The sequence below is a fragment of the Nocardia sp. NPDC052316 genome (genome assembly GCF_044547795.1).
Taxonomy (GTDB): domain Bacteria; phylum Actinomycetota; class Actinomycetes; order Mycobacteriales; family Mycobacteriaceae; genus Nocardia.
The window spans coordinates 798,446-854,237 of sequence record NZ_JBIUBB010000001.1 but is presented as its reverse complement, the minus strand read 5'-3'; the positions used below and the strand labels follow the sequence as shown (position 1 = coordinate 854,237).

Annotated in this window: 57 protein-coding genes, 1 tRNA gene and 1 pseudogene (2 of these 59 cut by a window edge); 35 read left to right on the top strand and 24 right to left on the bottom strand. The window is 67.9% G+C overall.

Annotated features, from left to right (window positions below; translation table 11 throughout):
* The 3 genes from ACIHA7_RS03975 to ACIHA7_RS03965 all read left to right on the top strand — a co-directional run.
* Positions 1-137, top strand: the 3' portion of a protein-coding gene (locus ACIHA7_RS03975) for a flavodoxin domain-containing protein (protein WP_397285300.1). It extends 316 nt beyond the left edge of the window; the window shows 137 of its 453 coding nt (coding positions 317-453); its start codon lies beyond the left edge, outside the window; the stop codon is at positions 135-137.
* A gap of 122 nt (positions 138-259) precedes the next feature.
* Entirely contained in the window at positions 260-754 is a 495-nt protein-coding gene (locus ACIHA7_RS03970) for a hypothetical protein (protein WP_397285298.1), read from the top strand.
* 153 nt (positions 755-907) lie between these two features.
* Positions 908-1,483, top strand: coding sequence for a TerD family protein (locus ACIHA7_RS03965; protein WP_397285296.1), 576 nt, complete (start codon positions 908-910; stop codon positions 1,481-1,483).
* Positions 1,484-1,531: 48 nt separating this feature from the next.
* On the opposite strand, the gene ACIHA7_RS03960 is transcribed toward ACIHA7_RS03965, so the two are convergent.
* From ACIHA7_RS03960 to ACIHA7_RS03940, 5 genes are all read right to left on the bottom strand, one after another.
* Complete coding sequence (locus ACIHA7_RS03960) at positions 1,532-2,944, bottom strand: MATE family efflux transporter (RefSeq protein ID WP_397285294.1); 1,413 nt, start codon at positions 2,942-2,944, stop codon at positions 1,532-1,534.
* Positions 2,945-3,053: 109 nt separating this feature from the next.
* Positions 3,054-4,088: a PLP-dependent cysteine synthase family protein gene (locus ACIHA7_RS03955; RefSeq protein WP_397285292.1), complete on the bottom strand. Its 1,035-nt coding sequence runs from the start codon at positions 4,086-4,088 to the stop codon at positions 3,054-3,056.
* 29 nt (positions 4,089-4,117) lie between these two features.
* Positions 4,118-5,476 (bottom strand): alanine racemase, encoded by a 1,359-nt coding sequence (locus ACIHA7_RS03950; protein WP_397285290.1) that lies wholly within the window; start codon positions 5,474-5,476, stop codon positions 4,118-4,120.
* Positions 5,467-6,477 (bottom strand): ornithine cyclodeaminase family protein, encoded by a 1,011-nt coding sequence (locus ACIHA7_RS03945; protein WP_397285288.1) that lies wholly within the window; start codon positions 6,475-6,477, stop codon positions 5,467-5,469. The genes ACIHA7_RS03950 and ACIHA7_RS03945 overlap by 10 nt, the downstream gene beginning before the upstream one ends.
* Positions 6,449-7,651, bottom strand: a complete 1,203-nt coding sequence (locus tag ACIHA7_RS03940; protein WP_397285286.1) for a TauD/TfdA family dioxygenase — start codon at positions 7,649-7,651, stop codon at positions 6,449-6,451. The genes ACIHA7_RS03945 and ACIHA7_RS03940 overlap by 29 nt, the downstream gene beginning before the upstream one ends.
* 261 nt (positions 7,652-7,912) lie before the next feature.
* Between ACIHA7_RS03940 and ACIHA7_RS03935 the strand changes: the two genes are divergently transcribed.
* From ACIHA7_RS03935 to ACIHA7_RS03895, 9 genes are all read left to right on the top strand, one after another.
* Positions 7,913-9,430, top strand: a complete 1,518-nt coding sequence (locus ACIHA7_RS03935; RefSeq protein ID WP_397285284.1) for an ABC transporter substrate-binding protein — start codon at positions 7,913-7,915, stop codon at positions 9,428-9,430.
* Positions 9,427-10,344, top strand: coding sequence for an ABC transporter permease (locus ACIHA7_RS03930; RefSeq protein WP_397285282.1), 918 nt, complete (start codon positions 9,427-9,429; stop codon positions 10,342-10,344). Before ACIHA7_RS03935 ends, ACIHA7_RS03930 begins: the two co-directional genes overlap by 4 nt.
* Positions 10,341-11,183 carry an ABC transporter permease gene (locus ACIHA7_RS03925; RefSeq protein ID WP_397285280.1) on the top strand — a complete coding sequence of 281 codons (843 nt, stop codon included), beginning with the start codon at positions 10,341-10,343 and terminating at the stop codon, positions 11,181-11,183. Before ACIHA7_RS03930 ends, ACIHA7_RS03925 begins: the two co-directional genes overlap by 4 nt.
* Entirely contained in the window at positions 11,183-12,745 is a 1,563-nt protein-coding gene (locus ACIHA7_RS03920) for an ABC transporter ATP-binding protein (RefSeq protein ID WP_397285278.1), read from the top strand. The genes ACIHA7_RS03925 and ACIHA7_RS03920 overlap by 1 nt, the downstream gene beginning before the upstream one ends.
* A gap of 29 nt (positions 12,746-12,774) precedes the next feature.
* Positions 12,775-13,512, top strand: coding sequence for a lytic transglycosylase domain-containing protein (locus ACIHA7_RS03915; RefSeq protein WP_397285276.1), 738 nt, complete (start codon positions 12,775-12,777; stop codon positions 13,510-13,512).
* Positions 13,513-13,624: 112 nt separating this feature from the next.
* A complete protein-coding gene (gene eno, locus ACIHA7_RS03910; RefSeq protein ID WP_397285274.1) occupies positions 13,625-14,911 on the top strand; it encodes a phosphopyruvate hydratase in 1,287 nt (428 codons plus the stop codon).
* Between the two features lie 16 nt (positions 14,912-14,927).
* Entirely contained in the window at positions 14,928-15,599 is a 672-nt protein-coding gene (locus ACIHA7_RS03905; RefSeq protein WP_397285272.1) for a septum formation initiator family protein, read from the top strand.
* Positions 15,596-16,135: a DUF501 domain-containing protein gene (locus tag ACIHA7_RS03900; protein ID WP_397285270.1), complete on the top strand. Its 540-nt coding sequence runs from the start codon at positions 15,596-15,598 to the stop codon at positions 16,133-16,135. Before ACIHA7_RS03905 ends, ACIHA7_RS03900 begins: the two co-directional genes overlap by 4 nt.
* Positions 16,128-17,075, top strand: a complete 948-nt coding sequence (locus ACIHA7_RS03895) for an exopolyphosphatase (RefSeq protein WP_397285268.1) — start codon at positions 16,128-16,130, stop codon at positions 17,073-17,075. Before ACIHA7_RS03900 ends, ACIHA7_RS03895 begins: the two co-directional genes overlap by 8 nt.
* A gap of 19 nt (positions 17,076-17,094) precedes the next feature.
* On the opposite strand, the gene ACIHA7_RS03890 is transcribed toward ACIHA7_RS03895, so the two are convergent.
* Positions 17,095-17,550 (bottom strand): SRPBCC family protein, encoded by a 456-nt coding sequence (locus tag ACIHA7_RS03890; protein ID WP_397285266.1) that lies wholly within the window; start codon positions 17,548-17,550, stop codon positions 17,095-17,097.
* A 204-nt stretch (positions 17,551-17,754) separates the two neighbouring features.
* Between ACIHA7_RS03890 and ACIHA7_RS03885 the strand changes: the two genes are divergently transcribed.
* The 7 genes and pseudogenes from ACIHA7_RS03885 to ACIHA7_RS03855 all read left to right on the top strand — a co-directional run bounded on the left by ACIHA7_RS03885 (position 17,755) and on the right by ACIHA7_RS03855 (position 24,449).
* Positions 17,755-19,221, top strand: coding sequence for a peptide MFS transporter (locus tag ACIHA7_RS03885; protein WP_397285264.1), 1,467 nt, complete (start codon positions 17,755-17,757; stop codon positions 19,219-19,221).
* A gap of 59 nt (positions 19,222-19,280) precedes the next feature.
* Entirely contained in the window at positions 19,281-20,777 is a 1,497-nt protein-coding gene (locus tag ACIHA7_RS03880; RefSeq protein WP_397285262.1) for an amino acid permease, read from the top strand.
* Positions 20,778-20,891: 114 nt separating this feature from the next.
* Positions 20,892-21,809 carry a ribonuclease Z gene (locus tag ACIHA7_RS03875; protein WP_397285260.1) on the top strand — a complete coding sequence of 306 codons (918 nt, stop codon included), beginning with the start codon at positions 20,892-20,894 and terminating at the stop codon, positions 21,807-21,809.
* 143 nt (positions 21,810-21,952) lie between these two features.
* Positions 21,953-22,026, top strand: a tRNA-Leu gene (locus ACIHA7_RS03870).
* Between the two features lie 272 nt (positions 22,027-22,298).
* Positions 22,299-22,367 (top strand): annotated as a pseudogene (locus ACIHA7_RS03865) (NUDIX hydrolase); the annotation flags it as partial.
* Between the two features lie 283 nt (positions 22,368-22,650).
* Positions 22,651-23,736, top strand: a complete 1,086-nt coding sequence (locus ACIHA7_RS03860; RefSeq protein ID WP_397285258.1) for an S-(hydroxymethyl)mycothiol dehydrogenase — start codon at positions 22,651-22,653, stop codon at positions 23,734-23,736.
* 248 nt (positions 23,737-23,984) lie between these two features.
* On the top strand, positions 23,985-24,449 hold the full coding sequence (locus ACIHA7_RS03855; protein WP_397285256.1) for a hypothetical protein: 465 nt from the start codon (positions 23,985-23,987) through the stop codon (positions 24,447-24,449).
* 443 nt (positions 24,450-24,892) lie between these two features.
* Here the strand turns inward: ACIHA7_RS03855 and ACIHA7_RS03850 are convergent, their stop codons facing one another.
* The 4 genes from ACIHA7_RS03850 to ACIHA7_RS03835 form a co-directional block, all read right to left on the bottom strand.
* Positions 24,893-26,146 carry a lipase family protein gene (locus ACIHA7_RS03850; protein ID WP_397285254.1) on the bottom strand — a complete coding sequence of 418 codons (1,254 nt, stop codon included), beginning with the start codon at positions 26,144-26,146 and terminating at the stop codon, positions 24,893-24,895.
* 274 nt (positions 26,147-26,420) lie between these two features.
* On the bottom strand, positions 26,421-27,374 hold the full coding sequence (locus tag ACIHA7_RS03845; protein ID WP_397285252.1) for an alpha/beta fold hydrolase: 954 nt from the start codon (positions 27,372-27,374) through the stop codon (positions 26,421-26,423).
* 323 nt (positions 27,375-27,697) lie between these two features.
* Positions 27,698-28,537: a hypothetical protein gene (locus ACIHA7_RS03840; RefSeq protein ID WP_397285249.1), complete on the bottom strand. Its 840-nt coding sequence runs from the start codon at positions 28,535-28,537 to the stop codon at positions 27,698-27,700.
* Between the two features lie 333 nt (positions 28,538-28,870).
* The gene (locus ACIHA7_RS03835) at positions 28,871-29,344 is read right to left on the bottom strand and encodes a hypothetical protein (RefSeq protein WP_397285247.1); all 474 of its coding nucleotides are present in this window, start codon (positions 29,342-29,344) and stop codon (positions 28,871-28,873) included.
* A 548-nt stretch (positions 29,345-29,892) separates the two neighbouring features.
* Here ACIHA7_RS03835 and ACIHA7_RS03830 point away from each other — a divergent pair.
* Positions 29,893-30,633: a glutamine amidotransferase gene (locus tag ACIHA7_RS03830; protein ID WP_397285245.1), complete on the top strand. Its 741-nt coding sequence runs from the start codon at positions 29,893-29,895 to the stop codon at positions 30,631-30,633.
* A gap of 9 nt (positions 30,634-30,642) precedes the next feature.
* Here ACIHA7_RS03830 and ACIHA7_RS03825 read toward each other — a convergent pair whose 3' ends face one another.
* Together ACIHA7_RS03825 and ACIHA7_RS03820 are read right to left on the bottom strand one after the other, a co-directional pair.
* Entirely contained in the window at positions 30,643-30,984 is a 342-nt protein-coding gene (locus ACIHA7_RS03825; protein WP_397285243.1) for a hypothetical protein, read from the bottom strand.
* 64 nt (positions 30,985-31,048) lie between these two features.
* Positions 31,049-31,408: a MerR family transcriptional regulator gene (locus tag ACIHA7_RS03820; protein WP_397285241.1), complete on the bottom strand. Its 360-nt coding sequence runs from the start codon at positions 31,406-31,408 to the stop codon at positions 31,049-31,051.
* Between the two features lie 136 nt (positions 31,409-31,544).
* Here ACIHA7_RS03820 and ACIHA7_RS03815 point away from each other — a divergent pair, with 136 nt between their 5' ends.
* The 5 genes from ACIHA7_RS03815 (at position 31,545) to ACIHA7_RS03795 (ending at position 33,208) form a co-directional block, all read left to right on the top strand.
* Positions 31,545-31,964, top strand: coding sequence for an Hsp20/alpha crystallin family protein (locus ACIHA7_RS03815; protein WP_107660930.1), 420 nt, complete (start codon positions 31,545-31,547; stop codon positions 31,962-31,964).
* 38 nt (positions 31,965-32,002) lie between these two features.
* Complete coding sequence (locus tag ACIHA7_RS03810; RefSeq protein WP_397285238.1) at positions 32,003-32,275, top strand: hypothetical protein; 273 nt, start codon at positions 32,003-32,005, stop codon at positions 32,273-32,275.
* A 296-nt stretch (positions 32,276-32,571) separates the two neighbouring features.
* Positions 32,572-32,784 carry a hypothetical protein gene (locus ACIHA7_RS03805; RefSeq protein WP_397285236.1) on the top strand — a complete coding sequence of 71 codons (213 nt, stop codon included), beginning with the start codon at positions 32,572-32,574 and terminating at the stop codon, positions 32,782-32,784.
* Between the two features lie 46 nt (positions 32,785-32,830).
* Complete coding sequence (locus tag ACIHA7_RS03800) at positions 32,831-32,986, top strand: hypothetical protein (protein ID WP_397285234.1); 156 nt, start codon at positions 32,831-32,833, stop codon at positions 32,984-32,986.
* 42 nt (positions 32,987-33,028) lie between these two features.
* Complete coding sequence (locus ACIHA7_RS03795) at positions 33,029-33,208, top strand: hypothetical protein (protein ID WP_397285232.1); 180 nt, start codon at positions 33,029-33,031, stop codon at positions 33,206-33,208.
* A gap of 71 nt (positions 33,209-33,279) precedes the next feature.
* Here ACIHA7_RS03795 and ACIHA7_RS03790 read toward each other — a convergent pair whose 3' ends face one another.
* Both ACIHA7_RS03790 and ACIHA7_RS03785 read right to left on the bottom strand, forming a co-directional pair.
* Positions 33,280-34,020, bottom strand: a complete 741-nt coding sequence (locus ACIHA7_RS03790) for a C40 family peptidase (RefSeq protein ID WP_397285230.1) — start codon at positions 34,018-34,020, stop codon at positions 33,280-33,282.
* Positions 34,021-34,381: 361 nt separating this feature from the next.
* Entirely contained in the window at positions 34,382-35,326 is a 945-nt protein-coding gene (locus tag ACIHA7_RS03785) for a LysR family transcriptional regulator (protein ID WP_397285228.1), read from the bottom strand.
* A 52-nt stretch (positions 35,327-35,378) separates the two neighbouring features.
* Here ACIHA7_RS03785 and ACIHA7_RS03780 point away from each other — a divergent pair, with 52 nt between their 5' ends.
* Complete coding sequence (locus tag ACIHA7_RS03780; RefSeq protein ID WP_397285226.1) at positions 35,379-36,716, top strand: aspartate aminotransferase family protein; 1,338 nt, start codon at positions 35,379-35,381, stop codon at positions 36,714-36,716.
* A 31-nt stretch (positions 36,717-36,747) separates the two neighbouring features.
* On the opposite strand, the gene ACIHA7_RS03775 is transcribed toward ACIHA7_RS03780, so the two are convergent.
* On the bottom strand, positions 36,748-37,308 hold the full coding sequence (locus ACIHA7_RS03775) for a hypothetical protein (RefSeq protein WP_397285224.1): 561 nt from the start codon (positions 37,306-37,308) through the stop codon (positions 36,748-36,750).
* Between the two features lie 373 nt (positions 37,309-37,681).
* Here ACIHA7_RS03775 and ACIHA7_RS03770 point away from each other — a divergent pair, with 373 nt between their 5' ends.
* The 3 genes from ACIHA7_RS03770 to ACIHA7_RS03760 all read left to right on the top strand — a co-directional run bounded on the left by ACIHA7_RS03770 (position 37,682) and on the right by ACIHA7_RS03760 (position 41,342).
* On the top strand, positions 37,682-38,980 hold the full coding sequence (locus tag ACIHA7_RS03770; RefSeq protein ID WP_397286494.1) for a serine hydrolase domain-containing protein: 1,299 nt from the start codon (positions 37,682-37,684) through the stop codon (positions 38,978-38,980).
* A 94-nt stretch (positions 38,981-39,074) separates the two neighbouring features.
* Positions 39,075-39,701: a TetR/AcrR family transcriptional regulator gene (locus tag ACIHA7_RS03765; protein WP_397285222.1), complete on the top strand. Its 627-nt coding sequence runs from the start codon at positions 39,075-39,077 to the stop codon at positions 39,699-39,701.
* 12 nt (positions 39,702-39,713) lie between these two features.
* A complete protein-coding gene (locus ACIHA7_RS03760; RefSeq protein ID WP_397285220.1) occupies positions 39,714-41,342 on the top strand; it encodes an MDR family MFS transporter in 1,629 nt (542 codons plus the stop codon).
* Between the two features lie 57 nt (positions 41,343-41,399).
* Here the strand turns inward: ACIHA7_RS03760 and ACIHA7_RS03755 are convergent, their stop codons facing one another.
* Both ACIHA7_RS03755 and ACIHA7_RS03750 read right to left on the bottom strand, forming a co-directional pair.
* The gene (locus ACIHA7_RS03755) at positions 41,400-42,323 is read right to left on the bottom strand and encodes an esterase/lipase family protein (RefSeq protein ID WP_397285218.1); all 924 of its coding nucleotides are present in this window, start codon (positions 42,321-42,323) and stop codon (positions 41,400-41,402) included.
* 44 nt (positions 42,324-42,367) lie between these two features.
* Complete coding sequence (locus ACIHA7_RS03750) at positions 42,368-43,690, bottom strand: family 1 glycosylhydrolase (RefSeq protein ID WP_397285216.1); 1,323 nt, start codon at positions 43,688-43,690, stop codon at positions 42,368-42,370.
* Between the two features lie 126 nt (positions 43,691-43,816).
* Between ACIHA7_RS03750 and ACIHA7_RS03745 the strand changes: the two genes are divergently transcribed.
* Complete coding sequence (locus ACIHA7_RS03745; RefSeq protein ID WP_397285214.1) at positions 43,817-44,386, top strand: TetR/AcrR family transcriptional regulator; 570 nt, start codon at positions 43,817-43,819, stop codon at positions 44,384-44,386.
* A 46-nt stretch (positions 44,387-44,432) separates the two neighbouring features.
* Here ACIHA7_RS03745 and ACIHA7_RS03740 read toward each other — a convergent pair whose 3' ends face one another.
* Positions 44,433-45,443 carry a glycosyltransferase gene (locus ACIHA7_RS03740; RefSeq protein WP_397285212.1) on the bottom strand — a complete coding sequence of 337 codons (1,011 nt, stop codon included), beginning with the start codon at positions 45,441-45,443 and terminating at the stop codon, positions 44,433-44,435.
* Positions 45,444-45,800: 357 nt separating this feature from the next.
* On the opposite strand from ACIHA7_RS03740, the gene ACIHA7_RS03735 reads away from it, so the two are divergent.
* The 3 genes from ACIHA7_RS03735 (at position 45,801) to ACIHA7_RS03725 (ending at position 49,113) form a co-directional block, all read left to right on the top strand.
* A complete protein-coding gene (locus tag ACIHA7_RS03735; RefSeq protein ID WP_397285210.1) occupies positions 45,801-46,865 on the top strand; it encodes a glycosyltransferase family 4 protein in 1,065 nt (354 codons plus the stop codon).
* Positions 46,866-46,939: 74 nt separating this feature from the next.
* Positions 46,940-47,440, top strand: a complete 501-nt coding sequence (locus tag ACIHA7_RS03730) for a hemerythrin domain-containing protein (RefSeq protein WP_397285208.1) — start codon at positions 46,940-46,942, stop codon at positions 47,438-47,440.
* A gap of 50 nt (positions 47,441-47,490) precedes the next feature.
* A complete protein-coding gene (locus ACIHA7_RS03725) occupies positions 47,491-49,113 on the top strand; it encodes a DUF885 family protein (RefSeq protein WP_397285206.1) in 1,623 nt (540 codons plus the stop codon).
* A gap of 1 nt (position 49,114) precedes the next feature.
* Here ACIHA7_RS03725 and bioB read toward each other — a convergent pair whose 3' ends face one another.
* The 3 genes from bioB to ACIHA7_RS03710 form a co-directional block, all read right to left on the bottom strand.
* On the bottom strand, positions 49,115-50,179 hold the full coding sequence (gene bioB / locus ACIHA7_RS03720; RefSeq protein ID WP_397285204.1) for a biotin synthase BioB: 1,065 nt from the start codon (positions 50,177-50,179) through the stop codon (positions 49,115-49,117).
* A 99-nt stretch (positions 50,180-50,278) separates the two neighbouring features.
* Positions 50,279-51,283, bottom strand: coding sequence for a YeiH family protein (locus ACIHA7_RS03715; protein ID WP_397285202.1), 1,005 nt, complete (start codon positions 51,281-51,283; stop codon positions 50,279-50,281).
* An 84-nt stretch (positions 51,284-51,367) separates the two neighbouring features.
* Positions 51,368-51,874 (bottom strand): DUF4240 domain-containing protein, encoded by a 507-nt coding sequence (locus tag ACIHA7_RS03710; RefSeq protein WP_397285200.1) that lies wholly within the window; start codon positions 51,872-51,874, stop codon positions 51,368-51,370.
* A 126-nt stretch (positions 51,875-52,000) separates the two neighbouring features.
* Here ACIHA7_RS03710 and ACIHA7_RS03705 point away from each other — a divergent pair, with 126 nt between their 5' ends.
* A complete protein-coding gene (locus ACIHA7_RS03705) occupies positions 52,001-52,930 on the top strand; it encodes a LysR substrate-binding domain-containing protein (RefSeq protein ID WP_397285198.1) in 930 nt (309 codons plus the stop codon).
* A gap of 65 nt (positions 52,931-52,995) precedes the next feature.
* On the top strand, positions 52,996-53,475 hold the full coding sequence (locus tag ACIHA7_RS03700; protein WP_397285196.1) for a Dps family protein: 480 nt from the start codon (positions 52,996-52,998) through the stop codon (positions 53,473-53,475).
* Position 53,476: 1 nt separating this feature from the next.
* On the opposite strand, the gene ACIHA7_RS03695 is transcribed toward ACIHA7_RS03700, so the two are convergent.
* From ACIHA7_RS03695 to ACIHA7_RS03685, 3 genes are all read right to left on the bottom strand, one after another.
* Complete coding sequence (locus tag ACIHA7_RS03695) at positions 53,477-54,280, bottom strand: SDR family oxidoreductase (RefSeq protein ID WP_397285194.1); 804 nt, start codon at positions 54,278-54,280, stop codon at positions 53,477-53,479.
* Between the two features lie 70 nt (positions 54,281-54,350).
* Entirely contained in the window at positions 54,351-55,070 is a 720-nt protein-coding gene (locus ACIHA7_RS03690) for a MerR family transcriptional regulator (RefSeq protein WP_397285192.1), read from the bottom strand.
* A gap of 32 nt (positions 55,071-55,102) precedes the next feature.
* A protein-coding gene (locus ACIHA7_RS03685; protein ID WP_397285190.1) for a serine hydrolase domain-containing protein crosses the window boundary here: on the bottom strand, positions 55,103-55,792 show its final stretch. 735 nt of this gene lie beyond the right edge of the window; the window shows 690 of its 1,425 coding nt (coding positions 736-1,425); its start codon lies off the right edge, out of view; it ends in the stop codon at positions 55,103-55,105.

Here is a 55,792-nt window from a genome sequence, read left to right as displayed (position 1 = left end):
CCGAACGGCTCATCGAGTGCGGTGCCACCCAGGTCGGCACGCACGCCCGCCACGACGCGTCGACCGAGATCCGCGCGCGGGACATGGCCCGCGACTGGGCGGCAACCTTGCCGCTGCGCGCGCTCGCCCCGGCCTGATAGTCCGCTGAGAGCACTCCGGACATCGGGACCAGCGCCAGCGGACAAGTGGCCCAGCGCTTTAGACTGCTATCAAGCGCGGCACAGCCCGTCGCGCTCGACGATCCATGAGGTGACGAAAGATGGCAGCCGGAGCGAGCCCCGCGCAACGTCAAGACCACTCGACAGATCATCACGACGATCACCCCGAGCTGGACGTGCTACCGGAATGGCCCCGGGAAACGATCGCCGTCCTGGTGACCACCGACCCCGGACCGCACGCGATCCCGGTGTCCTGGCCGGTGCGCGCCGGCGATCGGCAGATCCTGCTCAGTCTCAAGTTCGATCGCGGGTCGCTGGCCCGGCTGCGGGAGCGACCGCAGGTGGCGCTGCTGATCCTCGGCGGCGGCAATGTCGCGCTGTGCGCTCGCGGTACCGCGCGGGTGATTGCCGAGCAGATGCCCGACGCCGCCGACTATGTCGCGGTGCGCATCGATGTCGAGGCGATCGACGACCATCGCCAGTCGGCCTTCGCGGTGGCGGGCGGCATCCAGCGCACTGTGCTCGACCCGTCCGAGCTGCACGCGCTGGAGGGTCGGGTGAACACGCTGCGGGCCTGGGCGGACAGTCAGAACTGAACCTGCCCAACAGGTCCGGGCCCGGACGATAATCGGAACACAAGGCGGCGCGAATGGGCCGCATGGGAAGGGACTCATGAGCGAACGAAGTGAGCGAATCGTGTGGCAGTGCGCCTCGCGCATGACGGAGCCGAGCGTTAGCGAGGCGCAGTCATGAGCGTCACATTGGCCAAGGGTGGGAATGTTTCGCTGTCGAAGCAGGCAGCCAATCTCACCAAGGTTGCGGTAGGACTTGGGTGGGACGTGCGCACGACCACGGGCGCCGACTACGACTTGGACGCGAGCGCGCTGGCGACCGGACCTGATCTGAAGGTGCTCTCGGATCAGCATTTCGTCTTCTACAACAACCTGCGTTCCCCCGAGGGTTCGATCGAGCACACCGGCGACAACCTGACCGGCGAGGGTGAGGGCGACGACGAGGTCATCAACGTCGACCTGGCCGCCACCCCACCGACCATCACCAACATCTTCTTCCCGGTGTCCATTCACGACGCCGACGCGCGCAGCCAGTCCTTCGGGCAGATCCGCAACGCGTTCATTCGCGTGGTGGACGCGTCGACCGGCATCGAACTGGCCCGCTACGACCTCACCGAGGACGCCTCCACCGAGACCGCGATGATCTTCGGCGAGCTGTACCGCCACAACAACGAGTGGAAGTTCCGCGCCATCGGCCAGGGCTACGCCTCCGGCCTGGCGGGCATCGCCCGCGACTACGGCGTGCACATCTGAGGTAGTCCCGCGTACGGGCGTCGCTGCGGTACCGCGACGCCCGTACGATCAGCTCGGGCTGCTGAGGCTTTCCGGGGCTTCCGGGATCAACCGGGGGCGGTCCCGTTCCCTGGCGTCGAGCATCGCGAAGTAGCGGCGCAGCATGAGGACGGCCGTGGTGGCCAGGCCCGCGGTGAGGCCCCACCAGACACCGGCCGCGCCGAGGCCGATGGGGAAGGCCAGCAGCAGGGCGACGGGGAGGCCGACGCCCCAGTAGCCGACCAGCGACAGGCGGAAGCCCGCGTTGGTCTCCTTGAGCCCGCGCAGTAGCCCGGTGCCGATGTTCTGGGCCGCGTCGAAGAACTGCAGCACGATGCCGATCAAGAGGAGCGTGTGCGCGATCTCGATGGTGCTGGTGTCGTTCGAGTTCAGGAAGGGCCGCAGCACCAGGTCGGGGGCGATCACGTAGATCGCGCCGGTGATCGCGGCGACCACGCCGACGTGCCGCAGTGCGAGCCAGGCCAGTGCCCTGGCGTGCTGGTACTCGTCGCGCGTGACGGCGTGGCTGACCAGGATCGACGCGCCGTGGGACAGGCCGATGGCGACCTGGAACACGATGTAGATGATCTGGTAGACGACGTTGTGCGCGGCCAGCGCCGCCGGACCGATGCTGCCCATGACGAGGGCGAGCACCGAGAACATGCCCGCCTCGGAGCCGTAGGTGAGGGCGATCGGCCCGCCGAGGCGCAACTCGGCGAACACCGTGGCGCGCCGCACCGGCCACGGACGCAGCGGCAGTGTGGCACCGAGCCGGGCGTCCCGGCGCACCATCGCCCAGAACACCCCGAAGGTGATCAGGAAGACCAGCGAGGTCGCGACGCCGATACCGGTGAGGCCGAGCTCGGGCAGTCCGGCGCGGCCGTGGATGAAGCCGAGCGCGAGCAGCAGATTCAGCACCACCGAGCCGAGCGTGACCAGTAGCAGGGCATGCGGGCGCTGCATGCCGACGGTGTACTGGCGCAGCACCTGGAACCACAGGCACGGCAACAGACCCGGCGCCAGCGCGACCATCAGCGGCCGCGCGTCGGCGAGTACCCCGGCGTCCTGGCCGAGCCACTGCAACGACCAGCCGAGCCCGATCAAAACGAACCCACCCACGAGGCCGGCCAGGGTGGCGATCAGAAAGCTCGACCGCAGTACGTCTTTGATCTCTTCGTCGGGGGATTCGCCACGCTTACCCGCCGAGCTCACCGCGGTGGCGATCTGATTGCCGCTCGCGGTGATCAGCCCGACGCACATGGTGCGAATCTGGTTGAACAGCGCGATCGCCAGCCCACCCGCGGCCACCTGCTGCACGCCGAGCGTGCCCATCAGCACGATGTTGGTGGTGGACACCGCGATCTGCGCCAACTGCGTCATCGCGATCGGCGTCGCGAGCGCGGTGAGCCGACGGCTGTCGGCTCGGTAGCCCGACAGGTTCACCGGGCCACCTCCGCACGCTCGTACCGGCCGCCGCGGGCGACGCAGGCAACTGCCGTGCGCGGCAGACCGATTCGTTCGCCGCACCGATCGGGGGCGGCAAGCGAGTGCTTCATCGAACCTCCGCGAGCTCGGCACGTCGGGCAGTGGGGGTGTAGCGGTGCAGCATCGCCAGCACTTCGGCTTCGGCCGCGGGGTCGAGCAGATCGCGTTCGGCCATCCAGTCGTCGTCGAAGACGGTGTCCAGGTACTTCTCGCCGCCGTCGCAGACGAGGGTGACGATCGTGGAGCCGGGCGGGAATTCGTCGAGCCTGGTCAGCGCGGCGTGCACCGACCCACCCGCCGAGCCGCCGATCATCAGGCCGAGCTGGGCGGCGACGGCGCGGGCGGTGGCGAAGGCGTCGACGTCGCTCACCTTGACGCCCTCGTCCAGCAGCGAGTAGTCCACGGCGGTACCGATGGTGGCGCCGGGCGGCGTGCCGGTGCCGGACTGCCAGTACGGGCCGCCCTCGCCGCCGAAGGCGATCGAGCCGACCGGCTCGACGCCGATCACCCGTGGCACACAACCGAGTTGGCGCAGCCGGGTCGCGGTGCCGAACAGCGAACCGCCGGTGCCGACCGAGGACAGCAGGATATCGACCCGATCAACGTCCTCCAGCAACTCTTCGGCGACCGCGTAGTAGCCGACCGCGTTGGCGTCGTTGTTGTGCTGTTCGGTGAAGTACGCGTCCGGCCGGGCAGCGGCCATCGCCTCGGCCAGGTCCTCCCGGGCCGAGGTGGCCAGGTTGTCGTCGCCGTCGTCGGCGACGAACACCAATTCCGCACCCATTGCTCGCATAGCGCGCAGCTTGTCCTTACACGCGTGATGATCGACCACTGCGGTGAAGCGATACCCACGTTCGGCAGCTACTACCGCGAGACCGAGTCCGGTGTTCCCGGATGTCGACTCGATGATATGCCCGCCACTTCCCAGCAACCCGCGCCGCTCCGCATCGAGCACCATTTCGCGGGCCATTCTGATCTTGGCCGCGCCGGTAGGGTTGAACTGCTCGAGCTTGAGCAGTAACCGGGTGCCGGTCGAGGTGGACGCCAGTTCGAACAGCGGCGTGCGGCCGATCAGATCCGTCACGCGCGTGACGAGCGGCATGGGTTTTCTCCTCGTTCAGGTGGTGGGTGTCAGCCGTCGAGCGTCCAGCGGAGCCGATCGCCGGGTGCGTCGTGCAGCAGCACCTTCGGCGGTATCGGCAGCTCATGGAAGGCGGACTCGTTCGAGTCCATTTGGTAACCGGCGGTATTCGGGTAGACCAGCAGGTCACCGACTGTGGCGGCGCGCGGTAGCGGGATCCGCCGCCAGCTGAGCATGTCGGAGTCGAGGCAGGTGGCCGCGCCGACGCTGGTCGGGGTGGTGCTGCCCGGCCGGGTGGGCCACAGCAGCGGGTCGGGCAGATATTCGCTGTCGAACCACTGCTCGGACAGGCTCAAACTCGTGCCGTCGACGGTGAGCAGATGGTACGGCGCGCCGTCGACGTGCCGGATCTTGCAGCCCTGCACCCGGAAGACGGTGAAACCGGCGTGCGCGAGCAGCGCGCGGCCCGGCTCGATGGCCAGCCGGATGGCGTTGTCGCGCAGTCGCCGCGCGAGCCTGTCGTGCTCGAGGATCGCGGCGAGCATGGCCGGGCCGGGCGCGGGGAAGTGGTAGGGGTAGTAGGACTCGAACGACTTGCCCGAGTGGAACCACTGCCGGTCGACGTGCTCGGTGAACTCCGCCCAGGCGGCGGCGGGCACGTAATCGACGCCGAAGCCACCGCCGATCGACAGCGTGGTGGCGGGCTGGCCCAGCGTGCGCGCGTGCAGGCAGCGAGCGATCAACGCACCGGCCAGCTCGGCCCTAGCGACGGCGTCGTAGCCGGACAGGTGAAAGCTGAAGCCTTCCAACCGGATCGACTTGCGGCCGTCGAACGCGGCAAGAGCGCGGTCGAGTTCGGCCTCGGTCATCCCGAACCGGCTGGCCGACGCGGCGGGCAGTACCCGCAGCATGATCCGGGTCGGTGTGGTCGAGTCGCCCAGTGCGGCAAGGCGTTCGAGCTCGTCGAGATCATCGACCGCGATCAGCGCACCGTGGCGGGTGGCCAGCCAGAGCAGGTCGTCGGACTTCGCGGGCCCGGTCACCATCAGCTCGGCACCGCGCACGCCTTGCGCCAGCGCGGCCGTCAGCTCGCCGGTGCTGGAAACATCCACGCCCGCACCGTGTTCCGCGCAGGCGCGGGCGACGGCGGCGGACTTGTTCGCCTTCTTGCCGTAGTAGACGACGCCGTCGATGCCCGCCTGCTCGAACGCGGCGTGGAACTCCCGGATATTCCGGCCGACCCGCGGTGGGTACAGCACGTGGAACGGGCCGCCCACCGCGAAGCCGATGTCGCCGAGCAGGTTCGGGTCGCCGAGCACGCGGCGCTCCCACTCGTCCAGGCGCGCCGGGACCGGGGCGGCGCTGATCGCACCGCGCCTCACCCCGACCCCGCCCGCGTCTAATCCCACAGGGGCACCTCCGTGCCGCGTCCCTCGGCGATGGCGCGTTCGGCGAGTGCGTGCGCGACCGCGATGTCGGTCAGCACGAGCCCGCTGTTGTAGACGAAGATGCGCTCGTCGTCCGAGCGTCGCGCGACCGCGCGACGGCTCAGGATCTGCGGCAGTTCGGCGTCCACCGCGCGCAGCCGCCCGTCCGGCCCGACCATGTCGGTCCCGGTCAACGCCATCTGCTCCGCGCTGGTCGCGACGACCCGATCGGCGTCGATCAGGGTCGAGGGGGCCAGCCCGTAGCCGACGAGCACCGCCGTCGAACCCGGTGCCAGATCGCTGGATTCGAGCGCGACCTCGGTGCCGGGGCCCGCGGTGGCCAGCACCACGTCGGCGGTCGCCGCGGCGGCGCGCGGGTCCTCGACCGTTTCGAGCAGCGCGTGCGGGTAGTACTCGGCCAACTGCCGGTGCACCGCGTCCAGCCCTTCGGGGTGGGTGCCGTACAGCATCAGCTTGCGCAGCTGCGGATTCGCGGCGAGCAAGTGCGGCAACGCGTTTCGGCCCTGCGTGCCGGTGCCGATCAGCAGCACGCTCTCCGCGCCGCGGCGGATGGTCTCGCGCACCAGCAGCGCCGACACCGCCGGCGTGCGCAGCGCGCCGACCCGCGAGCAATCCATCAGTGCGATCGGCGCGCCGGTGCTGTCGTCGTAGAGCGTGATGGTCGTGTAGTAGCGCTTGGTGCTGCGGTCGTGGCCGGGGTCGAACTTGTAGGACGTCTTCATCGCGACCACGCGACGGCGGCCGTCGCGGCCGAGCATCGCGTAGGACACCGACCAGCCGTCCGGGTTCGCGACGCTGAGTTTGCGTGGGTTGTCCGAATCACCCGCGGCGAACGCCAGATACGCGTCCTCCACGGCACGCACGACATCGCCGGGCGTGATCGGCACGCCTGCCAGGTCGCTGCGGCTCAGCACCCGTAACGGGGTGCTTCGGTCACGGATGTTCAATGGATCCTCGATCATGTGCTGCTTCCCGCTCTATCGCCACCGGATGGGGCTCCCGGTGTTCGTCCGTTCGGGCCGACTCGCGGCCACCGGACACGAAAGCGGTAGTCCTTGCCGCTCGGAACGGGGCGACGACTCGCTGCCCGTACCCATTCTCGTCGGCCTCTTCAGCCCGCCGCGGTCGATCAGGCAGGCGGATGTTCACTCGCTTGAGCCAGCGGTCGGTGCCGTCGTAGCGCGCGGTGAACGGTACCCGCCCGTGCACCGCGACGTCGTTGTCCACCAGCAAGATTTCACCGGGCGTGAGCGCCGCCGTAACGCAGACGCGCTCCAGTTCGGCGGTGAGCCGGGCGTAGGCGGCGCGGTATTCGGGGTCGGCATCGTCGAGCGGGGTGTAGGCGGGGTCGTAGCGTAGCGTCGCCTCGTCCGGGCCTGCCGAGGTCCACAGCGTCGGCAGCGGCGTCGCCGAATATTGTTCGTGCCCAGTGCCGTAGGAGACGTCGGGCAGGATCGGCAGCGTCGGCGTGCTGAGCAGCCTGCGCTGAGCGGCGCTGAGCTCGACCCGCCGGACCGACGACACCGTCGTGCCGACCAGGTCCGGATTGCGCAGGCAGCCGAGCATCAGCAGGTTGGCGCGCTGCGGGTGGAAAGCATCTTCGGAGTGCGGGCTGAGCAGGGTTTTGCTGCTCGCGCCTGACTGTTCGTCCTCGTGGCCGGGGGAGGGCAGGATGTTGTTGACCAGCCGTCCGCCCTGCTGACCCTGCCAGCCGAAAGGCTCACCGGCCGAACGGGCGAGCAGCAGCATCACCAGGTCGAGCTCGAACGAGTTCGCGCGCCGTGCGGCATCGCCGCTCCACTGCGCGGCCTCGCGCCAGCTCGGCGGGGTCGGGCCGAATTCGGCATCGGTCAGCGGCAGCCTGCTCACGATGGTCGCGCCTGCCGCGGTGGCCGGCGGGCGCATGGTGCGCCGCACGTCGGCGGGTAATTCGGCGAATCTGCGTTCGATCTCGGCGATCACGATCGGATCGGTCAGCGTGACGGCGGTGGCGGCTGGGTCGGGCAGCGTCGAATCCAGTGTGGTAGATATCTCTCGCGCGAGCTCACGCACCGCACGCCCGGCGGCGGCGGGCAGCTCACGACGTTCGATATCCAGCGGGTGAAGCGTCTTACGTTCGGAGAGAACGCCTTTCACCGAGGGTGTCCCTTCTTCGCATCGTTCGAAAAAGCAGGAGTGACGTCGATCTGCGAAGCTATCCGGTCTCGCGCGGTTAAGCAAGGCTTACCTAAGCGAGTCTGCTAAAAATAGCAGAAACGTATAACACTAGTGAAGTTTGGCTTAATCTTCGTCGCGTGACGCGCAACCGATTAGGCTAGCCTGTCCTGATCACATCGGCGCTGGCGTGAGCACATCGTCGACCGTGCGCGGACGTTTGTCCAGGAAGAAGGCGGCGCAATGGGTTTGAATCGGCGGCAGCTCCTGCAGTCAGGGCTCGGCATCGGAGCGGTGATATTTGTCGCCGCGTGCTCGAAGGGGACGGACTCGTCCGGGCCTGCCCAGCGCGGCGGCACGCTGCGCGTCGGTGCGCTCGGCACCGCGGCGCGGATCGAACGCGATCCGCACGCCAACCTGAGCAATGACAGCGACTTCCTGATCACCTCGCTGGTCTACGACGCGCTCACCGTGCCAGGCGCCGATCCGAATGTCGCGCCGCGCTTGGCGACTCGTTGGGAGCCGGACGCGCAGCGTCGCCGCTGGACCTTCACCCTCGCCGAGGGGGCGACCTTCCACGACGGCAGCCCGGTCACCTCCGACGACGTCGTGTGGTCGCTGCGCAGGCTGCGCACGGTCGGTGGCGCGTCGAAGATGCCGGTCGCCGCGGAAGACATCACCGCGGACGGCCCGAACCGTGTGGTGCTCACCGTGCCGGAGCCGAACACCCAGCTGCCGCTGCTGGTCCGGCTGATGACGTTCACCGTCAAGAAGGACACCACCGACTTCACCAAAGCCGTTGGCTCCGGCCCGTTTCGGCTCGAGTCCTACCAGGCAGGCAATGCCAGGCTGGTGCGCAACGAGCAGTGGCACGGCACGCCGCCGCTGCTCGACGCCATCGAGATCACCATGTTCGAGAGCGTCACCGCGCTGGGCAACGCGGTGCTCGGCGGGCAGATCGACCTCGCCTCCAACGTCGGCGCGATCGCGGGCCGCACCGCCGAGGGGCGCGGTGACCTGCGGGTGGTGCGCCGCGCCGACGACACCATGCTCGGCGTCGCGATGCGCGCCTCGGACGGGCCGTTCGCCGATGCCAGGGTGCGGACCGCGCTGCGGCTCGGCGTCGACCGGGACGCACTGGTGAGCCAGGTGCATTCGGGCTACGGCAAGGTCGCCAACGACATTCTCGGCACCGGCGACCCGGTGTACGACAAGTCCATCCCGCAGCGCACCCGCGACGTCGACCGCGCGAAAACGCTCCTGCGCGAGGCCGGTTTCGACACCGGCCGCAGCTATCCATTGATCACCAAGGCGGAGGCGCCCGGTGAGGTGGAGTCGGCCAAGGTCATCGCGACCCAGCTCGCCGACATCGGCGTCCGCCTCGACGTGGTCACTCAGGACTCCAACGCCTTCTACGACCAGACGTGGTTGAAGGGCGCGTTGTACACCGTCTCCTGGGGCACCAACGATTCCGTGCTGTTCTACGCGGACAAGCTGATGTCGAGCCGGTCCAACCGCAACGAGACCGACTTCAAGGATGCCGAGTTCGACGCCGCCACCGCGAAAGCCATGGCGGCGCAGAGCGACTCGGAGTACACGCAGGCCTGTCGCGACGTGCAGCGGATCCAGCACGAGCGCGGCGGATACCTGGTGTGGGGCATGGCCGACGGCATCGACATCGCCGCCGCGCGGGTGCGCGACCTGCCGACGCTTGGCGGCTTCGCGCGGGTGCAGCTGGAACGGGCCTGGTTGGCCGGGTGATCTCGTTCGCGCGCCTGCTCATCCGGCGCATCGCCCTGCTGATCGCCCTGCTGGCAACGGTCTTCGTCGTCGTCGACCTGCTGCCGGGCAGTACCGCACGGGCGGTGCTCGGCCGGGACGCGACGCCGGAACGGGTCGCGGCCAAGGAGCGCGAACTCGGCCTGGATCGCCCGCTGCCGCAACGCTTCTGGGACTGGATCTCCGGGGTGGCGACCGGCGACTTCGGCCGAACCACGCGCGGGCGGCCGATCAACGAGCTGCTGGCCGACAAGTTTCCGCCGACCCTGCTGCTCGGTGGGCTCGCGTTGGTGGTGACGGTGGTCGTTTCGCTGCTGCTCGGCCTCTGGTGGGCGCAGCGCCCGGTGCGGCCGTTGCAGCCCGCGACGACCATCGCGGCGGCGATACCGGAGTTCGTGGTGGCGACGCTGCTGATTCTGGTGTTCGCGCTCGGCGCAGGCTGGCTGCCCGCCGTCACGATCACCGATCGCTCCGGTTTTCCGGCGAGCCCCGACATGCTGGTGCTGCCGGTGCTCGCGCTGGCGATCCCGCAGATCGGCTGGAATACCCGGGTGGTGCGCGCCGCGCTGGTGGACGCGGCCCAGGCGCCGCACGTGGAAAGTGCCGTGCTGGACGGGATTCCCGCCCGCAGCGTGCTGCTGCGGCACGTGCTGCCCTTCGCGCTGCCGACGATCGTGGCGAGTTTCGCTACCACGGTCGGCATGGTGCTCGGCGGCTCGCTGGTGGTGGAGACCATCTTCAACTACCCGGGTCTCGGCGCCGTGCTCGCCGGGTCGGTGGCGGATCGCGACGTGGCGGTGGTCGCCTCGGTGGTCGCGCTGTCCGGTGCGGTGATCATGTGCATGCTCGCCGTCGCCGATGGAATTCGCACCTGGTCGTTGCGGGGTGTGCGATGAAACGACTACTGCGCCCACGTGATCCGGCTACGGCTCGGCCGGATCGCGGTCGAGGGCGACGCCTACGGCTGCTGACGGTGCTGCCCGCCGTGGTCGTGACGCTGCTCGCGGCGTGCGGGCCCGCGCTGGCCCCGCACCCGGCCGAAACCCCCGTCGGTATCCCGTTCGGTAGTGCCGGTGCCGACGCCTGGCTGGGCACCGACCGGCTCGGCCGCGACGTGCTGAGCCAATTGCTTTACGGCGGTTGGGGTCTGCTGCTGCTGGCCGCTGTGATCGCCGTGCTGGTCACGGCGTTGGCGTGCGTGCTCGGCGCGGTCACCGCGTTGCGCCCCGGGCTCGGCGCGCTGATCGAACGTGCCGTCGACTTTGCCATGCTGCTGCCTGCCGTCCTCGGCATTCTGCTGGTGCTGACCGCGTGGCCGGACGCGGGTCCGCTCGGCCTTGTTGTCGTCGCTCTCCTGTTCGGCACGCCATATTGTGCAAGGGTTTTCGCGGCCGCGGCGGCGGGTGTCGCTGCCTCGGGTTACGTCGAAGCCGCCCGAGCGAGCGGTGAAACACTGTCGCACTTGGTCTTCGGTGAGGTGATACCGAATCTGCGGGAAGTGATCATCGTTCAGCTCGGGCTGCGCTTCGTGACCGCCGTCTACGTGGTCAGCACGGCGTCGTTCCTGCAACTGCCGACCACCCTCGGCGCGAGCAACTGGGCGGTCATGGTGCGCGAGAACTCCTCCGGCATGCTGCTCAATCCCTGGGCCGTGCTGGCGCCCAGCCTGGCGATCGCGGTCGTCGCGGTGAGCGTGAACCTCGCGGTCACCGCCTTCGGACGAGGGGAGCCGTGATGAGCGAACCCGTTCTCGACCTACCGATCGACGACGACCCGCTGCACGCGGCGGCCGACTCGCACCGGACCGGTAGTCCGGAGGCAGGTATCACGGGACCGGTGGCGAGTGTGCCGGTCGTGGTCGACGAGTTGTCGATATACGGCGCGACGGGCCAGGAGTTGGTCGAGCCAACCAGCTTCCAGCTCGCGGCAGGGCAGATCACCGCCCTCACCGGGCCCTCCGGGTCGGGCAAGACGACTCTGATGCGGGCGCTGCTCGGGCAGTTGCCGTCCGGCGCGGTCCGGCGCACCGGCTCGGTCTCCGTCGCGGGCCACGATGTCTTCGCGCTGGATCCCGTTGCCCGGCAGCGGTTCCGGCGCACCCACGTGGCCTATGTCGGGCAAGACCCGGGATCGGCGCTCAATCCCCTGATGCGGGTGCACGCGCTGCTGCACGAGGTCGCCAGGGACGCCTCCCGTGACACCGTGCTGGAGACCCTCGAACTGGTCGGCCTATCCGCGGAACACCTGCGCCGCCGACCTGCCGAACTCTCCGGCGGTCAACAGCGCCGAGTCGCTTTGGCTCGCGCCTTGATTCGCCGGACCGGTGTACTGATCCTCGACGAACCCCTCGCGGGTTTGCACGGCGCGTTGCGCACCGACATCGCCCGCCTGCTGACCGAGATCGCCGCCGAGCGTTCGACCGCCATCCTGTTGTCCGGCCACGACACCGCCGCCGTGCACGCGATCGCCGACAACGTCATCGAACTCGGTGCCGGGGTGGTCGCGGTGGACCGCGAGGTCGACACCGGGCACGCCTCCAGCCGCGATTTGCCTGCGCAGGGCTCGCTTGTGTTGCGGGCCAGCGGTATCGGCGCGACGATCGGTGCGCACGAAGTGCTCGCCGAGGTAGACCTCGAGCTCGCCCCTGGCTCGGCACTCGCGGTGGTCGGTGTATCGGGTGCGGGTAAAACGACCCTCGCCCGGGTGATCGCGGGCCTGCACCGCTCGGCCACCGGCGTGCTCGAGTTGGCCGGAACGGCGATACCGGTCGTCGGACGTGGCCGAATCGCATGCGGCCGCAACGGCATTCAACTGGTCACCCAGAACCCGCGTGCCGCGCTCAACCCGCGCCGCACCGTGGCCCAGACCCTCGGCCGACCGCTGCGCCGGATCGGCGGGGTGCCGAGACGCCGACTGGCCCACCGGGTCGGCGACCTGCTCGCCTCGGTCGAGCTGGCCCCCGAGCTGGCCCGCCGCTATCCACACGAGTTGTCCGGCGGGCAACGCCAGCGGGTCGCGCTGGCCCGCGCGCTCGCCGCCGAACCCGCGGTCCTCATCTGCGACGAGATCACCTCCGCGCTGGATCAGGCGACGGCCACCTCGATCATGGGACTGCTGGACCGGATTCGCCGCGACCGCGCCATGAGCCTGCTGGTGATCAGCCACGACATGGCGCTGGTCGCCGCGCACTGCCCGCGTCTGGTGGTCCTCGACCACGGCCGAGTCGTCGAGTCCGGGGAGACGCACGCCATACTCGCGGCGCCGGCGCACTCGGCGACGCGCGAGCTGCTCGGCTGAGATTTCGCTGAGCACGCCGCCGGATCTGGATGATAGGTGGAGTGCTCCTGAAGAAGACCGGCGCTGTGGCCGCCGTCCTGGTGACCCTCGTGCTCGCCGGTTGTGGGATCGACCGTGATCTCCCGCCGATTCCCGAGGGCATCCCGCCCGGCCCGGGCACCCCGCTGCCGCTGATCGATCTGGACGGGCCCGGCCGCACCGCGCTGCAGTTGCGTGGGTGGGCCGAGGAACAGGCGGATCGCATGGCCATGCCTTCGGTGGCGCTGGAGGCCTACGGCTACGCGGCGGCGATCTTGGCCAGGTCCAGACCGGACTGCGGCATCGCCTGGACAACCATCGCGGGGATCGCGAGCGTGGAGAGCAAACACGGCACCCACCGCGGCTCGCGCGTCGACGCGGACGGCGTGGTGCGCCCGCCGATCATCGGCATCCCGCTCGACGGCGCACCGGGCGTCGCCCTGATCAAGGACACCGACGGCGGTGCGCTGGACGGTGACCCGGTCTTCGACCGCGCGGTCGGCCCGCTGCAGTTCATCCCGGAAACCTGGAAGCGCTGGGGCGTCGACGCGAACGGTGACGGCGTGGCCGATCCGCAGAACATCGACGACGCGGCGCTCAGTACGGCCCGCTACCTGTGTGCCAGCGGCGGCGACCTGACCTCCGAGCACGGCTGGCAGAAAGCGCTGCTCACCTACAACCAGTCCACCAGCTACCTGCTGACGGTGCGCGACCGGGCCGCCGCCTACAGCGTCGGCCGCCGGGTCTGAGCTGGCGCACCGGAGTGCCGGTTACCCGCTCAGCTCGGCGGAGGCTAGGCTCGCAGCGCACGGCAATTCCCGTAAGACCCACCGTGCCTGCAGCCGAAGGAGTGTCGTTTTCGTGGCCATCATCGAACAGGTCGGAGCTCGCGAGATCCTGGATTCTCGCGGAAACCCCACTGTCGAGGTCGAGATCGCCCTCGACGACGGCACCCTGACCCGGGCCGCCGTGCCCTCCGGCGCGTCGACCGGCGAGCACGAGGCCGTCGAGCTGCGTGACGGCGGCGACCGCTACGGCGGCAAGGGCGTACAGAAGGCCGTCGAGGGTGTGCTCGACGAGATCGCGCCCGCCGTCATCGGCCTGGACGCGGTCGAGCAGCGCACCGTCGATCAGGTGCTGCTGGATCTGGACGGCACCCCGGACAAGTCCCGCCTCGGCGCGAACGCCCTGCTCGGTGTCTCGCTCGCGGTGGCACGCGCCGCCGCCGAGTCCTCCGGCCTCGAGCTGTTCCGCTACCTCGGCGGCCCGAACGCCCATGTGCTTCCGGTGCCGATGATGAACATCCTCAACGGTGGCGCGCACGCCGACACCAGCGTGGATGTCCAGGAGTTCATGGTCGCCCCGATCGGCGCGCCCACCTTCAAGGAGGCGCTGCGCTGGGGTGCCGAGGTGTACCACGCGCTGAAGGCGGAACTGAAGTCCAAGGGCCTGGCCACCGGTCTCGGTGACGAGGGCGGCTTCGCCCCCGACGTCGCGGGCACCCGCGAGGCGCTCGACCTGATCAGCGGCGCCATCGGCAAGACCGGCCTGAAGCTCGGCAGCGATGTCGCGCTGGCGCTCGACGTCGCGGCCACCGAGTTCTACACCACGGGCAGCGGTTACAAGTTCGAGGGCAGTGTGCGCACCGCCGCCGAAATGACCCAGTTCTACGCCGAACTGCTCGCCTCTTACCCGTTGGTCTCCATCGAGGACCCGCTGTCGGAGGACGACTGGGACGGCTGGGTCTCGCTCACCGACGAGATCGGCGAGAAGATCCAGATCGTCGGCGACGACCTGTTCGTCACCAACCCGGAGCGGCTGGAAGAGGGCATCGCGAAGGGCGCCGCGAATGCGCTGCTGGTGAAGGTCAACCAGATCGGCACACTCACCGAGACGTTGGACGCCGTCGAGCTCGCGCACCGCAACGGCTACAAGACGATGATGAGCCACCGTTCCGGCGAGACCGAGGACACCACCATCGCCGACCTCGCGGTCGCGGTGGGCAGCGGTCAGATCAAGACCGGTGCGCCCGCGCGCAGCGAGCGCGTCGCCAAGTACAACCAGCTGCTGCGCATCGAGGATGCCCTCGGTGATTCCGCGCGGTACGCCGGGGACGTCGCGTTCCCGCGCTTCGTATTCGAGGGTTAGTCAAACAGGGGACGTAATGACGGAGCGACGTGCGCGAGGTACCAGTCCAGCCGGGCGTGGGGACCGCCGCACGTCGCGTTCCGCCACGTCGCGGCCCAAGGCCGGATCCGACACGGAGACGGCCGCCCGGCCCGCCGCGGTAAAACGCACCGCGCGCAGGCGGTCGGAGGACAAGAAAGCCGGGCCGCAGAAGGTCGGGTTGCGCACGAGCGGCCACGGCGCGGACAGGCACGACCGCACGATTCTGGGTCTGTCCACCGGCAAGGCGGTCGTCCTGGCCATCGTGGTGTGCGCGCTCGCGCTCACCTTGGCCGTGCCGATGCGCACGTACTTCACCCAGCGGGCCGAGGCTGCGCAGCTCGCGCAGCAGCGCAAGGACCTGGAGGCCGACCTCGCGCGGCTGCGGGATCGTCGTGCGCAGCAACAGGATCCGGCCTACATCCGCTCCGAGGCGCGCGACCGGCTGCGGTTGGTGCTGCCCGGTGAGACCCCCTACATCGTGCAGGTGCCCGGCATCGAGGCGCCCGCCGCACCGACCGCCGCGACCAAGTCCAGGGAGCCGGACCCCTGGTACACCGAACTGTGGCGCAGCATCTCCGAACCACAACCCGCCCCCGCGGCCGAGCAGACGCCGGCGCCCGGCCTGCCGCCTGCCGGGCCGCCGCCAGGACCGGAAGGACCCAGGTGACAGCGCCGAACGACCAGGATCTCGCGATCATCGCCAAGCAGCTCGGCCGCGAACCACGCGGCGTGCTCGCCGTCGCATATCGCACCCCGGACGGGATCCCGGCCGTCGTGAAAACCGCGCCGCGCCTGCCCGACGGCACGCCGTTCCCCACCCTGTACTACCTGACCGACCCGCGGCTCACCGCCGAGGCGAGCAGGCAGGAATCCGCGGGCGTGATGCGCGAGATGACCGAACGGCTCGGCAGCGACCAGGAATTGGCCGCCGCCTACCGCGCCGCGCACGAGAGCTATCTGGCCGAGCGGAACGAGATCGAGTCGCTCGGTACCGATTTCACCGGCGGCGGGATGCCGGAGCGGGTGAAGTGCCTGCACGTGCTGATCGCGCACGCGCTGGCCAAGGGTCCCGGCGTGAATCCGTTCGGAGACGAGGCGGTGGCGCTGGCCGCCGACAATGGGTTGCGCGGCACCGCGATCCCGGCCGACTGGCCGAAGTACGAGCAGGCCGGCGTTCAGGAAGCGGAGCACAGGCATGAGTGATCGGGTAGCCGCCGTCGACTGCGGGACCAACTCCATCCGACTATTGATCGCCGACGTGCTCGACGACGGGCGACTCGCCGACGTGCACCGGGAGATGCGGATCGTGCGCCTCGGCCAGGGCGTGGACGCGACCGGTTCGCTGGCGCCGGAGGCGATCGAGCGCACCCGGGTCGCATTGGCCGACTATGTGGCACTGATGCGGGAGACCGGCGTCGGACGGGTGCGGATGACCGCCACCTCCGCCACCCGCGACGCGGCCAACCGCGAGGATTTCTTCGCCATGGCCCGCGCTGAACTCGGCGCCGTGGTGCCGGGCGCCGAGGCCGAGGTGATCACCGGTGACGAGGAGGCGCGCCTGTCGTTCGCGGGTGCGATCGGCGAACTGTCCAGCGAGGCAGGGCCTTTCGTCGTCGTCGATCTCGGCGGCGGCTCGACCGAGCTGGTCTTCGGCGACAGCGACGGCGTGCAGGGCGCCTACTCCGCCGACATCGGCTGTGTCCGGATCACCGAACGCTGCCTGCCCGGCAACCCGCCCACGGCCGAACAGGTCAGCGCCGCACGAGAATTCGCCGCCGAGCGACTATCCGAGGCCTTCGCGAAGGTGCCCGTCACGGGCGCGCGCACCTGGGTCGGCGTCGCGGGCACCATGACCACGCTGGCCGCGGTCGCCCTCGACCTGCCCGAATACGACTCGGCGAAGGTGCATCTCACCCGCCTCACCCTGGATCAGCTGCGCGCCGTGTGTGATCGCCTGGTCGCCATGACGCATGACGAGCGTGCCGCCCTCGGCCCGATGCACCCGGGCCGCGTCGATGTGATCGGCGGCGGTGCCGTCATCGCCGAGGTGCTCGCCGACGAATTGGCGCGCCGTGCGGGCATTTCCGAGCTCGTCGTCTCCGAACACGACATCCTCGACGGGATCGCGCTGTCCATCGCGTAGTGCGGTGAGCGCCGGAAGGCTACGGCGACTTGCCGTCTCGCGCTCGACCGGCCACCAGATCCGCCAGCCTGGACAGTGACTCCTTGTTGCGCGGTACCAGCAGCTGCGCCTGCACCACGTCGGGTACCAGCGCGGCCGGACCGCTGATCGCGCGTTCGAACATGCTGATCCGCGTACTGTCCGCGGTCACCTCGCTCAGCTCCAACCGGATCCACGCCGAACCGACCGGCCACAGCCGCGCCTCCAGCTCGATCATCCGCGGCGGATCCACCTCACGCACCTTGGTGGTGTCGGACAGGTTCAGCGGCCACGGGCCCACGCTGTGGTGGATCCGGGTGCCGACCGCGGGCCAGCCGGCATCGACATCGCGAATATGCGAGGCGCCGACCACCCACAGCGGATACAGCCAGCCGTCGGCCAGCACTGCGAACGTATCCGCCACCGAGGCGGGCACCGTGATCTCTATCGGTTCCATCCGTGCGTCACTTTCGTCGTCCGACGGGGTCGCCGGGGCGGGGACTCGGCTGCGGCGTGTTGTTCCCGGATGCCCAGGGCGGGCCTGAGGAAACGCTCGATTACGCAGTCTGGCACGATCCGCAACCGGGCGCGACGCTGCGAGGATCTTCGAGATTTCGGTGTTGATGCCGAAGAATCGTCGCAAACATGGGAAGGTCTGAGGATGTCGGAAGTGAAAACGGCTGATTCACCGATTGCCGGACGTACCGTCTTCGGTCACCCGATCGGGTTGACCAACCTTTTCGGAGTCGAACTGTGGGAACGGTTCTCGTACTACGGAATGGTCAGCATCCTCGCCTACTACCTGTACTACTCGACCACCGAAGGCGGGCTCGGGCTCGCTCAGAGCACCGCCGTCGGCATTGTCGGCGCCTACGGCGGACTGGTCTACCTGTCGACGGTGCTCGGCGGCTGGATCGCCGACCGGCTGCTCGGCATGGAACGCACGGTGTTCTACGGCGGCGTGGTGGTGATGGCGGGCCATATCGCGCTGGCCGTGCTGCCCGGCCTGACCGGTGTCGGCGTCGGCCTGGTGCTCGTCGCACTCGGCAGCGGCGCGCTCAAGGCCAACGCGTCCTCGCTGCTCGGCACGCTGTACCCGAGGGGTGACGCCCGCGCGGACGGCGGGTTCACGCTGTTCTACCTCGGCATCAATCTCGGCGCGTTCAGCGGTCCGTTGCTCACCGGCCTGCTGCGCGACCACCTCGGCTTCCACTACGCGTTCGGCGCCGCCGCGATCGGCATGGCGCTCGGGCTCATCCAGTACGTCGTATTCCGCCGCAACCTCGGCACGCACGGCCGGGAGGTGCCGAACCCGTTGCCGCGCAGCGCGATCGGCCCGATGATCGGCCTGCTCGCCGGCGCCGCGCTGCTGGTCGCCCTGGTCTTCGCGACCGGCCTGGTGACCCTGGACAACCTGCCCGACGTGACCACCGGCGTCATCGCCGTCGCCGCGATCAGCTATTTCATCGTCATGCTGACCAGCGCCAAGGTGACCCAGCTGGAGCGCAGCCGGGTGCGCGCGTTCATCCCGCTGTTCATCGCCAACGCGGTGTTCTGGTCGCTGTTCCAGCAGATCTTCACGGTGCTCACGGTCTACTCCGACGAACGGATCGACTGGCGCATCTTCGGCTGGACCGCCCCGTCGAACTGGATCAGTTCGGTTGAGCCGGTCTGGATCATCACGCTCTCGCCGCTGTTCGCCATCATGTGGACCAAGCTCGGCACCAGGGCGCCGAGCACGCCCCGTAAATTCGCGCTCGGCGTGATCGGCATGGGACTGGCGTTCATCTTGTTCGTGCCGCTGTCGTTCATCACCGGACAGCACGTGCCCATCCTGCTCATCGTCGCCGTCCTGGCCGGATTCGCGATCTCGGAGTTGCTGCTGTCGCCGATCGGTCTTGCGGTGACCACCCAGCTCGCACCGGAAGCTTTCCGGGCACAGATGATGGCGCTGTACTTTTTCTCGGTTGGCATCGGCACGTCGATGTCGGGTACTTTGGCTCGGTTCTATGACCAAGACCACGAAATCGCCTACTTCGGAATCACCGGCGCCGTCGCGGTCTGCGCCGGACTGATCGTGGCGGCCATCGCGCCGCGCATCACGAGGCACATGGCGGGTGTGCATTAAAAGCCTGCCCACCGGGCATAGACGGGTTCGACAGCATGACCAGAGGTAGAGGAGAAGGTGTGGCGATCGGCGAGTTGGACGACGCGACCGGACAGGGAAGTCGATGGGGCGGGTTGTTCCGCACCAAGACGGTCGAGCAATCGATCAAGGACACCGACGAACCGGATTCGAAACTCCGCAAGGACCTGACCGCTTGGGACCTCACCGTCTTCGGCGTCGCGGTGGTGATCGGCGCGGGCATCTTCACGCTCACCGCGCGCACCGCGGGCAATGTCGCCGGACCGTCGGTCTCGCTGGCGTTCGTGTTCGCCGCGATCGCGTGCGGGCTGACCGCCCTCTGCTACGCGGAATTCGCCTCGACGGTGCCGGTGGCGGGCAGCGCCTACACGTTCTCCTACGCCACCTTCGGTGAACTCGTCGCGTGGATCATCGGCTGGGACCTGATCCTGGAGTTCGCGCTCGCCACCTCGGTGGTGGCCAAGGGCTGGTCGCAGTACCTCGGCGAGGTGATCGGGACGACGCCGGTCGTGCAGATCGGCTCGGTGTCGTTCGACTGGGGCGCGGTCGTGCTGATCGCGGTCCTCGGCGTGCTGCTGGCCACCGGGACCAAGGTGTCCTCGCGGGTGTCCGCGGTGGCCGTCGCCATCAAGCTGGCCGTGATCGCGCTCGTGCTGATCGTCGGCGTCACCTACTTCAAGTCGGAGAACCTGACCCCCTACATCCCGCCGTCCCAGCCGGGCGCGGAGGGCGACGGCCTGCGCCAGTCGCTGTTCTCCTTCCTGACCGGCGCCGGGCACAGCAGCTTCGGCTGGTACGGCCTGCTCGCCGCGGCCAGCCTGGTGTTCTTCGCGTTCATCGGCTTCGACGTGGTCGCGACCACCGCGGAGGAGACCAAGAACCCACAGAAGGCGGTGCCGCGCGGCATCCTCGGCTCGCTGCTCATCGTCACCATCCTGTACGTCGCGGTGTCGCTGGTGCTCACCGGCATGGTGCCCTACACCGATCTGGCCGGTGACAACGCCACGCTGGCAACGGCTTTCGCGATCCACGGCGACACCTGGGTGAAGAACATCATCTCCATCGGCGCGCTCGCCGGACTCACCACCGTGGTCATGGTGATGTTCCTCGGGCAGACCAGGGTGCTGTTCGCCATGTCGCGTGACGGGCTGATGCCGCGCAAGCTGGCGCACACCGGCAAGCACGGCACGCCGGTGCGGATCACCGCGATCGTCGGCGTGGTCTGCGCGCTGCTCGCCGGGTTCGTCGACTTCGGCACGCTGGAGGAGATGGTCAATATCGGCACGCTGTTCGCCTTCGTGCTGGTCTCGATCGGCGTGCTCGTGCTGCGCCGCACCCGCCCCGACCTGCCGCGCGGCTTCCGCGTTCCGTGGGTGCCGGTCGTGCCGATCCTCGGCGTCCTCGCCTGCCTGTGGCTGATGCTGAACCTGTCGGTGGAGACGTGGCTGCGATTCCTGGTCTGGATGGCGCTCGGCTTCCTCATCTACTTCGCCTACAGCCGCAGGCACTCGGTGCTGCGCAACACCCCCGTCGAGTAGTGGGCCGACGAGTGGCACCCGGTCGCGGAGAATCGCGAGCTCCCTGGTGTGCCACTCGTCCGGCGCGAACTGGGGACGCGCTCGCGGCCGAGGGTGGACGGTAGCGTGGCGAGGGTGTCGCAGCGCGAGCTCGTCGTCCTCGGGACCGCCAGTCAGGTGCCGACCAAGCAGCGCAACCACAATGGATATCTGCTGCTCTGGGACGACGAAGGGGTGCTGTTCGATCCGGGGGAGGGGACGCAGCGGCAGATGACCTACGCCGGTGTATCGGCCACCGACATCACCCGGATCGCGATCACCCACTTCCACGGCGATCACAGCCTCGGCTTGGCCGGGGTGGCGCAGCGGATCAGTCTCGACCAGGTGCCGCACCCCGTCGACGTGTGCTTCCCCGCCTCCGGTGCCGAGTATTACGACCGGCTCGTCAACGCCACCGCCTACTACCGGCGCGCCGAATTGCGGCCACGCCCGGTCGAATCGCCCGGCCCGGTGGAGTTCCCCGGCGCGCCGTTCGCGGTGTCGGCGGTCCGGCTGTCCCACCCGGTCGACACCTTCGGCTACCGGCTCACCGAGCCGGCGGGGCGGCGCATCCTGCCCGACCGCCTGCGGCACTTCGGGCTCAGCGGTCCCGTCATCGGCCGACTACAGCAGCAGGGGCACCTCGAAATAGCGGGTCGCACCGTCACTCTCGACGAAGTCAGCGAACCACGCCCTGGCCAGAGCTTCGCCTTCGTCATGGACACCCGCCTCTGTGACGGTGTGCACGAACTCGCCGCGAACACCGACCTGCTCGTCATCGAGGCCACCTTCCTCGACGCCGACGCCCCCCTCGCCGCCGAATACGGCCACCTCACCGCAGGCCAAGCCGCCCGCGTCGCCGCCGAAGCAGGCACCGACACGCTGGTCCTCACCCACTTCTCCCAGCGCTACCGCGACCTCACCGACCACCTCACCGAAGCCCGCAAATACTTCTCCGGCACCCTGCACATCGCCACCGACCTGACCCGAATCCCCCTTCCGCCCAGACGATGACACCCATCCACCCGCCCGCTCCCCACTTGCTCCCCAGTCTTTGGTCAAATGCCCTACTTTTTCCAGGAGGATGCCGACACGTTGCACAGCTAGAACACTCGGAATTCCGGTACACCCGTACGACTCGGTACGCTGTCCCGGACGCCCCCATAGCCCAATTGGCAGAGGCAGTGGACTTAAAATCCATCGAGTGTCGGTTCGAGTCCGACTGGGGGCACGTACAGCATCCACAACATGCACGTCCGGGCGATGGCCGGGGGTCTGTGGCTGGTGTTATGTCGCCTATGGCCGTGGCTGTGTGTGTGATGGTGGGGACGTGGTCGGCGGGCAGGGTGATGGTGGCGCGGGTAGCGCTGTCGTGCAGCTGAATCTGGAGCTTGGTGATCTCGGACAGGCGCTGCAGGACACTCGCGACGGAATCCGCGACGGCAAAGCCCGGGATCACTACTGCACTGAGGCAAATTACGTCATTCCGTAAGCGTCTCAGGCATCCTCGTCGACCCAGACAACCGCGTCCTGGTCATACGCCGCGCCGACAACGGTCACTGGGAAGCTCCCGAGGCGTCCTGAAACTCGAACGGCGCCGAACTCACCGTCGATCACGTCGTCGACCAGGTAGTCGCGGCGAGCCGGGTCTCGGTGGACGGGCCGGTGGACCTGCTGGGATTCTCCGTCGGTGCTGCCGGAGTGTTGCAGTGGCTCGCGGCGGTCCGGTGGGCGGTAGCGGCGAGACTCCCGCTCGCCGGGGGCGGAAGAATCTGCACCAATTCGAACAGGCCATGGCATTATTGCCGCTGATTTCGACCCCAGCCCAGAACATGCGCGCACGAGAGGACGGCCCATGGCGCAGACGGTTCGTGGCGTGATCGCACGATCGAAGCAGGCACCGGTCGAGGTCGCCGACATCATCGTGCCGGATCCCGGGCCGGGCGAGGCCTTGGTGCGGGTGCAGGCGTGCGGGGTGTGCCACACAGACCGCAACTACCGCGAGGGTATCGTCGGCGACGAGTTCCCCTTCCTGCTCGGCCACGAAGCCGCCGGTGTGGTGGAGGCCGTCGGTGCGAATGTGACCGACGTCGGACCTGGCGACTTCGTAGTTCTGAATTGGCGGGCGGTCTGCGGTTCCTGCCGTGCCTGCCGCAGGGGCAAGCCGTGGAACTGCCTGTCCCCGTTGACCGCCGACCAACCGATGACACTGCCCGACGACACCCCGCTCACCCCGGCGCTCGGCCTCGGCACCTGCGCCGAGAAGACCCTCGTCCACGCCAAGCAATGCACCAAGGTCGACCCCGACGTCTCCCCCGCCGCGGCCGCACTGCTGGGTTGCGGAGTCATGACCGGCGTGGGTGCGGCCCTCTACACCGGCGCTGTCGAACGCGGTGACGCCGTTGCGGTCTTCGGCTGCGACGGTATCGGCAGCGCCGCCGTGGCCGGAGCCGCGCTGGCCGGCGCGAGCACTATCATCGCCGTCGACACCGAGCTCCGAAACCTGGCCTGGGCCACAGGCTTCGGCGCCACGCATACCATCGACGCGAGCACCACCGACCCGGTACAGCGGATCCGGGAACTCACCGAAGGCCTCGGCGCGGACGTGGTCATCGACAACGTGGGAGCCCTCGACACCTGGACGCAAGCTTTCCGCGTGCGCGCCGAGGCCGGAACCCTCGTCATGCTCGCCGTACCCACACCGGACATACGCCTGGACCTGCCGCTGCTCGAGCTGCGTGTGCGTAGCGGCGCGCTGAAATCATCGTGGTATGGCGACTGCCTGCCCTCACGCGACATCCCCAGCCTGCTCGCGCTCTACCGCCACGGTCGCCTCGACCTGGATGCTTTTGTCACCGAACGGATTTCACTGGACGGCATAGAACAGGCATTCGCTAAGCTCGCCCACCACGACGTCGTCCGATCGGTGATCCTCATGTAGGGCGACCCCCCGATCGGTATGACCGGACGGTTGGCACCCGCACCGAATACCGGCTGTCGGGCAACGATGCCGCAGTGCTCGGCAGGCCATGAAGATCCGTTGTCGGCCAGCGGGTTTCGACCAAAGGCGCGCCGGAATGGCAGTAGGGCTGCTTCGGGCCTCGGCGGCCCGGTACCGGATTTCGCCGCGGATGGGCTGCGCGGGTAGCGTCGCCTGCGGAGAGCTCGGTCAGATGGGACGGAGGCGTGATGGTGTCGATGGGGCGGTGGTGGCGCTCCGTCGCCTGCTGGCGCGTGTTGACCCTGGTCCTGGTCGCATTACCGCAGGTGCTCACCGCGCACTTCCCGGAGCTGCCGGACAGCGACGCTGGGGCGATCCACAGCGACTTCAGCGAGGTGATCTCCATGTCGCCGCCGCCGCTGCTCGAGCAATGGCTCGAGTATGTCGCAGAGGCCGGCCTCGTGGTGCTGCTGCCCGCAGTCGCATTCGTGCTGCCGCGCAGGTATGCCCGGCTCGGAACGCGCTGTGCCGCAGGTATTCTGGCCGCCCTCGGCACGGTAGGCGGATACCTCGGGATGTCGTCGCTCGAGTACGGCGCCACGCCGGTATCGGGTTTGCTGTTCATGTCGCCGGTGTACCTGCTGGCGGCAGGCGCGCTCGTGCTGAGTGAGCGACAGCACCGGCCCGAGGCGAGTGAGCCCGCGACGAGCTAGCGTTGCCATGACACAACACTTCGGCGTGTTGGTGAACAGCAGCTCGGCGCCTCACGAACCTCCGGTATTGCCGGCGAATCGGGCGGGTAGGGGGCGACTCCGGACAGCCGCACCGCCGAGCGGAACCACCGACGCAGTCAAGGCGGTCCAAGAAGCGCTGATGATCGTGGGCGACGGCGGGGACGTGGTCGGCGGGCAGTGTGACGGTGATGGTGGCCCTGGCGGCGTTGTCGTGCAGCTGAATCGCGGCTAGGTGATCTCGAACAGGCTGTGCCGCATTTCTGGTTGCGGTCGAACGGATGTGGAGAACAAAGAGACCGCGAGGAGTATTTTCGTCCTGCCGGGATCCGTTGGTGCAGAGATGTTGCTGAAACCGTAATCGGGCGCGAAAGGGGAGCCATGAGCGCTCCCCTGACCGCACCGGTGAGTGCGCACAGTGGTGTCTAGCCGATCCGGGCGTTGCCGGGCGCGCCGCATGTGGACGACGTCGGTGCACCGGCCAGCCGCTGGGCGAGCCAATCGATGGCGTGTGGGAAGTCCTGGAATTCGGCTGAAACATGCTCGGCGAGCGGGTATTTCACGTACGTGACGTCGACGCCGCGAGCGCAGTAGTCGGCAACGAAGCGGTCGGTATCGGGGACCGTGGCGAATTCGTCGATGAATGCGGATGCGAGATGCATTGGTGTGGCCGGTGTCCCGTAGCGGCCGGCTCGCAACGACTCCACAACCTCCGCGACCGCAGGTACGGCGAGGGGCCAGATGCGATCGACGGTGTAGTCTTCGACCCGCTTGAATGCGAACTCTGATACCACATCCGTATAGCACGTACTGGTGAGCTTTTGCTTCAGGCTGGAATCGAGGAAGTAGGACGCGATATTCAATTCGGGGTAAGCGCGGTCGAGGCCGAAAGCCGCCTCCATGTTGATGCTGGTGAACGGCCCCCCGTTCATATGGGCGGCAGCAGCTGCCATATCGGTCGGTAGGCCTCCGGCTGCGACGCCGCGGATGTTCAGCTCCGGGGCGTAGGTGGGCGCGAGTTCGGCGCCGAACTCCGTCCCGCGCGAGCCACCGGAATAGCCGTACATCAGCACGGGTGTCGCAGTGCCGGAAAGACCTGCGGGGGCGAAATTCTCGGCGGCGCGAATGCCGTCGAGAGTGTTGCGCCCCTCGACGTAACCGGCCGCGAACTCACCCTCGGGACCAAGATAGTCGGGTACCACGACAGTCCAGCCGCGTTCGAGCGCCGCGACGAGATTGTTCACTTCGCTGGGTAAACCACTGCGGCTCTGACCGCTGGCGTCGACGCGAAGTGTGTAAGACGGATTGCAACGGGAATTCAGGGAGTCGATCCACAGCTGTTCCGAGTACAGCACCGGAGGCTCGACGCCCTCCTCCGGGCGCAGGAGAATCGCCATCGTCGTCCACGGCGTCCCTTTGGTGTTCTGGCTGACATACTTGAGCTGCCATGCGGAATACGGTATCGACGTCGAGAAACCCGGAAGAGTCACTGGTCGGCTGTCGACCACTTCCCCCATCGCTCTTCCATTCAACGACTCGGGCTGCGCATAGAACGGATCGTCCATGGGTAGCTGTGGTGGCTCAGGTGCCGCTATGGCGTCGACTGGCGATATCGTATTCACCGAACCAGCGATCACCAGTGCAGTCGCGCAGCGAACGAGCCCGTTGCGAATGGTCATGAGCTGGATCGTATCGGCGGAGGCGACGGTGCAGGAGTGTGTGGCTCACCGACACGCATCCCGGGGTAAAAATGTGTCTCGACCACGATGGTTCACCTATGTTTCGGGCTTCGTTTATCGCCGTGGCGAAAGTCGACGGCACGGTGAGACACTCCGGCTGGGGCCACCGGGTAGAAGCTCGCCGCGGCAGCCATATAGCCAGCCAGATCATGCCTAGATCTTGACTGGAGACAACCGAAGCCGTTGACTCGGATTTCGCCAATGTCCAGCTGGCTCAACGAATTCCGGGCCAGTATGGATCGACCGGGATGCAGGGGACGGGGGCGGGATGGTCAGGGTCGAGCGCATTGAGAACGTGGCGCCAGACTCGTTCGTTGTAGAGGGTGGACAGATGTTCGGAGCGGTCTATCGGGCAGCCGTCCTGGAGGGTGATATTGGTGACTCGAGGACCGTCGAGGTACTGGTTTTCATAAGGGGTGACGGTTTGGTCGTACCGAGTGACGATGGTGGTGTAAGTGACACCGGGGCGGGTGTCACCCGCGCCATAGATTTCTTCGACGATGTCGCTGTCCAGCGCTTGCTGAGTAAGACTGGGAAATGCGGCACCCAACGCGTTGTATGCACCGGGCGCCAGTGAACGCCCCAGGGAAACAATGGTGCTCAACGATGTTCCGTGATTGCTGGGGGAAATGCCGATCATTTTATCGACGAATTCGGTGCCGTCCAGCCTGTTCAGATAATACAGCGATACCAGGCCGCCGCCCGACGAATGCCCGACCACATCCACCTTCGCCGCCCCGGTCGCGGCGCGCACGCGGTCGACCATAATCGCCAGGTCGCGGGCCTGCTCGGTGACGTCACCGAGTGTGTAGACCGGCGTACCATTCGGCAGCCAAGACGGGGTGCCGGTATTGAACGTGTAAACGCAGAATCCGTTGTTCTTCAGAAACGGGGCTCCCGCGCGCCAATCATTACCCATCCCCAGCCCGGTCCCGTTGACGAGAACCACCGGATGCGGATGCTCGGGCGTGGGTAGGCAGTTCCAATCATTCGCGCCCGGCGGCGGTGTCTCTGGCGCGAGCAGGCCCAATACGGCGTCGCGAAAATCGAACTGCACCGGCAATGGCCCCATCGAGGGCTCCGCCGAAGCGTTCGCGGCAAGCATGCCGCCAACCACCACGGTTATAGCTGTCAGCCAGGCGACTTTTCCGGTCAGATGCCTCCGCATGAGCCTAACCGTAAACCTGAAATCGCTTACCCGGCCGCTCGAACCAGCGTGTCGGCATATTTGCCTTTTCGCCTCCGTACTATCTGCGGCATACGAGAGGCCCGCGAGGGATTCGATGGCGCGCCGATCGCGTGCAACCGGTCGCGGTCCCGGTCGGTCAGCGGCCTGTCCTCGCCCCAGACGTCGAGCTGCCTGACGTCGTTCGCGTCGCTGTCGGCGACCGTGTCACCTCCACCTGCTACGTCTCCTGGACCGACGGCCGATGCGAGTCGCCGAGACCCGCGACCAGTACGGCCTCAGCCACGACGCGGGCGAAGTGCAGATCATGTCCAGACGAGCTGGATGAGGCCTGAGTTACCCTTGGTGCCATCGGAATTGTGGCTCCCACCGTCGCCGCCGGAGCCGGGAAAGCCACCATGGCCTGCGCCCTGGGGAGACTGGCCGAAATCGCCTTTCTCGAGGGACAAGGGGCCGCTGTCATGGCCATCGCTCTCGCCATCGCCATCGCCATCGCCATCGGCGTCGCGATCGGCGTCGGCGTCGCGATCGGCGTCGGCGTCGCGATCGGCGTCGGCGTCGCGATCGGCGTCGGCGTCGCGATCGGCGTCGCCGATACAGCCGGAACCGGTGGCATCGCCGCCGCCTCCGCCCGCACCGGCTGCGCCGGTGCCCGAGCCCCCGCCACCGCCGCCACCTGCAGCGGACAGGCGGAGCTGGCTGCCGGCGTTCGCCGTGGATGCACCGCCGCCGCCACCACCGCCGCTGCCACCAGCGGTAAAGTCGCCACCCGCCGGACCACCGGAGCCGCCGTGCGCGCCTCCCGCACCCGCGCCACCGTCACCGCCGGCCCCCGCAGTGACGTCGCCGCCGTCCGCACCGCCCATCGCACCACCGGCGCCGCCGGTGCCGTTCTTGCTGCCCCCGGCTCCGGCGCCGCCCACGGTGCCGGAGATGACGGTGCCGGCGTCGAGGACCATCGCGCAGACCGCGCGACCGCCTTGACCGCCGCCGCCGCCGAAACCGCCGCCGCCGCCTCCGCCGCCACCCCAGGCAACGATCGTCACCGTCGCGGTGGCGGGGAGCACGCAACTGAACGATCCGCTGGTGAAGTCGCTGTAGTTGACACAGGTGGGCGGGCTGTCAGCGCGTGCGGTGGTCGTCACTCCGCCGGTCGTTATCAGTGCGCTCCACGTCAAACCCAGGGCGCCGACCCAAGAGACGCCTCGCCGCAGGGGAAGGGAACCTTTTCGCATTGCCGAACCTCCGTTTGCCGGTCGCGCTCGTTTGCCTCCGAACAAAGCGCGCGGCCGGTGAACAGCGCCGCACACCACCGGCATTCGACACCGTCGGCACAGCGGATGGGTCGAAGGTCGCGACTACGCCAATCGATCCACCGGTACCGAGAGGTCCTGGCACTGTCCGCTGCACACGCGCTGCTCGGTGCCTCGACCCGCTATGCCGACTCGACCTCGTCGGGTTCCACAGCTGGGATGTGTTCAGCTGGCCAAATCGGCGAGGTGGCGGGTTCGGGTGGTGGCGCGGACTGCGGCGGCGATCGCGACTATCGGTGGTACCCAGCGTGCCTCGGTGGGGGAGATCGACCAGGAGGCCGCGCCGTGGGCGAGTCTGGTTGGGGGGAGGGGGATGCCCGCACCGTCGGTGTGGACCGTGGCGCCCGCGTGGCGCAGTGCGGCAATGGCCATGGCGGCCTTGGTGGTACCGCGGACGAGGTGGATCTCGCGGCGTTGTGCGCCGGGGACCTCGATGACCGGGCCGGAGAGGTTGTTGGCGCGCAGGAAGCGGCGGACCGCGGCGGCCAAGGCGCCGGTGAGTTCGACGGCGGCGATCTGGTCGTCGGTGATCAGGCTGTGGCCGTTGGCCGTTTCAGCGACGGTCCAGCCGTGACGGCGGTAGTTCTCGGCCGCGTCGAGTGTCGCCGTGGTGCCGGAACTCGGGGACGTCACGGGCACTGCCTTCTCCTTCACCGGGTAGCTCGAGGTCTCGCAGCGGGATGTGCAGGTGGTTCGGGCTGCTCGGCCGGAACAGGGCCGACAGGCCCAACTCTCACATCTGCACCTGTGCATCAAATCCGTTGCGGCTAAGAGTTTCCCTACAGAAAGCTTGCGATCCCTAACCGCACCAGCGATTCTGCGCGCACTCCACGCCGGAAACATCGCCCCGCGGTCGCGTCCCTTGTCATCCTTTGGGCGGACCTACCCCGAGCCGAGTCATCCCTGCCCCTCCGGCGCTGCCCCGAGAAAGAATGACGAGCCGCAGGCCAGGCGCCTGCGGCTCGCCGCACTGAATGCCGATCAACCCCTCGGTGCACGGCTTCAGTTGGTCGGGACGGGCCTCGACCGATACTCGTCTGCCGATGATCCTGACAGTCTCGGCGGATCGGGGGTATCGGCCGTATGACCGACAGTGCTGCGGCATGACCGACAGTGCTGCGGCGCGAACACGCCACCGGTAGCCGCAAACTCCCCTTCCCGGAGTGTCGATCTTGCACAATCGGTGCATGCCCAAGCCCTGCCTGCTGCTCCAGCTACGACCCGAGCGCGCCGCGGCGGACGACGAGTACCACGCCGTCCTGCGTGCGGGCGGGCTCGACGTCGACGACGTGGTGCGGGTGCAGATGGATCAGGGACTTCCGCACCTCGAACTCGACGATTTCGCGGCGGTGATCGTCGGCGGCGGACCGAGCAATGTCAGCGCCCCGGAGGACCAGAAGTACGACTACCAGCAGCGTTTCGAGCCGGGATTGAAGAAGCTGCTGCTCGAGATCGTCGCCCGCGACTTCCCGTACCTGGGGGCCTGCTATGGCCTGAGCATCCTGGCGGACGTGCTCGGCGGCACGGTGAGCGGCGAACGATACAGCGAGAAGGCGGGCGCGCAGACGATCGAACTGACCGATCACGGGGCCGAAGACCCGCTGCTGCGCGACATCCCACGGTCGTTCCGTGCCTTCGGTGGCCACAAGGAGGCCTGCCAGGATGTGCCGCCGAACGCGGTATTGCTGGCGGGATCGGCAGGCTGCCCGGTGCAGATGATTCGCGTCGGCAGGCAGGTGTACGCCACCCAGTTCCATCCAGAACTCGATGGCGACGGACTCGCACTGCGCATCGAGATATATCGACACGCAGGCTATTTCGATCCCGCGGAAGCGGACTACCTCACCGAGCTAGGGCACCGGGAAGAGATCACCGCGCCTAAGGAGATACTGCGGCGCTTTCTGACCAGGTACCGCAGCGAGCATTGAGCAGGTCGGTCAGCCGGTGGTGATGCCACTGGCGATCTTCACGACGACCTTGTCCGCGGTGACCTCCTGCACCGTGACATTGAACCCGTCGGCGGACTGCGTCTGCCCGGCCGGGACGCTGACCTGCTGGCCACCCACCTTCAGCGTGACGGTATCGCCGTTCACCGCAACGAGTTCCGCGTCCACGCCGATGATGGTGACCTTGGCGTTCACCCCGCGGTCGAAGGTGACCGTGCAACCGCTCACGCCGCAGTCGGTCTTGGTACCCGCACCCTCCACCGTGCAGGCGGACACTCCGAACACGGCGAGAAAGGCGAGCACGAGCAGGGCGGCCAAGCGGCGAGCAGACATGCCGCCAGAATAGAGCGAATCGGACAAGATCGGGTCCGCCGCGCGGCATCGGTCACAGTGCCGGTCAACCGGACGACTCACCACGCCGCCGATTGTTCGCGCGCAAGGCGGCGTTGTCGGTGCGCAGGCGGTCGTTGTCGGAGTGCAGGTCGGCGTTGGCGTCTTCCAAATCCAGGATGCGGCCGATACCCGCGAGGTTGATCCCCGCGGCGGCCAGCGTGGTGATGCGGTGTAGTCGGGCGAGGTCATCGCCGCTGTAGCGGCGGGTGCCGCCGTCGCTGCGTGCGGGTCGGACCAGGCCGTGCCGTTCGTAGAGCCGCAGTGTCTGCACACCGATCCCGGCCAGGTCGGCGGCCACCGAGATCCCGTACACCGCCTGTCCTGGGTCGGGTAGGTGCGTCTTACCCTGCGGCTCGTCTGGCATAGCGCTCCTTCTCTCTCAGGTTTTCTAGTGTAAACACTTGCACTCAGCTGTCGAGAGTGCTAAAACAAATCTATGTCAGGCGACACAGGTTATCTGACCCGACGACGAAGAATGGAGTGAGTTGGAGGTGGCGACCATGCTGATGCGTACCGATCCGTTCCGCGATCTGGACCGTCTCACGCAGCAGGTGTTCGGCACAGCGGCCCGTCCCGCGGTGATGCCGATGGACGCTTGGCGCGAGGGTGACGAGTTCCTGGTCGAGCTCGACCTGCCAGGCATCGACCCGAAGTCACTGGATCTGGACATCGAGCGCAACGTGTTGACCGTCCGGGCGACCCGCCCCGAGCTGGATTCATCGCGGTCGATGATCGCCGCGGAACGCTCCCGCGGGGTGTTCAGCCGCCAGTTGTTCCTCGGTGAGGGCCTCGATACCGACCACATCCGGGCCGACTACACCGATGGCGTGCTGCGCTTGAGCATCCCCGTCGCGGAGAAGGCCAAGCCACGCAAGATCGAGATCGAGCACAGCGACCGGAGGCAGGCGATCAACGCCTGACCGGTCCCGGCCCGACGCTTCGTGGAGGAGGCAGGGTCATGACCGGAATCGATACTCGCCCAGTATCGTTCGACACTCTCGACGACGAATTGCTGCTGCTCGACCCCGACATCGAGCAGTTGTTCGCCGAGGTGGACACGATTCTGTGCGAAGCCCGCGCGCGAAGGGCGGTTCCGCCGCGAGTGCCGGTTCCGGTCCCGGGCCTGTGGCCGCGCGTACGCCGGCTGTGCTTCGTGCACCCGGCCCCGTTGCGCGGTCGTCCGCCCGGGACCGGGCGGGCCACTCAGCGCGGTCCGCCTCCGCCGCGCTGAACAGCTCAATGGTCAAGCGCGAGAGAGGAAGCGAGGTGAGGCCCGGATCACGACGCTGAGCAGCACGTCCGTCGGTGGTGCTGCCGTAACCACCCAGCACCAGGCGCGTTCGAGAACACAGTGCGATCAGTTATCCGCGCACCGCCACCCTTGTGGCGTCACGGGTGGCACGGCATCGCCACCGCGGACCGTTTGAAAAGTCACGTTCCTCTTCCTAGAACAGGCCCGGCCGGTAACCGGGCCTGTTCGACCTATCCGACGACCGCACCCATATCACCAGCGTGAGGAGGTTCGCCATGACCACGATTCCCGCAGGCAACGCCGCCGACTTGGCCGAGCAGCAGGTAGCGGTCCACGACTACGACGTGCCCACCGGACTCGACGAGACGGCAATCCCCCCGCTGGCCGAGCGCATCCGGGATGCCTTCGAGGCCGCGGACATCACCGACCGCATCGAGCAGTCCTTGATCACTCCGCTGCCCGATGACGATTACCCCTTCGTCTACTGAGCCCGGGTCCGGCAGTGGTCCCGGCGTCCCGGAAGGAAAGCGCCAGATGGTAATTCAGCATGCCCCCGGATTCGCCCTCAGTCTCTTCACCGGCATCGCCGCGCTGGCCGCGTTCGGTGCCCCGCCGATCATCCTGCTCATGCTTCCTGCGGTGGGAGCCGGTGCGATGCTGGCAACGATCCTGCGCGATCCCGTCGCCTAGCGCGGCGCCGACGACGTCCGGCGCGGGACTATCGTGGTCTTCATGGGCGTCATGGGCGAACTGTTTCCGGGTAAGAAGCTGACCGACGAGGGCAGCGAGGACAGCGACGGCCAGTCGCACAGTCCCCGGCTCGCCCTCGATCTGGACGCCGGCGTGATCCGGATATCGGGTCCGGCCGCACCTGTCGAACCGGAAGGCGACGGAACCACCATTCCCGGGTAGTCGGGCGCGATGGCCCGGGTCACGTCGGCTGAGCCGCTGTACGCGAAACCAGTGCGCGTATCCGGCCGCTGCTAGTTGCGGAACCGGCAGGCGCCCGCGTAGGGCATAGACGCCAACGGGGACATGGTGACGCCGGTGCCGTAGGTCGAGGCGTGGATCACGTTGCCGTCGCCCGCGTACAGCGCGGAGTGGCCGCCGCCGTAGAACGACACCAGATCACCGGGGCGCAAATCCTCACGCGGCACCGGGGTTCCGGCGGCCAGCTGGTCGTAGCTGGTGCGCGGCACCGAAACTCCGGCCTGCCCGTAAGACCACTGCACCAAGCCCGAGCAGTCGAAGGAGTCGGGGCCCGCGGAGTTCGCGCTGTAGTCGGAGCCGAGCTTCGCGCGGGCGGCGTCGACGGCGACCTCGCCGGTGGTCTTCATCGGTGCGACGCGCGGGTACGCCGGCGTCGGCACCTTGAAGCCGGGAATGCCTGCCAGGCTGGAGTATTCGAGGCCCGGAAGGTCGGGTAGCGCGAAGGTGATGCCGGGAGCGGAGAACTCGGCCCGGGCCGGCGCGGCGGAGGGAGCAGCGGATGGCGCGCTCTCCTGCGGTGGGTTCGCGACCTGAACGCCGGGAAGGCCGGGGGGAAGCGGGATTTCGTTCGGCACCTCGAAGGTGCCGAGGCCGGGGACGGTTACGGGCTGAGCCGAAGCCTCTGCGGCGTAGAACAGGAGCGCGCCGGAGAGTGCTGCTCCCGCGGCAAGTGTCCACCAGAACACCCGCCGCAGCGAGTGGGTATATCGGACGTCGTCGGTTTCCGATGCCATGATCAGGTCCTCCGATGGTCATTTCGAAGGCCTCGGCTGGTCGTGCAACGCCGCACGTGATGGCGCTCCGGACTTCACCAAGGTCTTCGAATAGATTCGAGAACATCACGGTGATCTGTCAGTCCAAGCGGATCCGATTTCCATCCTTCGACACAAATGGGGTCGAACAAAATTCCGACACACGCAAAGCCGATAACGAAACGGTAACTATATATCCAATCGTTATAGGAAATTGGCTCTGAACAGGGCGGATGCAAGTTATAGGCGCAGCGCAATTACCGCCTCGGCGGGCTGTGGCGCCGGGGCATTTATCGGTTTTCGGCCGATTTCGCTGGGTGATCTGCTTTCGATCGGGCCGTGCTCAGCCCTCGGCAGGGCCGGTTGCGCCGGGTAGATCGCCGTGTCTGCGCAAGGCATCGAGGACCACGGTCACCGCGGCCCGTGGCGGCGCGCCGCGCCGGATAACCGCGGTGATCGACCGGGTGACCGGGCTCGTGAGTTCCCTTGTCGCAATGCGATAGCGCGGATCGACGGCGAGTCCGGGCAGCAGCGCGATCGAGAGACCGGCCTCGACATGCTGCAGCGTCATCATGTAATTGCTGAAGCGGCAGACTATCTTCGGCTCGAAACCCGATTCCCGGCAGAGCCGGGTCGCCAGATTCGCCATGTAGGACTTGGGCATATCGAAGGCCCACGGCTCGTCGGCGTATGCGGCGAGGTCGGCCGGCCCGCGGGCGGCACGATCGGGCGGCAGGATCAGCACGATCGGATCGGTGGCCAGCGGCACGATGTCGATATCCGGTCCGAGCGGCTGCTCCACGAAATCCGTTGTGGTGATGATGATGTCGGCGTCACCGACCCGCAGCGCCCGCATGCTCTCGTGCGGTTCCAACTCGTGCAGCTCGACCGCGAGGTGCGGGTGGGTGTGCGCGAGCCGGGTCACCGCGGGCACGCACAGCGAATGAATGGCGCTTTGAAAAGCGCCGAGCCGCACCAGCCCGACCGGCTCGGCGCCGAGGCCGCGCAGCTCGGCTTCGACGGCGCCCATGTGGTCGAGGATCGCCCTGGCGCGGCGGGCCAGGATCAACCCGGCCGGTGTCAGCCGGACCCGGCGGCCGGTGCGTTCCAGCAGCTGTGTGCGGGTCTCGGCCTCCAGCACCGCGAGTTGCTGGGACACGCTGGAAGCGCTCAGGTTGGCCGCCTGCGCGACCGCGCGAACGGTGCCGAGGGAGTCGAGTTGGCTGAGCAAACGCAGCCGCCAAGGGTTCAGCATGCTCGATTGTTGTACGGCTGCACCGAACAGCACAGCCGGAATTGTGAGATGGACGTGGCGCTCGCCTCGTCCCTACCGTCGAAACATGGCTTCCCCCACCTATACGCCGCGCTCCGCCGAGGACTTCTGGGCCGACACCGACCGGCACCTCGTGCGCTACGCGGGCGCGAGCTCCTTCACTCCCGAGATCATCACCCGTGCCGCCGGGAGCTTCCTGTACACCGAAAGCGGCAGGGAGATATTGGATTTCACGTCCGGTCAGATGAGCGCGATTCTCGGACATTCGCACCCGGACATCGTCGCGACGGTGCGCCACCAGGTCGGCGAGCTCGACCACCTGTTCAGCGGCATGCTCAGCCGCCCGGTCGTCGACCTCGCCCGCAGGCTGGCGGGCACGCTGCCCGACCCGCTGGACAAAGCACTGTTGCTGACCACCGGCGCCGAGGCGAACGAGGCGGCGATCCGAATGGCCAAGCTGGTCACCGGAAAACACGAGATCGTCTCGTTCGCCCGCTCGTGGCACGGGATGACCCAGGCCGCCGCGGCCGCCACGTACAGCGCGGGCCGCAAAGGTTACGGCCCTGCGGCGCCCGGCAACTTCGCCATCCCGGTGCCGCACGCCTACCGGCCCGACTTCATTACCGCCACCGGCGAACTCGACTGGCGGCGACAGCTCGACTTCGCCTTCGACCTGATCGACGCCCAGTCGGTCGGCAGCCTGGCCGCCTGCATCGTCGAGCCGATCCTGAGCTCCGGCGGGGTCGTGGAGCCACCGCCCGGCTACTTCGCCGCGTTGCACGAGCGGTGCCGCGAGCGCGGCATGCTGCTGATCCTCGACGAAGCGCAGACCGGACTGTGCCGCACCGGATCCTGGTACGCGTTCGAGCGCGACGGCATCGTGCCCGACATCCTCACCCTGTCGAAGACGCTCGGTGCCGGGCTGCCGCTCGCCGCCGTGCTCACCAGCGCCGACATCGAGCAGGAGGCGCACGATCGCGGCTTCCTGTTCTACACCACGCACGTAGCGGATCCTCTGGTGGCCGCGGTCGGCAACACCGTGCTCGATGTGCTCGTCCGCGACCACCTCGACGCGCGGGCCGCCGAGCTCGGCGCCTTCCTGCGGCGCGGACTGCAGCGAATCGCCGAGCGGCACAACGTCGTCGGCGATATTCGGGGTCGTGGCCTGCTCGCGGGGCTGGAGTTGGTCGTCGACCGCGCGACCAAGCAGGGCTCGGACGAGCTGGGTGCGGAGGTGACCCGCCGCTGCCTGGAGCTGGGTCTGCACATGAACATCGTGCAGCTGCCCGGCATGGGTGGCGTCTTCCGCATCGCGCCGCCGCTGACCGCCACCGAGGACGAACTGTCGCTCGGCCTGTCCATCCTGGACGAGGCGATCGGCGACGCGGCCGCGCGACTGCGCTGACGGGAGATCACCCACGAGCGGCGAATCCGGGTCAGGTCAGGGTGCCGTCGGAGCACAGGCTCGCGGAGCGCCAGGACGGTCCGGGGCGCGGTGCGTCGGGATCGAAGACCCACTGGGCGATCGGGCCCGCCGCCTTCCAATACAGCTTCCCGGAGGGGTCCGCGACCACCTGATAGATGTCCTCGCTGCCTTCGATGAGCTGGCCGCCGACGCAGTAGTCGGTGTAGTCGGTCCCGGGTTGCCGTGCGCCGGCACTGAACAGACCCGCGGGGTTGGTGTAGGCGCCCGGGTTGGGAACGGTGCTCGGCCTGCTCGCGGCGGGAACGCTCGACCACACCGGCGCTCCACGCTCGGTCCCGCAGCGGAAGCTCTGCCCACCGGCGGCGACCGTCGCGCCCTGTGGGTGCGGTGCGCCTGCCCACAGGCAGTGCGCGCCCGCGCCGACGGCGGTGGTCCTCGCCTCGGCGGCGGCCGTTCCCGCGCCGAATGCGAGGCCACCCGCTATCGCGGCGCCCGCGAGTAGCGCTGTGGTCGAACGGCGGTAGCCGCAAGGGGTGCTGATCGACAGCACGGGGAAAACACGTCGCGCCATGGCCTCGTTGCCTCTCTGGTCTGATGTGCTCGCGTGATTCGAATGAGCGCATCTACTGATGTAAATAGTAGATGAAGCCGTTGAGGTGAGTCGCGATGCTCGACGAGGGTTGTGATAGCTCAAGCAAAGCACCAGCTCAGTCGAGGCTATTTCTAGATGTGTCATCGTATGTACGACCCGAAAGCTGAGGCAGGGTGAGATGAATCACGTACTTATGTAGTAGATGGATGTGCCCCTAGTGCGTTGGCCACGACAACTATGGGCGCGCCGGACGGTAACCGGAACGCTGTGCTCCTCGATGTGCCGAGCAGAACCCGTCGAGAAATGGGGAAGCGGAGTGCATCGTCGTGTGAAAAGTCTTGTGGTGTCCGCGATGACGGCCGCGGCGGTGTTCCTCGGCAGCGGAATCGTCGGTGGCACAGCCGATGCCGCGCCGCCCGAACAAAGGCGGTGTGATGTCGTCGACGGACGTGAACCGCAGACCGCGACACCCGAAGAGGTCGGGCTCGACGCGGCGGCACTGCGCGCCGCGGTGACCTTCGCGGCCGACCCGTCTCGGCTCAACGTGCAGGTCTACCGCCACAACTGCTTGATCGCGACCGGCCCGCGCAACGACCAGACCGGCGGGATCCCGTGGAACCTCTGGAGCAGCACGAAGAGCGTGGTCTCCATGGTCGCCGGCATCGCCGTCGACGAGGGCAGGCTGCGGCTCGATGCCCCGATCGGCACCTACCTCCCGGCCGGGCTCGGCGACGCGGACCACCGCGCGATCACCGTCCGCAGCTTGCTCACCGAGACCTCCGGCATGCAGGTGGCGGTGGCCTCGGAGGGCATCACCGGGCTGGCGCAGATCGACCCGAACGTGGTGGCGCAGGCGCTGGCGATGCCGATCGAGCGGCCGCAGGGCGAGGTGTGGAAATACAGCCAGCGCGCCGTCGACCTGCTCGTCTATGTGGTGCAGCAAGCGGTGGGTACCGACTTCCAGGCGTATGCCCAGCGAAAGCTGTTCGACCCGTTGGGTATTCAACGCACGGACTACTACTGGGACCGCGACCGCAGCGGCAACACCTACGGATACGCGCATCTGATCCTGCCGCCCGACGATTTCGCCAAGCTCGGCCTACTGCTCGCCAATCACGGTGACTGGCATGGTAATCAGATCATCTCCGCCGAGTATCTGGCTGAGGCAAGCCGACCGACGCCGACCAACGAGTGCTACGGATTCCTGCTCGTGGTGAACGGCCCCGGCTGCACCGTCGAACTACCGGGACTGCCGTCGGATGCGTTGAAGATGGGCGGCATGATGCGCCAGGACAACTTCATCGTGCCGAGCCTCGGCCTGCTGGTCAGCTGGACCGGCGTGACCGTGCCCGGTGGCGCGGTGAGCTTCCCGCACGACGTGCTGCGCGGCATCGTCGCGGCGTTCCGCGAGCCGCGCCTGCCGGACCCGGGACCCTATGTGCAGCAACCGGATATCAGCCTCGCCGACCCGATGATCTCGAATCCGGACGCCACCTTCGGCGCTTTGGGTCTCGGCCCGTTCGCCTACCCGGGCTGCGGCCCGCTCGAGTGCCTCGGTAAGTCGCTCGCGCCACCCTTCGGCGATTGGCCGCCGGGCTGTTTCATCCTCGGCTGCCTCGGCTCGGACCCGGCAACGCCCGGCATTCGATAGCGCCGCGTGTGCCTTGCATCGACGGACCGCGGTGAGCGCGATCACATAATATTGCACTTTCTGAAATTTTGCAGTTTGTGTTAAATTTTTGCCCATGCCACCGTCCACCCGCGCGGAGTCCCCGGTCGGGCTCCGCGCCCAGAAGAAGCGCCAAACCCTGCTCGACCTGTGTATGGCCGCGCGGCGGTTGGCCGTCGAGCGTGGGTTCGACGCGACCACCGTCGAGGACATCGCCAAGGCCGTCGGGGTCTCACCGCGCACGTTCTTCAACTACTACGACACCAAGCTCGACGCGCTGGTCGGCCCGATCGAGGAGATCGGTACCCCGCAAGCCAGGGAAACGTTCATCACGGGCGGGCCGAGCGGCATGCTGATGCACGACCTCACCTGGCTTTTCGCCTCATCGTTCGCGCCGGAAGAGGAGATGCGCGAAGCCATTTCGCTGGTGGTCGAGCTCATCAAAGCCGAGCCGAGGGTGCTGGCGGGCTTCATGGCGGCCGGTGTCCGGCAGGAGGCCCTGGTCGGCGAACTGCTCACCGCGCGCGCGGGCGAACCGGTCTCGGCCGAATTCGCCTCGCTCGCAGCGGGAGTCATGACGGCGATCACCACCAGGGCGGTGATGTCCTCGGCCGAGGACACGACCAGATCGCTCACCGCGGCGATCCACGAGCACTGCGCGATGGCCGCCCGGCTGTTCGACAAGCCCGACGACGGAAATTAGGAGACGTGCCACATGACCACGGCTGACTCGCCGCCTACCCCCATTGTCTTGACCCAGAAGCGAATCTGGCTCATCTTCTCCGCGCTCATCGCGGGCATGTTCCTGGCCAGCCTGGACCAGATGATCGTCGGCACCGCGATGCCGACCATCGTCGGCGAGCTCGGCGGCGTCTCGCACATGGCATGGACCGCGACGTCGTACCTGCTGGCCACCACCATCGTGATGCCGATCTACGGCAAATTCGGCGACATGTTCGGCAGGCGTTGGCTTTTCCTGTTCGCGGTGACCGCGTTCACCGTCGCGTCCGTCGGTGCCGCCGCCTCGACCAGCTTCTGGGAGTTCATCGTCTTCCGCGGCCTGCAGGGCGTCGGCGGTGGCGGTCTGATGATTCTGGCGCAGGCCATCATCGCCGATGTGGTGCCCGCCAAGGACCGCGGCAAGTACATGGCGCCGATGGGCGCCGTCTTCGGCGTCACCTCGGTCGCCGGACCGCTGCTCGGCGGCTTCTTCGCCGACACGCTCGGCTGGCGCTGGTGCTTCTGGATCAATGTGCCGATCGGTCTCGCGGCACTGTTCATCGCCTTCCGCTACCTGAGCGTCCCCAGCCATCGGCCCAAGACCAAGCCGGACTACCTCGGCGTGGTGCTGATGTCCTCGGCGACAACACTGTTGATCCTGATCACCGACTGGGGCGGCAAGCAGTACGCGTGGGGTTCGACGACGATCGTGGCGATGATCGCCGCGCTGGTGGTCGTGGTGGCCGCCTTCGTCATGGTGGAAGCACGGGCCGAGGAGCCGATGCTGCCGCTGTGGCTGTTCGGTAACCGCACCTTCGTGCTGACCTCGGTGATCGGCCTGCTGGTCGGCCTGGTCATGTTCGCCGCGATCGGGTTCATCCCGACCTACTTGCAGATGGCCACCGGCTTGTCCGCCTCGGTGTCGGGTCTGCTGCTGATCCCGATGATGCTCGGCATGATGCTCACGCTGATCAGTTCGATGGCGGCGATCACCAAGACCGGCCGCTACCGGGTCTACCCGCCGCTCGGCGCGCTGTTCATGCTCGCGGGCCTGCTGTGGCTGACCCGGCTCGACGCGCACACCGCGATGTGGGTGGTGTCGGCGATGCTGTTCGTGATCGGTGCGGGCCTCGGCCTGATCATGCAGATCATCGTGCTTGTCGTGCAGAATGCCGTGACGCCCAACCAGATCGGCACCGCGACCAGTGCCAACAACTACTTCCGCGAGATGGGTGGTGCGATCGGTGTCGCGATCTTCGGCTCCATCTTCACCAGCCGACTGACCGAGGGGCTCACCGACGCGTTCACCTCGCACGGTCCGGAGGTCATGGCGGCGAAGCTCGACCCCGGGGCGCTGGTGCCGTCGGTGGTGAAGAACCTGCCTGCGGGGCTGCACGACGCGATCGTCGGTGCGTATGTGGACGCGCTGGTCCCCGGCTTCTGGTACCTGATCCCCGGCGGCATCGTCATCTTCCTGCTCGCGCTGTTCATTCCGCAGTTGAAGCTCTCCGACGAGGCGGGCATGGTCGCTCGCGGCGAAGCGGTGATGGCGGAGGACTCGGCCCAGACTGTGTCGGCACCGGATGAGGATCCGGATCCGCGGCTGGTCTCGGATCGACGCTGACTGTCACGGCACACCGGGCGGTAGGACGAAAGCCTTACCGCCCGGTGCTGTTTCGGGTCAGCCGCACGCGGTGCCGGTGTAGCTCGGATCGAGGGCCTTCTGGACGATGTAGGCGACGGTGGGGGATTGGGGCAGGGTGCCGTGATCGAAAGTATCGGTGGCGCAGAGATCTTGGACCCAGACGTTGTCGACCGTCGCACCGGGGCGCGCCTGGAGAAACGTGGCTTCCGGTGGGGTCGAGGCGTCGTCGTGCGTGCTGGCGATCACCGTGTAGTCGATGCCGGGCACGGTGTCGCCCTCGGCGTTGAGGTTGCGGATGAACTCGCTGCCCACCAGCTGTTGTGCGGCAGCGATTCCGGCGATCAGAGTTAGCGCGCCGGAGAAGCCCGCGGTGCCCCAGGGTGGGAGTCGTGTCGCGACGCCACGCATGGTCGAGCCGTGATTGGTGCCCGCGAGCGAGACCAGGCGACCGACCGTGTTCGCGCCCCCACCGCCCCGCAGGTACTGGCGCGACACCACCGCACCCTGCGAATGGCCGACCAGATCGACCTTCGCCGCGCCCGTGGCGGCGCGGATCCGGTCCACGAAGACGGCGAGTTCGCCGGCTGAGGAACCGATGTCGCCGGTGCCGTACATCCCACGCAGCGCACCGAGCACACTCGACGTGTCGCGGCCGTAGTTCAGCGAGAAGACGCAGTAGCCCTCCGCTTTCAGCTGCGGGGCCAGGACGTCCCAGTCGTTCTGGTTCCCCCAGGTGCCGTGCACCAGCACCACCGGCCGAGGATGAGCCGTAGTGAGACGGCAGGCCCAGTCATTGGCGCCTCCGGGTGGCGTGCTGCCGTCCGGGTCCTTGCCGAGAGCGCTTCCGGTGCCGAGGCCGCCGGGGTCGGGAGCGGCCTGCGCACCCGAGGCGCACAGGGCGCAGACAATGCCCGCCACCGCGGTCGCCGCGGTCAGCCTGCGCCGCCACGTCATCGTCATCGAAATCTCCTTGCGCCTGCTGTTCTCACGAAGTGCGGTGCCGCTCAGCGCGGCACAGTGACCGGGTCGGTGCAGCTGCCGGGCGGGTCGACCAGCGAGCAGGTCTGCGGTGCCCGGGTCGGCCGGTAATCGGCGGGGACACCACCGGCCCGGGTGATGGCGGTGTACGCGGCGACGGCGTCGGTGGGTTTGCGGGTGAGGCTCGGATCGGTCAGCACGTCTACGGTGTAGAGGCCGAAGCGCGGGGTGTAGCTGCCCCATTCGTAGTTGTCGGTGAGGCTCCAGTAGTTGTAGCCCATGATGTTCATGCCGTCGGCCGCGGCGCGTTGGATCCAGTAGAGGGTGTCGCGCAGATCGTCGCCCCTGGCGTAGCCGTCCGGGCGCGGCAGCCCGTTCTCGGTGGGCATGCCGTTCTCCACGATGTAGAGCGGCTTGCCCGGAAACTCGCGCGAATAGTGTTGCAGCGCATAGTAGATACCCTCGGGCTGCAAGGGGTTCTGCCAGAGCCGGGTGAGGTTCTGCGCCATGGCCGTCACGGTGTCGGGTGAGCTGCCGTAGTAGTAGTCGATGCCGACGTAATCGAGTCGCGCGGCGATCTTGTCCACGAACGGCTTGTTGATCGCCGCCTCACCGCCGGGGATGTAGGCGACGTTGCTCGTGACCATCGCACCCGGCTGAACCCGGTGGATGTGGTCGTAGACAGCGTTGTGCGCCTGGGCGAGTCGGTCCTGCATGGCAGGGATATCGGTGGCCGCCAGTCCGCCGTGGCGCAGCTCGTTGAGGCCGTAGAAGGTCGGCTCGTTGAAGGTCACCCACAGCGGGTTGCCCGCGGCGTAGCGGTCGACCACGGTGCGTGCGTTGGTCAGCCAGTCCTCGACCATTCCCGGGTTGCGCCAGCCGCCCCGGTCCACCGCCCAGCCGGGGAACACCCAGTGGTCCAGCGTGATCATCGGACGCATGCCCGCGGCGGTGATCTTCGCGATCACCTTGTCGTAGAAGCGGAATCCCTCGTCGGACCACACGCCGGGTTGCGGCTGGACCCTGGCCCATTCCACGCTGATCCGGAAGACGCGCACGCCGAGCCCGGCGGCCAGGTCGATGTCGTCGGCGTAGCGGTTGTAGAAGTCGACCGAATTCCCGTACGGGTCTTCGGTTTTGCCCGCGGCGACGTAGCGGCTCCAATTGCTGTCCGGCGCGTGGCCCTCGGACTGATACCCGGAGGCGGCGACCCCGAACAGGAAGTCCGGACCCAACGGCGCGACCTGCACGGGGGGTTCGGGTCGCGCGGCGGCCGCGGCGGGCAGGCCGGTCAGCACGGTGGCGGCGGCCAGGGCGGCGACGCCGAGGCCGCGAAGGCGGAATCGCATCGGGGAGTGCTCCCGTTCGTTGTGGTGACAAGCCAGGACCTCGAGCAGGCTGGCCCGGTTTGAAAACCGTACAGCGCTCGGTTTTCGATGGCAAGGACCGATCCGTCCCATGCCTACACTGGCTCGGTGGCGAAACGGGGTCCCTACGGCAAAGGCATCGAACGACGGGAGCAAATCCTCGATGCCGCGCTGCGCACCATCGCCGAGCGCGGCTATCTGGCCACCTCCGTCGCCGAGCTGGCCGAAGCGGTCGGCCTGAGCCAGGGTGGGTTGCTGCACTACTTCGGGTCGAAGGAGGAGCTGTTCGTCGCGGTGCTGCGTAAGCGGGACGAGATCGACGTCGCGGGCCTGCACGGGCCTGCGCCCGCCGCGTTCGTGGCGTTGGTCCGACGCAACACGAAGGTCCCCGGACTGATCGAGCTCTTCACCCACATGCAGGCGGCCGCGGCCGATCCACGCCATCCGGCGCACGACTACATGCTCGAGCGTTACCGGGCGGGCACCCAGGCGTTCGCACAGGCGCTGCGCGCGATGCAGCAGGACGGCGCGCTGAGCAGGCAGCTCGACCCCGACGCCGCGGCCACCATGTTCTTCGCGCTGGCCGACGGTCTACAAACGCGCTGGTTGATCGATCCGGCGATCGACATGGCGGCGCAGCTCGAAGACGCCTGGCGGCGGTACGCGGGCGACTACTAGGTCGGTGTCGTCCGCGGGATCCGTCAGGCAGCGCCGAGGTGTCCCGTTACTCGGCCAATTGCAGGCGGCGGGCCTGCTGCATGGTGGACAACATGGCGAGAGTCGCTTCGGCGCCTTGGTTCTCGTTGCGGCCGGTAGGTTCCAGCCCGTCGCAGCAGCCGCCGCTGACCGGGTCGATGAGCGGCGTCGAGACGTCGTTCTCGCCGCGGAACCAGGCCTCGCACAACATGACCGCCTCCCGCCACCGCTGGTCGTGGGTGTCGTCGTAGGCGCGGGCGCAGGCGTCGGCCAGGCTCGCGACCTCGATCGGCTGCTGGTCGAAGCCGGGACGCTTCTCGCCGGTCGCCCAGCCGTCGATGGGGGTGACCGAAAGATGGTCGCCCGCGGTCTCGACCTCCAGCAGCCAGCGCAGCATCGCCAATCCATCGGCGTGCGTGCGGTTCTGGTCCGGTGCGGCACCGGCCACCAGCAGCGCCTCGGCGAGTACCGCGTTGGCGTAGTGCAGCCTGGATTCGGGCCACCGCCAGTCGAGGCGGCGGGTGGGCGGGCCGATCAGTGTGGCGGTGTCGGCCAATAACGCTTGGGCCGTGGGGTTTCCGGGGTCGACGTGCTGCACCTCGGCCGCGCCGAGTGCGGCGAAGGCCATCGCGCGCGGGAACTGGGAACGCTGCCTGGCCCCGATCATGAAGTGCGCCAATGCCTTTTCGGTCAGGTCCGGCCTGCGGGCGGCGGCGGTGCCGAGTGCCCAGAGGGCACGGCCCCAGTGATCCTCGACGGTCGGTTCGTCCTGCCAGTTCAAATCCTTGCCGCGGCGATTGTGACAGCGGCCGTCCTCGGTGAGCGCCTCGATGACGAAGCGCGCGTACACCTGAGCGAGCGCGTTCAGCTCTTCGGTCGGCTCGGGTTCGCGGGCCACCACTACGAGGGCTCGCGCGACATCGTCTACGCAGTAACCGTTCTCGTGCCGCGGCGTGGTGAGCCGGGCGTGTTCGAAGACTCCGACGTCGTCACTGAGTCGTACCAGGTGGGCGTAGGAGATGGTGATGGTTTCGCTCATGCTGTAGCCAACTTCGCATCGGCTTGTCGCGTCTCTGCGGCAAGCGCATGGTATTTGCGTGCGGAAAGTCCGTCGATACCACCGGTTTACCCGCTGCGACGGCTTCTATCGTCAGCCTTCCCCTGATTCGAGTCAGCGCCGCCGGTGCCGCTGTCTGTCCAGCCACGCGATCGGCTGATCGTGTTGCGCTGGAGCGCTCGAGAATCCGGTCCGGAACACGACACGGGCGGATCGACCACTGGGCCTCGATAGTAACACCCGGATGACGGATAAACTGCCGTGATAGAGTGGGGACATCAAGTCCGCCCGTTCCGGGACGGCTCTCGGCGTTTGAATTCGCCAGTAATCGAGGATTATATGAAAATCGGCGTAATCGCGTCGGTCGCTCATCGCACGCCACCGAAAAACTCTGGCCCGTGGGAGCATATCGCCGCCACGCTGGCCGAGGGTTTCGTCGCGCGCGGACACGACGTCACCCTGTTCGCCACGGCCGACTCCGAGACCTCGGCGCGGCTCGTCGCGCCGGTGCCGTCCGGGTACGCGGAGACAGCTGGTGTGGATGCGAAAGTAGCGGAAGCTCTGCATAATTCGACGGCATTCGGGCAGGCCGGTGAGTTCGATGTGCTCGTCAACCACTTCGACTTCGTCCCGCTGACCTACAGTCGGCTGGTATCGACCCCGATGGTCACCACCATTCACGGCCATTCCTCGCCGAATATCATGCCGGTGTATCGAGCATTCGACGATATCGCGCACTATGTGGCGATCAGCGATGCGGACCGGCACCCCACGCTGAACTATGCGGGGACAATTCATCACGGTATCGATCTCGCCCAGTTCACCTTTCGGCCCGAACACGGTGAATATCTGCTCTTTCTCGGCCGAATTCACCCGGACAAGGGGACGCACCTGGCGATCGAGGTGGCGCGGCTCACCGGGCTGCCCCTGATCATCGCGGGCGCGGTGCAGGACGAGGAGTACTTCCGCACCGCGGTCGAACCGCACCTGGACGACGCCACGGTGACCTACGTCGGTCCGGTGGGTCCGCAACGACGGGACGAACTGCTGGGCGGCGCCCGCGCGCTACTGCACCTGATCGGCTTCGCCGAACCGTTCGGCCTGACGGTCGTCGAAGCCCTGGCCACCGGAACACCGGTCATCGCAACACCATTGGGTTCGACGCCGGAGCTCATTCGAGACGGCGTCACCGGCTTCCTGGTGACCGACGTCAAGGGGGCGGCGGCCGCGGTAGCCGAGATCGAGCAACTCGATCGGCGCGCCGCCCGCGACGACGCGCAGGAACGCTTCAGCGCGGACCGAATGATCGACGACTATCTCGCCCTGTTCGAGCGCATCGTGCCCGCAACCCCGCAGCAGCAGGGCATCGGTTCACCCGGCCTGTTCTCCCACGCCGGGCTGTAGGTAAACCCGCTGGTTTCGCGGGTCTGCTAGCGGGAACGTCCGGCACATAATCCGGTCGAACCCGAGGAGTCCCGATGTCTACCGATGCCATTGTGTTGTTGCGTGAGGATCACAAAGCGATCCGCAAACTGTTCCGCGACTTCGAAAAGGCGGGGGACAACGCCAAGGCCACCAAGGGCCGCCTGGTCGACAAGATCATCGAGGCGCTCACCGTGCACACCTATATCGAGAACGAGGGCATGTATCCGGAGGTCCGCAAGCTGGTTCCGGAGCTGGAGAGCGACATTCTCGAGTCCTACGAAGAGCACCACGTCGCCGACCTGCTCGTGCAGGAGTTGGCGACCATGAAACCCGACGACGAGCACTTCACCGCGAAGGTCACCGTGCTGATCGAGAACGTCGACCACCATATCGAGGAGGAAGAGGGCGAGTGGTTCCCGCAGGTTCGTGAGCATCTGGGGCGTAAGCAATTGCAGGAAATCGGGGCCCGGCTGCTCGAACTGAAGAAGAAGGCGCCCACCTCGCCCGCCCAGCCCTCGGCGGTGAAGAAAGCAGTCGACGCGGTGATCTCCTGACCCGCGTCGGGCGGCTGGCCGGTAGCTGCCTCGAATTGTATTGTGCGGACATGGGTCTAGCGAAGCTTGCCGAAGAGTTCTGGAACTGGCGGTTGGCGACGGTGCCCGACTCCAGCGATGACCTGCCACGGGTGGAACGACCGGCGGGCTGGCTGCCCGACTGGTCGCCCGCGGCGATCGCGGAGCTCAGGACGGTGCTCGCCGAGCTGACGCGCAGGCACCGCGCGCTCGACCTGTCCGACGAGCCGGTGGCGGTGCAGGTGGACGGCAGGCTGCTCGGCTCCGCGCTGGCCAGGGTGCACTGGGAACTCGAGCTGATCCGCGCCTGGGAGCGCAATCCCGGGTTCTATGTGCAGCAGAGTCTCGGCCCGATCTATGTGGAGCTGCTCAAATCGTCGCCGTTCGACAACGCGCGGGCGGCGAACATCAGCGCGCTGTTGCGCCATGTTCCGCTGGTGCTCGAGCAGGCCAGGGCGAATCTCGCCGGCCATGCGGGCGCGTCGTTCGCGCGCAGCACACTGCGCCTGCTGGAGCAATCGGCGGGGTCGCTCGAGGCCGCGATGGCGGCGCTGGTTCCCTTCCTGCCGGACGAGTACGCGGCCGAGTTGCCCGCCGCGACCCGGGTAGCGGCGGATGCCGTTGCCGCTTACCGGAGTTGGCTCACCGAACAGCTGCCCACTTGGGGCGAGGTGGCGCCGGTGGGGCCGGAGGGGCTGGCCTACTTCTTGCATCGTGTTGCGCTGCTGCCCTATTCGGCCGAGCGGCTGCGCGAGATGGGCAGCCAGGAATGGCATCGGGCGGTCGCCCTCGAAACGCTCCTGCGCACTCGGCATCGGGACGCGCCCGCGCCATCGCTGCCCGCCGACGCACCCGAATGCGTCGAGCGCCAGGCCGCCGACGAGCGCGCGGTGCGGGAGTTCGCCGCTACCCGCGGTCTGCTCGGCCAGCCGGAGTGGCTGCGGCACTACCGGTTCGCGCCGCTGCCGCCGTACCTCGAGCCGTTGACCTGGCTCGGCGTGTCCGACGATCTGACCGGCCCGTCGCGCATGGACGAGGACGCCGTCCGGTACATCCCGGCACCACACCCCGACCTGCCGTACTTCGATCGGGCCGCCGCGTTCGACGCGCGCACCGCGATCGTGCACGAGGGCGTGCACGCCCAGCAGGTCGCGATCGGCTGGCACCACGACAATCCGGCGCGGCGCTGGTTCTACGACTCGACGCCCAACGAGGGCATCGCGTTCACCTACGAGGAGCTGATGCTGCACGCAGGCCTGTTCGACGACGCACCGGCCAGCGCCATCTTCGTGGCAAACGCCATGCGGCTGCGTGCTTTACGCGTCGAGGTCGACATCGAGCTCGCACTCGGCCACCTCTCCATCGACGAGGCGACCGACCGGCTGGCCCTCGCCGTGCCGATGGACCGCGAAACCGCCTGGGACGAAGCCGTGTTCTTCGCGAGCAACCCCGGCCAGGCCTTTAGCTACCAGATCGGCAAGCTGCAGATCCAGGACCTGCTCAGCACCGCGGTGCGCGAACTCGGCGATCGGTTCGACCTCCAGGAGTTCCACGACCGCCTCTGGCGCGAAGGTAACGTGCCACTGGCCTTGCAGCGGTGGGAATTGCTCGGCCTACGCGACCACTTGGACGAGGCCGACCGGCTGGCCGGGTAGCTCAGGCGTTCGCGGGAAGATCGGTGCCCGCGCCGCGGCGGCGGATGGCGACCAGGTCGTGGCGCGCCGCTGGCAGCGTGCGGTCATCGACGCCCTCGATGGTGAAGCCCGCGTCGGCGATCAGCTGCCGGTCGTCGGCCCCCGGCTGGCCTTCGCTGGTGAGGTAGTCGCCCAAGAACATCGAGTTGGCCAGGTGCAGTGCCAGCGGTTGAAGGGCGCGCAGATGGATCTCGCGGCCGCCCGCCAGCCGCACCTCCACATCCGGGAAGTAGAAGCGGAACAGCGCGAGGATACGCAGACAACGGTCCGGGGTGAGCTCCCAGCGGTCGCCGAGCGGGGTCCCTTCGAACGGGATGAGGAAGTTCACCGGCACCGAGTCCGGATCAAGCGCACGCAGTGCGACGGCGAGATCCACGATGTCCCCGTCGGATTCGCCCATGCCGAAGATCGCGCCGGAGCAGGGCGACAGCCCGGCCGTGCCTGCTCGGCGCAGCGTGTCCACTCGATCATCGAAGGTGTGCGTCGAGCAGATCTCCGAGTACCGGGCCTCGCTGGTATTCAAATTGTGGCTGTAGGCATGGGCGCCGGCGGCGGCGAGCCGCTCGGCCTGTCCGTCGGACAGTAACCCGAGGCAGACGCACACCTCGACCTGCGGGTTGTCCACCTTGATCGCGGCGATGGTGTCCTCGATCCGTCTGATGTCGCGCTCGCCGGGACCGCGGCCGCTGGCGACCAGGCACACGCGCTTGGCACCGGCCCGGACCGCGTGATCCGCGACCTCTGCGGCCTTCGCGGGGGTGATCCACGAGTACTTGAGTACCTCCGACGCGGAACCGAGGCGTTGCGAGCAATAGCCGCAATCCTCCGGGCACAGACCGCTTTTCATGTTCACGATGGTGTTCAGCTTCACCCGCCGCCCGAAGAACTCGCGCCGGACCCGGGAACCCGCTGCCACCAGGTCGAGCAGCTCCACGGAGTCGGAGAGTACGGCCAGTGCCTCCGTCCGGGTGGGGGCCTCGCGTCGTAATGCTTTGTCCACCAATTGATCCAGCATGTCAGTAGCCATGCGGGCCAACCTACCAACAACCTTGAACGGTGTTCAAGTACCGTCATGAACGGCGTTCAAGTGAGCCGTTATGCAGCGGAAACATGATTGGATCTCTTGTCACCACCAGCCGGTGGCGAACTGAAGGGCGAGGCTGGACACTCCGAGGACCACGGCAAGGATGCCGCCGAACAGGAGGGGGCGTGTTCCCGCGCTGCGCAGTTGCTGCCAGCTCAGGGATGTGCCGATCGCGGCGAGGACCGCGGCGATCAGCCATGCACTGAAGTGGGCGAGTGGCGGGCCCCAGGCATCCGGCACCACGCCGAGTCCGGCGAGCACGGATGCGGCGAGGAACAGGATGACGAAGAGGGGGAACGACTGTAGGAGAGTGGCTTTCGTAGACGGCGTAGGCTCGCCACGATCCTTCGCGAGGTGCAGGCCGAGACACATCGGGACGATCATCAGGCTCCGCACCAGCTTGACGATCACGGCGAAATGAGCGGCGGCGGGGCCGTAGATCACCCCGGCCGCCAAGACCGACGAGGTGTCGTTGATCGCGGTACCGGCCCACAGCCCGAAGGCCTCTTGGGACAAGCCGAGCAGGCGTCCCAGGGGTGGATAGGCCAGCACCGCAACGACATTGAAGACGAAGATGGTTCCGAGGGCGTAGGCGACCCGGTCCCGGTCGGGCTTGAGCACCGCGGTGGCGGCGGCGATCGCCGAGGCGCCACAAATGGTGGTGCCGACCGCCACCAGCGTGGCCGACTCCCGGTCCAGCGCGAGCATTCGCCCGACGACCACCGCGGCGGCGGCGCCCAGGATCAATGTTCCGATCAACACCACCGCCGTCTGGCGGCCGACACTGAGGACCGACCCGACCGGCAGGCCGAGGCCGAGCAGCACGATGGCGGCACCGAGCAGGCGTTTGCGCGTCACGGCCAAGCCGGGATCGAAAGTTGCGGTGTCAGCGTCGGATCGGCGCAGGACAATGCCTACCGCGGCGCCGCAGGCCAAAGCGATCACCGGCGCGCCCGCGACCGGCAGCACTGTGCCGAGAAAGGTTGCCGCGGTGGCCAGTACGGCGGCGAGGAGCAGGCCGGGACAGAGGCGACGAACGTGCGTCATTCCTCAGACGATGGCGCTCCGCGACCGTGCGGGGTAGCGGTCGATTGGGGAGAACCCCATAAGCCCGCCGTATGGGTGCCTGCGTCAGTTCCAACCGGCAGGGTTGGAGAACGATTCCCGGGAAATGCCGGACTCGGTTTTCGGGAAGGCACCGAAGCGGTCGCTGTGCAGGTGTGCGAAGAAGTAGCACATTTTTCCGCCGTCGGTGTCCCGCACGGCGACCGTGGGTGCGGCCAGCGCGGCGTCGTAGAACTCGCGGCCCATCGCGACGACGAATCCGCGGCAATAGAGGAAACCGTCGTCCGAGCCGCCGGTGACACCGTGGATATCGGCGCGGTCGAGGTCGTACAGTTTTCGCTCGAGCACGCGGTCCAGCGCGGTCAGCTCGTCGCTCGACAGGCCTTCGCTCAGCGTGCGGAGCTGACCGAGGAAATGCGGCACCTGCGCTTCGACGGCGGGCACGGTGTCGTCGTTTTCCCGGTGGATCAACGCTTTTCGCAGCGCGGCCGGTTCGTCGCCGACCAGCTCCCACGCCGATTCGATCATGGTCCAGAAGCGGGCTTCGTCGGCCGCGGCGGGGATCTTGCGCACTCGCCGGACGCTACCAGTGCCGACTTCCGTTGTGGCACCGAGCAACCCACTCATAAGGTGGGATGATGGGGTAATTGCCACGACGGGGGGTGCCGTTGGCGCTGGGCAGGCACATAATCAGTGGTTATGACGCTACCGCCGGGGACGCCCGATCTGGACGTACTCGATCTGCTTGTCTCCGTTGCGGAGCTGGGAAGTCTCGGTGCGGCCGCTCGGCGGCACAATATCAGTCAGCCCGCCGCGAGCATGCGAATCAGCGCGCTGGAGCGGCGGTTGCGGCTGCGCCTGCTCGATCGCGGTCCGACCGGGTCGGCCCTGACCGATTCGGGACGGTCGGTGGTCGCGCACGCGCGGTTGGTGCTGGAGGCGGCGCGGTCGTTCAGTGCCGGTGTGGCCGCGCTGCACGCCGCCGATGTGCCGCGCCTGCGGGTGGCCGCGTCGAAGACCATCGCCGATCACCGGATTCCGCTGTGGCTCAATGCGTTACGAGCCAGCTGTCCGCAGGTGGCGGTCTCCTTGGAAGTGGACAACACGCGGCATGTGGAGGAGCTGATCCGGGATGGCGCGGCCGACATCGGATTCGTGGAGGGCCCGCATCCGCCGCCCGGCCTCGGCAGCCGGGTGCTCGGGGCGGACGAGTTGGTGGTAGTGGTCGGGGCCGAGCATCCCTGGGCGCGCCGCAGCAGGCCGGTGACGCTGCGGGAGCTGGCGACCACGCCGCTGCTGTGGCGCGAGCCGGGGTCGGGGACGCGGGACACGGTGTGGGAGATCCTGGGGGCCGAGTGCCAACCGGCGCAGCCCGCCGCCGAGCTGGGGTCCGCGGTGGCGATCTCGGCCGCGGCCCGGGCCGCCGTGGCGCCCGCGGTACTGAGCAGGCTGATCGCGGGCCCAGATCTGACCAGCGGCGCGCTCGTCGAGGTGCGGCTGGCCGGGCCGGTGGCGCTGAGCAGGAAGTTCCGGGCGATCTGGCGACGCCAATCGCCGCCGTCAGGGCCTGCGGGAATGCTGGCCGAGCACGCCGCCCGACTCGAATCGGATGGCGCTCGTCACTGGTGACGTTTAGGACGCGGCGTGCGGGTAGGCCAGTCGGTGACCCGGATCCGACAAGAAAGGCGTGAACGATGAGTCAACCCATCACCAGCACCCTCGATACGGAGCAGCAGAAGATCGCGGGCGAGGCGCTGCGCGCTACCGTGATCGATCTGATCGACCTGTCGCTGATCGCCAAGCAGGCCCATTGGAACGTGATCGGCCGGAACTTCCGGTCGGTGCACCTGGCGCTGGACGAGCTGGTCACGGCGGCCAGGGACTTCACCGACGCCGCGGCCGAGCGCGCCACCGCAGTCGGCGTCAGTCCGGACGGGCGGGCGGCGACGGTCGCCAAGGAGAGCGGCGCGGTCGGCTTCCCCGACGGCTGGCAGCAGGACACCGACGTCATCGACGGCGTCGTTCGCAACCTCGCCGCCGTGATCGGGCGACTGCGGGAGCGGATCGAGGCCACCGAGAAGGCCGACCCGGTCACGCAGGACCTGTTCATCGGCTTCGCGGCGCGGCTCGAGCAGCTGCACTGGATGTGGCAGGCGCAGGTCGCGGCCTCCTGAGCTACCTCGACAGTCCGTGGGCGCGCGCGATGAGGCGCTCCATGAGCGTGCGCGGCAGTAGCCTGCGCACCGCGAACATGACGGGGGCATTGCTGCCGACGGCGTAGAGCGGACGCGGTCGCTTGGCCTCGACGGCCTGCACGATCGTGTCGGCCACCCGTTCGGCGGTGATGCCCTTCCCCTGTGCCTCATCCAATTTCGCGATGAACGCGGTGAAGTCGGCGGTGTGCGGCGAGCCCTCGTTCAGGTACTTCGTCCGGCGTTCCCGCAGCCCCGTATTGATCTGTCCCGGCTCGACGGTGCTGATCCACACCCCGAACGGAGACTCCTCGAACCGGGCGGCCACGGCGAAGCCCTTCAGTGCGGCCTTGGTCGCACCGTAAGACGAGCGGTAGGGCATCGGGAAGCTGGCGATCATCGACCCCACCATGACCACCCGGCCGTAGCCGCGCTCCCGCATGCCAGGCAACACCGCCTGCGTGAGCGCGACCGGCCCGAGCACATTCAGCCGGAACAGCCGCTCCACTGCGTCCGTCGGCAGCTCCGCCAGCGGCCCCGCCTGACTCTCCCCAGCATTGTTGACCAGCACGTCGACCTGCTCCAGCCCGGCGACGAAGGCGTCGATCGACCCGGCGTCGGTCAGATCGAGCGCCCGATACTCCACGCCCGCCACCCGAGCCTCGGCCCCGATGCCGTCCGGTTTCCGGCTGGTCCCGATCACCCGATACCCGCGCGCCACCAACGCCGCGGCCGTCGCCTTCCCGATCCCCGACGACGCACCGGTCACAACAGCAGTACGAGGCATAACCAACTCCTTAGGCAGCGACTCCAGCCGACCATAGCGCTTTGCGCCCCCGAGATCTCCTGCCCTTGCGCTAACCCCGCATCAGTTCGACGAGGCGGTCCCAAGCGGGGGAGGACGCTCCGGGCTGGGACTGGGCGACCAAGCGGGCAATGGCGGGTTTCTGCACGGGTCGAGTCTCGGATCGGCTGTGGTAGTTAGCGAACCAGGTGCGCGTGCGTTCGGCCAGGGCAGGCAGGCGGGCGTCGTCCGGCGACCAGTGGAAGGCCTCGTCGTGTTCGAGGTAGAGGGCGCGGAACTCGGGAATGGCGAGGAGTTCGTGCTTTTCGTCGAGCCAGCACGCGGCATCCTCAGGGGAGGCGGTCTGCAGCAGGATCCAGCCGTCACGCTCCAGCTGGATCTGGCGTTCGCTGACGCCGATGTCGCGCAGTTCGTCGAGGAAGTCGGCGACCGCCGGGGCGACGAAAAGCCGGTTGCCGCCGCGCAACTGGGCGAGCTGGTCGCGGGTTCGCCGCAGCTGCGTGATCCGGTGCCGGACGTCGCGGTCGATCTCGGCGATGGCCGCTGCGAGTGCGGCCGGGTCGGCGTCGAGCAGGTCCTTGACGCGGGCCAGCGGCACGCCGGCCTCGGCCAGGGTTCTGATCTTCACGAGGTCGACGGCGTCCTGGGCGGTGTAGCGCCGGTAGCCGGACGAGTCGCGCTCGGGTTCGGCGAGCAGACCGCGCTCGTGATAGTGGCGGACGGCCTTGGTGGTCACTCCGGCGAAATCCGCGAGCCTGCCGATCGTGATCATGGCGGCCATCCTTTCAGTCCGCGCCGAAGGCGTCAGACGCGACGGGTCAACCGGCCACCCGCGTTGTGGAACTGCGCCTTGCCGTCGCGGATGTCGTGGTAGGAGACGAGTAGCAGACGGAGGTAGCCGTCGAACGTCTCCATCGGGTAGTCGGCCGGGGCGAACAGGCCGGGCCGGATCGGCACGTACCGCTGCGGCGGGGCGGCCGTGGTGCCGCCGGCGAACTCGGTGAAAATGCGGTTTTGCGACTCGTCCGCAGGCTCGTAGGTCATCCGCTCCTCGAGGTGGCCGTCCACGATGCCGACGTCGATGCGGAGCTGGTCGGAACGATAGGTGCCGACATACGGCGTGAGGTCGATGTCCCGCTCGAATTCGGTGACCAGCGGGGGAATCTCGACACCGAGGTGCGCGCGCAGCAGCCACTGCAGCAGCTGGTCCTGCAGCATGAGCGCATCCGAGCTGTTGCCGAAGGCGGTGAAGACCAGGTCTTGCTCCGGCAGCACACACAGCAGGGAGACCCCGCCGGGCGACGCACCCGACATGGCGAGAACCGTGGTGTCGCCGAACGGGTACCGTACCCAGCCCAGACCCATCGGCGGAACGTTCGGGGTCGCCATATCGTGCGAAACCTGCTGCATCAGTACGGTCGAATCCGTGGTGAGAACCCGGGCACCCGTCGTGGGGGACACACCGTCCGCGAGATGGGTGCGCCCGAAGCTCAG

Coding starts and splice junctions, on each gene's coding strand:
- ACIHA7_RS03890 (WP_397285266.1), bottom strand. CDS start 17,550: ATGGAACCGATAGAGATCACGGTGCCCGCCTCGGTGGCGGATACGTTC.
- ACIHA7_RS03810 (WP_397285238.1), top strand. CDS start 32,003: ATGACCGGAATCGATACTCGCCCAGTATCGTTCGACACTCTCGACGAC.
- ACIHA7_RS03690 (WP_397285192.1), bottom strand. CDS start 55,070: ATGATCACGATCGGCAGGCTCGCGGATTTCGCCGGAGTGACCACCAAG.
- ACIHA7_RS03805 (WP_397285236.1), top strand. CDS start 32,572: ATGACCACGATTCCCGCAGGCAACGCCGCCGACTTGGCCGAGCAGCAG.
- ACIHA7_RS03895 (WP_397285268.1), top strand. CDS start 16,128: ATGAGTGATCGGGTAGCCGCCGTCGACTGCGGGACCAACTCCATCCGA.
- ACIHA7_RS03855 (WP_397285256.1), top strand. CDS start 23,985: ATGGTGTCGATGGGGCGGTGGTGGCGCTCCGTCGCCTGCTGGCGCGTG.
- ACIHA7_RS03790 (WP_397285230.1), bottom strand. CDS start 34,020: ATGGCATCGGAAACCGACGACGTCCGATATACCCACTCGCTGCGGCGG.
- ACIHA7_RS03820 (WP_397285241.1), bottom strand. CDS start 31,408: ATGCCAGACGAGCCGCAGGGTAAGACGCACCTACCCGACCCAGGACAG.
- ACIHA7_RS03925 (WP_397285280.1), top strand. CDS start 10,341: ATGAAACGACTACTGCGCCCACGTGATCCGGCTACGGCTCGGCCGGAT.
- ACIHA7_RS03725 (WP_397285206.1), top strand. CDS start 47,491: ATGGGTCTAGCGAAGCTTGCCGAAGAGTTCTGGAACTGGCGGTTGGCG.
- ACIHA7_RS03705 (WP_397285198.1), top strand. CDS start 52,001: ATGACGCTACCGCCGGGGACGCCCGATCTGGACGTACTCGATCTGCTT.
- ACIHA7_RS03885 (WP_397285264.1), top strand. CDS start 17,755: ATGTCGGAAGTGAAAACGGCTGATTCACCGATTGCCGGACGTACCGTC.
- ACIHA7_RS03955 (WP_397285292.1), bottom strand. CDS start 4,088: ATGCCGCTCGTCACGCGCGTGACGGATCTGATCGGCCGCACGCCGCTG.
- ACIHA7_RS03700 (WP_397285196.1), top strand. CDS start 52,996: ATGAGTCAACCCATCACCAGCACCCTCGATACGGAGCAGCAGAAGATC.
- ACIHA7_RS03800 (WP_397285234.1), top strand. CDS start 32,831: ATGGTAATTCAGCATGCCCCCGGATTCGCCCTCAGTCTCTTCACCGGC.
- ACIHA7_RS03845 (WP_397285252.1), bottom strand. CDS start 27,374: ATGCGGAGGCATCTGACCGGAAAAGTCGCCTGGCTGACAGCTATAACC.
- ACIHA7_RS03730 (WP_397285208.1), top strand. CDS start 46,940: ATGTCTACCGATGCCATTGTGTTGTTGCGTGAGGATCACAAAGCGATC.
- ACIHA7_RS03780 (WP_397285226.1), top strand. CDS start 35,379: ATGGCTTCCCCCACCTATACGCCGCGCTCCGCCGAGGACTTCTGGGCC.
- ACIHA7_RS03920 (WP_397285278.1), top strand. CDS start 11,183: ATGAGCGAACCCGTTCTCGACCTACCGATCGACGACGACCCGCTGCAC.
- ACIHA7_RS03795 (WP_397285232.1), top strand. CDS start 33,029: ATGGGCGTCATGGGCGAACTGTTTCCGGGTAAGAAGCTGACCGACGAG.
- ACIHA7_RS03945 (WP_397285288.1), bottom strand. CDS start 6,477: ATGATCGAGGATCCATTGAACATCCGTGACCGAAGCACCCCGTTACGG.
- ACIHA7_RS03750 (WP_397285216.1), bottom strand. CDS start 43,690: ATGCGATTCCGCCTTCGCGGCCTCGGCGTCGCCGCCCTGGCCGCCGCC.
- ACIHA7_RS03970 (WP_397285298.1), top strand. CDS start 260: ATGGCAGCCGGAGCGAGCCCCGCGCAACGTCAAGACCACTCGACAGAT.
- ACIHA7_RS03830 (WP_397285245.1), top strand. CDS start 29,893: ATGCCCAAGCCCTGCCTGCTGCTCCAGCTACGACCCGAGCGCGCCGCG.
- bioB (WP_397285204.1), bottom strand. CDS start 50,179: ATGGCTACTGACATGCTGGATCAATTGGTGGACAAAGCATTACGACGC.
- ACIHA7_RS03905 (WP_397285272.1), top strand. CDS start 14,928: ATGACGGAGCGACGTGCGCGAGGTACCAGTCCAGCCGGGCGTGGGGAC.
- ACIHA7_RS03695 (WP_397285194.1), bottom strand. CDS start 54,280: ATGCCTCGTACTGCTGTTGTGACCGGTGCGTCGTCGGGGATCGGGAAG.
- ACIHA7_RS03760 (WP_397285220.1), top strand. CDS start 39,714: ATGACCACGGCTGACTCGCCGCCTACCCCCATTGTCTTGACCCAGAAG.
- ACIHA7_RS03740 (WP_397285212.1), bottom strand. CDS start 45,443: ATGAGCGAAACCATCACCATCTCCTACGCCCACCTGGTACGACTCAGT.
- ACIHA7_RS03915 (WP_397285276.1), top strand. CDS start 12,775: ATGATAGGTGGAGTGCTCCTGAAGAAGACCGGCGCTGTGGCCGCCGTC.
- ACIHA7_RS03765 (WP_397285222.1), top strand. CDS start 39,075: ATGCCACCGTCCACCCGCGCGGAGTCCCCGGTCGGGCTCCGCGCCCAG.
- ACIHA7_RS03935 (WP_397285284.1), top strand. CDS start 7,913: ATGGGTTTGAATCGGCGGCAGCTCCTGCAGTCAGGGCTCGGCATCGGA.
- ACIHA7_RS03815 (WP_107660930.1), top strand. CDS start 31,545: ATGCTGATGCGTACCGATCCGTTCCGCGATCTGGACCGTCTCACGCAG.
- ACIHA7_RS03850 (WP_397285254.1), bottom strand. CDS start 26,146: ATGACCATTCGCAACGGGCTCGTTCGCTGCGCGACTGCACTGGTGATC.
- ACIHA7_RS03770 (WP_397286494.1), top strand. CDS start 37,682: ATGACGGCCGCGGCGGTGTTCCTCGGCAGCGGAATCGTCGGTGGCACA.
- ACIHA7_RS03775 (WP_397285224.1), bottom strand. CDS start 37,308: ATGGCGCGACGTGTTTTCCCCGTGCTGTCGATCAGCACCCCTTGCGGC.
- ACIHA7_RS03755 (WP_397285218.1), bottom strand. CDS start 42,323: ATGACGATGACGTGGCGGCGCAGGCTGACCGCGGCGACCGCGGTGGCG.
- ACIHA7_RS03825 (WP_397285243.1), bottom strand. CDS start 30,984: ATGTCTGCTCGCCGCTTGGCCGCCCTGCTCGTGCTCGCCTTTCTCGCC.
- ACIHA7_RS03965 (WP_397285296.1), top strand. CDS start 908: ATGAGCGTCACATTGGCCAAGGGTGGGAATGTTTCGCTGTCGAAGCAG.
- ACIHA7_RS03735 (WP_397285210.1), top strand. CDS start 45,801: ATGAAAATCGGCGTAATCGCGTCGGTCGCTCATCGCACGCCACCGAAA.
- ACIHA7_RS03860 (WP_397285258.1), top strand. CDS start 22,651: ATGGCGCAGACGGTTCGTGGCGTGATCGCACGATCGAAGCAGGCACCG.
- ACIHA7_RS03715 (WP_397285202.1), bottom strand. CDS start 51,283: ATGACGCACGTTCGTCGCCTCTGTCCCGGCCTGCTCCTCGCCGCCGTA.